At 59.9% G+C, this 44,915-nt stretch carries 30 protein-coding genes and 11 pseudogenes (1 of these 41 cut by a window edge); 24 read left to right on the top strand and 17 right to left on the bottom strand.

Annotated features, from left to right (window positions below; translation table 11 throughout):
• Positions 1–1,394 carry the 3' portion of a transketolase gene (locus H5P29_RS31635; RefSeq protein ID WP_154387462.1) on the top strand. 994 nt of this gene lie to the left of the window's left edge, so only the last 1,394 of its 2,388 coding nucleotides appear in the window; the start codon falls outside the window, past its left edge; its stop codon occupies positions 1,392–1,394.
• A 520-nt stretch (positions 1,395–1,914) separates the two neighbouring features.
• On the opposite strand, the gene H5P29_RS31640 is transcribed toward H5P29_RS31635, so the two are convergent.
• Positions 1,915–2,826, bottom strand: a complete 912-nt coding sequence (locus tag H5P29_RS31640; RefSeq protein ID WP_154387461.1) for a 3-keto-5-aminohexanoate cleavage protein — start codon at positions 2,824–2,826, stop codon at positions 1,915–1,917.
• 225 nt (positions 2,827–3,051) lie between these two features.
• Positions 3,052–3,681, bottom strand: a complete 630-nt coding sequence (locus H5P29_RS31645; protein ID WP_154387460.1) for a glutathione S-transferase family protein — start codon at positions 3,679–3,681, stop codon at positions 3,052–3,054.
• A 1,060-nt stretch (positions 3,682–4,741) separates the two neighbouring features.
• Here H5P29_RS31645 and H5P29_RS33050 point away from each other — a divergent pair.
• Positions 4,742–5,017, top strand: a complete 276-nt coding sequence (locus H5P29_RS33050) for a response regulator transcription factor (RefSeq protein WP_371818672.1) — start codon at positions 4,742–4,744, stop codon at positions 5,015–5,017.
• 37 nt (positions 5,018–5,054) lie between these two features.
• On the opposite strand, the pseudogene H5P29_RS33055 reads toward H5P29_RS33050, so the two are convergent.
• Positions 5,055–5,591, bottom strand: a pseudogene (locus H5P29_RS33055) (radical SAM protein); the annotation flags it as partial.
• Positions 5,534–5,923, bottom strand: a complete 390-nt coding sequence (locus tag H5P29_RS33060; RefSeq protein WP_348640635.1) for a hypothetical protein — start codon at positions 5,921–5,923, stop codon at positions 5,534–5,536. The gene H5P29_RS33060 and the pseudogene H5P29_RS33055, both read right to left, overlap by 58 nt.
• A 523-nt stretch (positions 5,924–6,446) precedes the next feature.
• On the opposite strand from H5P29_RS33060, the gene H5P29_RS31660 reads away from it, so the two are divergent.
• The 9 genes from H5P29_RS31660 (at position 6,447) to H5P29_RS31700 (ending at position 19,617) form a co-directional block, all read left to right on the top strand.
• Entirely contained in the window at positions 6,447–7,736 is a 1,290-nt protein-coding gene (locus H5P29_RS31660; RefSeq protein WP_154387458.1) for an ABC transporter substrate-binding protein, read from the top strand.
• A gap of 5 nt (positions 7,737–7,741) precedes the next feature.
• Positions 7,742–8,494: an ABC transporter ATP-binding protein gene (locus H5P29_RS31665; RefSeq protein ID WP_154387457.1), complete on the top strand. Its 753-nt coding sequence runs from the start codon at positions 7,742–7,744 to the stop codon at positions 8,492–8,494.
• A gap of 8 nt (positions 8,495–8,502) precedes the next feature.
• Entirely contained in the window at positions 8,503–9,264 is a 762-nt protein-coding gene (locus tag H5P29_RS31670) for an ABC transporter ATP-binding protein (protein ID WP_154387456.1), read from the top strand.
• A 15-nt stretch (positions 9,265–9,279) separates the two neighbouring features.
• Positions 9,280–10,170 carry a branched-chain amino acid ABC transporter permease gene (locus H5P29_RS31675; protein ID WP_154387455.1) on the top strand — a complete coding sequence of 297 codons (891 nt, stop codon included), beginning with the start codon at positions 9,280–9,282 and terminating at the stop codon, positions 10,168–10,170.
• Positions 10,171–10,173: 3 nt separating this feature from the next.
• Positions 10,174–11,829: a branched-chain amino acid ABC transporter permease gene (locus tag H5P29_RS31680; RefSeq protein ID WP_154387454.1), complete on the top strand. Its 1,656-nt coding sequence runs from the start codon at positions 10,174–10,176 to the stop codon at positions 11,827–11,829.
• 73 nt (positions 11,830–11,902) lie between these two features.
• The gene (locus tag H5P29_RS31685; RefSeq protein WP_154387453.1) at positions 11,903–14,245 is read left to right on the top strand and encodes a N,N-dimethylformamidase beta subunit family domain-containing protein; all 2,343 of its coding nucleotides are present in this window, start codon (positions 11,903–11,905) and stop codon (positions 14,243–14,245) included.
• 79 nt (positions 14,246–14,324) lie between these two features.
• A complete protein-coding gene (locus H5P29_RS31690; RefSeq protein WP_154387452.1) occupies positions 14,325–16,646 on the top strand; it encodes a N,N-dimethylformamidase beta subunit family domain-containing protein in 2,322 nt (773 codons plus the stop codon).
• A 205-nt stretch (positions 16,647–16,851) separates the two neighbouring features.
• Positions 16,852–18,882: a propionyl-CoA synthetase gene (locus tag H5P29_RS31695; RefSeq protein ID WP_154387451.1), complete on the top strand. Its 2,031-nt coding sequence runs from the start codon at positions 16,852–16,854 to the stop codon at positions 18,880–18,882.
• 12 nt (positions 18,883–18,894) lie between these two features.
• A complete protein-coding gene (locus tag H5P29_RS31700) occupies positions 18,895–19,617 on the top strand; it encodes a haloacid dehalogenase type II (protein ID WP_246787059.1) in 723 nt (240 codons plus the stop codon).
• Between the two features lie 234 nt (positions 19,618–19,851).
• Here the strand turns inward: H5P29_RS31700 and H5P29_RS31705 are convergent.
• Positions 19,852–20,358, bottom strand: a pseudogene (locus H5P29_RS31705) (3-oxoacyl-[acyl-carrier-protein] synthase III C-terminal domain-containing protein); the annotation flags it as partial.
• Positions 20,359–20,475: 117 nt separating this feature from the next.
• On the opposite strand from H5P29_RS31705, the pseudogene istA (H5P29_RS31710) reads away from it, so the two are divergent.
• Together istA (H5P29_RS31710) and istB (H5P29_RS31715) are read left to right on the top strand one after the other, a co-directional pair.
• Positions 20,476–22,042: pseudogene (istA, locus tag H5P29_RS31710) on the top strand (IS21 family transposase).
• Positions 21,975–22,700: pseudogene (gene istB / locus H5P29_RS31715) on the top strand (IS21-like element helper ATPase IstB); the annotation flags it as partial. The pseudogenes istA (H5P29_RS31710) and istB (H5P29_RS31715), both read left to right, overlap by 68 nt.
• Before the next feature lie 295 nt (positions 22,701–22,995).
• Here the strand turns inward: istB (H5P29_RS31715) and H5P29_RS31720 are convergent.
• Positions 22,996–24,168 carry an IS110 family transposase gene (locus tag H5P29_RS31720; RefSeq protein WP_154387599.1) on the bottom strand — a complete coding sequence of 391 codons (1,173 nt, stop codon included), beginning with the start codon at positions 24,166–24,168 and terminating at the stop codon, positions 22,996–22,998.
• 734 nt (positions 24,169–24,902) lie between these two features.
• Between H5P29_RS31720 and H5P29_RS31725 the strand changes: the two genes are divergently transcribed.
• The 3 genes from H5P29_RS31725 to H5P29_RS33065 all read left to right on the top strand — a co-directional run bounded on the left by H5P29_RS31725 (position 24,903) and on the right by H5P29_RS33065 (position 26,757).
• Positions 24,903–25,853 (top strand): acetamidase/formamidase family protein, encoded by a 951-nt coding sequence (locus H5P29_RS31725; protein WP_154387600.1) that lies wholly within the window; start codon positions 24,903–24,905, stop codon positions 25,851–25,853.
• Positions 25,854–25,983: 130 nt separating this feature from the next.
• On the top strand, positions 25,984–26,583 hold the full coding sequence (locus H5P29_RS31730) for an alpha/beta hydrolase (RefSeq protein WP_246670947.1): 600 nt from the start codon (positions 25,984–25,986) through the stop codon (positions 26,581–26,583).
• A gap of 15 nt (positions 26,584–26,598) precedes the next feature.
• Positions 26,599–26,757 (top strand): hypothetical protein, encoded by a 159-nt coding sequence (locus H5P29_RS33065; protein WP_246670948.1) that lies wholly within the window; start codon positions 26,599–26,601, stop codon positions 26,755–26,757.
• A 136-nt stretch (positions 26,758–26,893) separates the two neighbouring features.
• On the opposite strand, the gene H5P29_RS31735 is transcribed toward H5P29_RS33065, so the two are convergent.
• A protein-coding gene (locus H5P29_RS31735; RefSeq protein WP_154387601.1) for an IS3 family transposase occupies positions 26,894–28,245 on the bottom strand; the annotation gives its coding sequence in 2 pieces (ribosomal slippage) (positions 26,894–27,909 and positions 27,909–28,245; 1,353 coding nt in all).
• 74 nt (positions 28,246–28,319) lie between these two features.
• Between H5P29_RS31735 and H5P29_RS31740 the strand changes: the two are divergent.
• Positions 28,320–29,096 (top strand): annotated as a pseudogene (locus H5P29_RS31740) (IS110 family transposase); the annotation flags it as partial.
• A 367-nt stretch (positions 29,097–29,463) separates the two neighbouring features.
• On the opposite strand, the pseudogene H5P29_RS31745 reads toward H5P29_RS31740, so the two are convergent.
• From H5P29_RS31745 to H5P29_RS31755, 3 pseudogenes are all read right to left on the bottom strand, one after another.
• A pseudogene (locus tag H5P29_RS31745) lies at positions 29,464–30,309 on the bottom strand (IS3 family transposase); the annotation flags it as partial.
• 24 nt (positions 30,310–30,333) lie between these two features.
• A pseudogene (locus H5P29_RS31750) lies at positions 30,334–30,642 on the bottom strand (integrase core domain-containing protein); the annotation flags it as partial.
• Between the two features lie 57 nt (positions 30,643–30,699).
• A pseudogene (locus H5P29_RS31755) lies at positions 30,700–31,146 on the bottom strand (Tn3 family transposase); the annotation flags it as partial.
• 165 nt (positions 31,147–31,311) lie between these two features.
• On the opposite strand from H5P29_RS31755, the gene istA (H5P29_RS31760) reads away from it, so the two are divergent.
• The 3 genes from istA (H5P29_RS31760) (at position 31,312) to istB (H5P29_RS31770) (ending at position 34,452) form a co-directional block, all read left to right on the top strand.
• Positions 31,312–32,763, top strand: a complete 1,452-nt coding sequence (gene istA, locus H5P29_RS31760; RefSeq protein WP_246787060.1) for an IS21 family transposase — start codon at positions 31,312–31,314, stop codon at positions 32,761–32,763.
• Entirely contained in the window at positions 32,760–33,530 is a 771-nt protein-coding gene (gene istB, locus H5P29_RS31765) for an IS21-like element helper ATPase IstB (protein ID WP_154387635.1), read from the top strand. Before istA (H5P29_RS31760) ends, istB (H5P29_RS31765) begins: the two co-directional genes overlap by 4 nt.
• Positions 33,531–33,693: 163 nt before the next feature.
• Entirely contained in the window at positions 33,694–34,452 is a 759-nt protein-coding gene (istB, locus tag H5P29_RS31770; RefSeq protein ID WP_154387652.1) for an IS21-like element helper ATPase IstB, read from the top strand.
• 240 nt (positions 34,453–34,692) lie between these two features.
• Here the strand turns inward: istB (H5P29_RS31770) and H5P29_RS31775 are convergent.
• Positions 34,693–35,361 (bottom strand): annotated as a pseudogene (locus tag H5P29_RS31775) (ATP-binding protein); the annotation flags it as partial.
• Entirely contained in the window at positions 35,306–36,835 is a 1,530-nt protein-coding gene (gene istA, locus H5P29_RS31780) for an IS21 family transposase (protein ID WP_154387603.1), read from the bottom strand. The pseudogene H5P29_RS31775 and the gene istA (H5P29_RS31780), both read right to left, overlap by 56 nt.
• Before the next feature lie 112 nt (positions 36,836–36,947).
• Here istA (H5P29_RS31780) and H5P29_RS31785 point away from each other — a divergent pair.
• Positions 36,948–37,224 (top strand): annotated as a pseudogene (locus H5P29_RS31785) (transposase); the annotation flags it as partial.
• 361 nt (positions 37,225–37,585) lie between these two features.
• On the opposite strand, the gene H5P29_RS31790 reads toward H5P29_RS31785, so the two are convergent.
• The 5 genes from H5P29_RS31790 to H5P29_RS31810 are packed head-to-tail and all read right to left on the bottom strand — an operon-like array spanning position 37,586 to position 42,149.
• On the bottom strand, positions 37,586–39,013 hold the full coding sequence (locus H5P29_RS31790; protein WP_154387604.1) for an amidase: 1,428 nt from the start codon (positions 39,011–39,013) through the stop codon (positions 37,586–37,588).
• The gene (locus tag H5P29_RS31795; RefSeq protein WP_154387605.1) at positions 39,013–39,213 is read right to left on the bottom strand and encodes a hypothetical protein; all 201 of its coding nucleotides are present in this window, start codon (positions 39,211–39,213) and stop codon (positions 39,013–39,015) included. Before H5P29_RS31795 ends, H5P29_RS31790 begins: the two co-directional genes overlap by 1 nt.
• Before the next feature lie 25 nt (positions 39,214–39,238).
• The gene (locus H5P29_RS31800) at positions 39,239–40,297 is read right to left on the bottom strand and encodes an ABC transporter permease (RefSeq protein WP_154387606.1); all 1,059 of its coding nucleotides are present in this window, start codon (positions 40,295–40,297) and stop codon (positions 39,239–39,241) included.
• 36 nt (positions 40,298–40,333) lie between these two features.
• A complete protein-coding gene (locus H5P29_RS31805; protein WP_154387607.1) occupies positions 40,334–41,905 on the bottom strand; it encodes a sugar ABC transporter ATP-binding protein in 1,572 nt (523 codons plus the stop codon).
• Between the two features lie 40 nt (positions 41,906–41,945).
• Positions 41,946–42,149, bottom strand: a complete 204-nt coding sequence (locus H5P29_RS31810; protein WP_154387608.1) for a hypothetical protein — start codon at positions 42,147–42,149, stop codon at positions 41,946–41,948.
• Between the two features lie 101 nt (positions 42,150–42,250).
• On the opposite strand from H5P29_RS31810, the gene istA (H5P29_RS31815) reads away from it, so the two are divergent.
• From istA (H5P29_RS31815) to H5P29_RS32785, 3 genes and pseudogenes are all read left to right on the top strand, one after another.
• The gene (gene istA, locus H5P29_RS31815) at positions 42,251–43,702 is read left to right on the top strand and encodes an IS21 family transposase (RefSeq protein ID WP_154387636.1); all 1,452 of its coding nucleotides are present in this window, start codon (positions 42,251–42,253) and stop codon (positions 43,700–43,702) included.
• Positions 43,699–44,469, top strand: coding sequence for an IS21-like element helper ATPase IstB (istB, locus tag H5P29_RS31820; protein ID WP_154387635.1), 771 nt, complete (start codon positions 43,699–43,701; stop codon positions 44,467–44,469). Before istA (H5P29_RS31815) ends, istB (H5P29_RS31820) begins: the two co-directional genes overlap by 4 nt.
• A 124-nt stretch (positions 44,470–44,593) precedes the next feature.
• Positions 44,594–44,863: pseudogene (locus tag H5P29_RS32785) on the top strand (dihydrodipicolinate synthase family protein); the annotation flags it as partial.
• Positions 44,864–44,915 lie beyond the last annotated feature (52 nt).

The raw sequence follows: 44,915 nt of genomic DNA on the forward strand, positions 1-44,915 counted from the left end.
ACCACTCCGGCCTGCTAACGCCGGCTCAAGTTGATATGCTTCGTTCGTCCATGGGCATTCGCAAAGCGCGTGAATGGGAACCTTTCGAGGGTCTCGATGTCGACGAGGAGGAGTTGCGGGCGTTCCTGTCGGCGGTGCCGTTCGTTCAGAAAGGTGCTCGACGCTATATTGCCGGCACCGTTGACGTCCCAGCGGAATTGACGTTCGGTGCACAGCCATCGATGTCGACGCAGCAGGGTTTCGGGTTGCTGATGCACGAGATCGCCAAGTCGGACGCGGACTTTGCCCGCCGTATCGTCACTACGTCGCCTGACGTCACAGTGTCGACCAATCTGGGTGCGTGGGTAAATCGTCGCGGCTTGTTTGCCAAGGAGAAGATGGCCGACCTGTTTAAGGCGGAAAAGATTCCGTCGACCTTCAACTGGACCTTCTCGCCGGAGGGCCAACACATAGAACTGGGCATTGCCGAGATGAACCTTTTCATCCTGCTGTCATCGCTTGGCCTGTCGCATTCGATCTTTGGCGAGCGCCTCCTGCCGGTCGGGACGCTTTATGACCCGTTTATAGAGCGGGGCCTCGACGCGTTGAACTACGCCTGCTACCAGGACGCGCGCTTCATCCTCGCGGCCACGCCATCGGGCGTTTCACTGGCTCCGGAAGGGGGTGCCCACCAGTCGATCGCCACGCCTTTGATCGGCATGGCCCAAGACGGGTTGGCGAGCTTTGAGCCGGCCTATGTTGACGAGCTTGCTGTGATCATGCGCTGGGCATTCGAATATATGCAGCGCTCGGGAAAACAGGAGCCGGATCAGACCACTTGGCTGCGCGATGCGACCGGGGGCTCCGTCTATCTGCGGCTTTCGACCCGTTCGATAGACCAGCCACGCCGTCAGATGACACCGGCGTTGCGTCAGGACATCGTCAATGGCGGCTACTGGATGCGTAAGCCGGGCCCCAACGCGCACGCAGTGGTCGCTTATACGGGGGTGATGGCGCCTGAGGCAATCGAGGCAGTCGGCTTTATGGGCGAAGACCGACGCGACGTCGGGCTGCTTTCGATAACCTCGGCCGATCGCCTCAACGCCGGCTGGACGGCAGCACAGCGTGCACGCGAAGCGGGCCTAGCCTATGCAACGAGCCATATCGAGACACTGATGTCCGAGATCCCTAGCCATTGCGGTATCATCACCGTGATCGACGGCCATCCAGCCACCTTGGCATGGCTTGGCTCCGTGCGCGGCCATCGGACCCGCTCGCTTGGTGTCGAGCATTTCGGCCAAACTGGCACCATTGCGGATCTCTATCGTCACTTCGGCATTGACGCGCATGGCATTCTCAAAGCGGCCGAAACCCTCACCCCTGGCAGGCCGATCCGGCATCTGCGAGCAATATAGCCTTCCCGAGTAGTCGTCGCACGAGCGACCATCCGCTCGTAAGCGGTGCTCTCAGGCCACAGCCTTGGGCGGGATTGGCGATATAGGCCAACGTAGGAGATCGTCGATCTGGCTGTTTGGGTGACCGCCGCAAACGTCCTGGCACCGGCGCCACGGGCCGACCCGATGCCGTCAATCTCAAGCTTTATGACACAGGTCGCGCTGTGTTGCTTCGCGCTTCCGCGGCCGTGCTGGACGCGTCGGCGTGTGGTTCCGGAAGCGCCCTTGTCACCACCGTCAGAATAAAGAGCGATTCGGGTGTGCCGGCGATGCCGGATCCTTGTAGCCGTGACGGCAACTTTTAGAAGACTGCCCTTGCCGCCGGCGGCGGTCTCGCCGAACGGCAAGGGCGGCGCTAACGCGCTTGGGTTCGCGTTGGCGCCTGGTGTGTTGGATGCATTCGTTCCGAGCGTTGCGCTCCGCCTCATTGTCAATCTGAGGGATGTCGACCTCAGCCTACCGGTTCGCGCGGACGTTGCGCCTACGAAGCTGCGTCGACGAGACGCAATGCTTCGCGGATTTCGGCAGCCGTAGCGGGCTCATACCCCATCGTTCGAATTCTGACCGCCGCCTCTTCGACCAAGTTCAGGTTGGTCCGATCGGTGCCAAAACGTGCATCCTCCAATCCAACGCGAACGTGACCCCCTCGCTCGAGTGTTTCCTCAACCAAGGGTCCAACATCAACACCAAGGCCGGCGATCATCCAAGGAGCGCCAGGGGCTACTTCAGAAAGAAGCGCGAGATGAGCCGTCAAGCCAAACGACCTTGGAGGAAAGCCCCAAGCGAACTCGTCCGAGAACATGAAGCGGTAGATGGGCGTCGGCACATTCTTTATTGCCGCCGCGGCCGCTGCACCCAAACGGGAGAACCCAGGCTCGTAGATCGCGAAACTTGGCCGGATTCTGTGGGCGGCCGCGATCTTCAACCCCTCGCGGATGTGATCGCCGGGATTCAGATATATGAACCCGAGATCGCCTGCCGCAATGCGGTCGAAACGGCAGAAATTCACCGTTCCGGGGTCGCACACGGCCCATTCGATCAGACCGCGGCGGCCGAGCTCATCAATATGATGCAAGCGGTCCTGGGCGGTAAGTGGTTCGTCAGAGCCAAGGCCTGAGCCCGCAAGCGGAATCGTTGGATACGCGATAACATCGGCCTGCGACCGAATTCCCTCGATGATCCGAGCGTATAGTTGCCAGTCGTCCTTTTGCTTTCCTGCATTCTCGTCATACGCATGGAAGTGGACAATAGACGCGCCAGCTTTGGCGGCCGCGATTCCTTCCTCTACAATCGACTCGATTGTAATTGGTGCTCCGGGTTGAAGCGTCGGGCCCCAGGGACCATTCAGCGCGACCTCGATCCATCTGCGCTTAGGTTCAATAGTGGTAGCCATGTTCATCGCTCGCTAGTTCTGTTCCTGTCTGAAAACGCTCCGGCCAATGATCGGGTGAAGCGGAAAACGCGCGCCTTGTTGCAATATCCAGCTATGGCAAACCACCTTACGCAGCCGGCCAATTGCTCCGGACAGCGAATGGCGTTTAGAGTCGTCGCTGGTAGGGTGTATCAACTCAACCTCGGTCCAAAAGATTGGATGCGGGGAGCGGAGCGTACATCCGCATCACTGAACATCTTCAGATATCTGCTGAACACGCTTGGCTCTCAAAAATGCTTCGCGGCTTGATAGCCGCTTCATGTAGGCCCTCAAGGCGGGGGAGAACCCGCCGTCAAGGCCGAGCATACCGGCCAGCATGAGCGCATAGCCGACTGATATATCTGCCATTGTGAAATGCCCGACGCAGTACTCCTGCTGCTGAACAATTCGCTCAACCGCGCGCAATCGAGCCAAAAACCATCGGGTGTAGTCTTCAGCGACTTGCGGGAGTCGCCGCTCTGGTCGCTCGAGATTCCTATAGCGAAGCACAATAGCCTGAGGGGTAGTCAGTGTAGCCTCTCCAAACACAAGACAATTCAGGTAGTTGCCGAAAGTATCATGGTCCGGGTGTATGATGAGCTCTGTTCGTCCGCCGCGCTCCGCCAAATAATGACAGATGGCAACCGATTCTGTCATGGTTGTCTGGTCATCAACAAAGTAGGGGACGGTACCGAGTGGGTTGATCTCGAGAAAATCCGGTACAAGAAATCGTGGCGGGAAAGGCAGCGTTTTTAACTCATATTCGAGCCCAACTTCCTCAAGCGCCCAAAGAACGCGAAAGGAACGTGTATCGGAGCAGTGATAGAGCGTAATCATTATCTCGATCCCGCCTAATGTCACTTCAGAATTTTCTGAAGCTGCTGTTAGCGTCTACCGACGCAGTCGAAAGCCAATCCGCTGTAGGGCAATTCTTTCGGTCAGGACGGGTGCTAAGCAATCCGTCAATCGGCCGATTTTGTATCTCGTTGCTATCTGCCATACCTTGTCCGTGCTGATCGGTGGTCGAACCAGCGCAGCTCTCGCCGGGCGCGTGGTTGTGGGCGAAAGCGCGAAAGTGTGTTATGGTAATGCTGGGAATTTGGGAGCCAGGGACTACGAAACAGGCTTGTTTCGTGGTCCGGGGTGTGTCTCAGGAGGGATGCCGTGGAGATAGAGGCACACTTGCCGGAAATGGCTCCAAGCGCTCAGCTATCGGCTGACCCGGCTGGACAGGTCGGGGATAGCGCATCGCAAATAATGCAGATACTCATTGATCTAACCCATTGTTCAGCTTTCCTCCTCAGTGGTTGGGATCCGATGTCCAAGAGCCATCGCCACCATACTCTTGCGGCTGATGGATACACCGGCGCGGCGGTTGCTCACATCAACGATGAGTACGTACGAGATAACCCGGGTTTCGCGCTCTCGCATCGACGTGATCCGCATTCCATGCGCTGGGTTGACTACGAGCGCGATTGGGAACTCCCGTTTGCCGAAACTTACACGGCACAGAAATTTCTCCTTCCCGCGGGTTACCGCGAGGGGTCGACTATGTGCCTTCGTCTCGGAAATGGTCGATATGTGGGGGCGGTCCATATGAGTTGGACGGCGCCTGCTTTGGCCACCGATGATCGGAGGCAGATAACCGAGCGATTCGCCCCGATAATGGCCGGAGTTTGTGACATCCTGCGCACACCACGCAGATGCTTTGAACCCGGGCGCCTACGCGCTCATCTTGGCATCAACCGGATTGGCGCATGATTTGCCGGGCCGATCCGCCGGGCCATATTTGGGTGAGGGAGGCCCATTGCGTCGTCTCCTGCTTGAGAGCAGTGCTTCATCCATACCGCAACGATTCTTGTGGCCTGACGAGGCTGGTTGCTGTCACGCAGTACAGATGACGCCTTGTAGGGGCAGCGTAATACTTGTTACCGAAGAGAGCATTGCGTGGCCGTACAATCTATCTCTCAGGGAAGTCCAAGTCCTCACCCTCATAGCACGAGGTTGTTCGAACCCAGAGATTGCGCAATTGCTCTTTGTTTCTGCGCGCACCGCCTCAACGCATGTGGAGCACATACTTGCGAAGATGGACTGCTCATCGAGAGCCAAGCTCGCGGCAATGGCTGTGGCTGAGGGCCTGCTCGTGTGTGACGTCAAGAGGCGCAGAACCTGACAGCCACACGGCCGTGTTGATGTCGGGTCTAGCGTGAGCGCACAAATTCGATCGGCTCGGCCTCGCCGAGTGGCGTGCCCCCGATCGGGATCAGCATGTTGATCGGCACGCTTTCCGGAGGCTCGGGCAGGTTGGCGAGCATGACCAGCATGTCGATGCGGTCGGCCTTTTCCTCGCCCATGCCGACGATGCCGCCGCAGCAGACCTTCATGCCGGCCTCGCGGATATGGCCAAGCGTTTCCAGCCGGTCGGCGAAGGTCCGGGTGGAAATGATCTCGGTGTAGTAGCGCTCGGAGGTGTCGATGTTGTGGTTGTAGTAGTCGAGGCCAGCCTGCTTCAGCCGCCGCGCCTGGCTAGAGCGGCGAACGCTCAATCGGAATCGCTTCGCCGCTCTATCTCTTTGTTTCAGCATCGGATTTATCCGAAAACCGCTGCGCACTTTTCGGTCCGATGCTCTAGGATCGAGTATGCCGAGCGTCATGCAGGTCTCCATGCCGAGCGCATTGACACCCTCGATCATGGCGACGATCGCCTCCATGTCGCGCTCCTTGGGGCCGCGCCAGGCCGCACCCATGCAATAGCGCGTCGCGCCCGCCTCGCGCGCCTTCCTGGCCTCGGCGACGACGCGTTAACCTCCATCAACTTCGAGGCCTTGAGCCCCGACGGGTAGTGCGCCGACTGGCTGCAATAGCCACAATCCTCCGGACAGCCGCCGGTCTTGATCGAGAGCAGGCGCGACAACTGCACCCGGTTTTGATCGAAATTCGCGCGATGGACCGCCTGGGCTCGGAAGAGCAGGTCGTTGAACGGCAGGTCGTGAATAGCCTCGGCCGCTTCCCGGTTCCATCGGGGCAGCTCTCCGCCAATCGGTTCCATGGCCGGCTTCACGTCGGGTTCCTCGTTCATTCCAATCGTCATCGTCAAAAGGCCTCTGTTGCTGGTCCGGTGAGCGCGAGCAGAGCCTGGTTGGCTATGAGCTGCCGACCAGCGTTGGTTTGCGAAGGGCGACGCCGGCCGTGTCGAGGACGGAAAAGCTGTAGCCTCCGTCGGCATTGCGCCCGACCGAATAGGTCAGCCGCCCGGTGATGTGATTGTTCCAGTCGAAGTCAGCACCCGCGGTCTGAGCGCGGTCAGTTCGGCTTCCTGCATATAGACCGCGTTGTAGATGATGAGCGGATCGCCGGGGCTGGCCTTCCCGGCTCCGGATTTCTGTCTCGTCTTCGCTCCTTTGAAGGCTACGATGAACCAGAAATCCTCCGCTCTCAGTTAAGCCAATTTGGTCCCATCAGCGCCGACGCCGGACATATCCCATTGGGCCTGCCGCGATGCCCATCATGGAGTCGCCCATCAAAATCGGTCTACTGACGTATTGAGCCGACCCTCAACGTGGCGAACAATTCTCCGGCAAATAAAACACCAAATGGGAGCAATGGATATGAGGTTCACTAGAAGGGCAGTTAACGCGGCGCTTGGTGCCTCCATCGCGATGCCGTGGGTCGCACGAGCCGCGTTTGCTCAAAATCCCATCTTGCTCGGCGTGCCAACGGCGCAAACGGCGCCGGTGGGAACCGCCGATCATTTGGATCACTTGCGGGGCACTCAGCTCGCTATGGAGGAAATAAACAGTTCTGGTGGAATACTCGGTCGGGAATTGAAACTGTTCACCCCGGACGTCAACCCCATAATTCCCGAAAGCATCAAGCAGGCTTTTGCTGCCTGTGTCGATGCTAAGGTGAATGCAATCTCATGTGCGTTCGTGTTCATTCCAATTGTCGCAATGGACACGACGGCAAAATACAAATGCCCCTATCTCAATGGCACCGCGCAGCGCGAGCAGACCGAAAAAATCAAGGAAAACCCGGAAAAGTACAGCCACGTCTTTCAGGTCGACGCCTCGGATCTGGACTACGGCTGGACATACCCGCTGATGCTCGAGGAGCAAGAGAAGTCTGGATTATGGACGCCAAAGAATAGAAAAATACATATTGTACAAGAGCAGTCAGGCTATGCAAGATCGATTACACGAGGAATTGTAGATCAGGTTAAGAAACGCGGAAATTTTGAGATCGCGCAGATCACGGATATACAGATTCCGGTCCAAGACTGGAATCCCGTCGTTCACGAACTAAGACAAGTCGACGCGGGTGCGATCTTCATTAATCACTGGGTGGCTGCCGAACTGGCAGCGTTCACGAAGCAATTTGTGGCCAACCCGGTCAAGAACTCGCTTGTCCATCTTCACTACGGTCCATCGCAGCCCGAGTACCTGACACTCGTCGGCGAGGCGGGCAACGGGTTCATTTGGGACTCCACCATCGGGCATTTGCAGGATGAGCGGGGGCTCGCCTTCGAAAAGAAATACCGTGAGCGGTTCCCGGGTCCGTTTCCCGGCGCCGTCTACCCTGGGCATGGATACGACGTTGCATATCTCCTCAAACGCGCATGGGAGGCGGCTGGCGACCCGGAGAACTTCGCAGCAACCGCGGCCGCGATCAGGCAGAACCCAACGCGCGGCGTTTGCGGCACCATCAACGTGAACAACCCATGGCAGGAAGCCCTTCACTATCCGGCGAACGGATTTGATGATGAGTTGGCCGCGCCCAGCGCAGAAGAGGGAATCCCCCTGCTTCACATCCAGATCCAGGATCTTGAGCACAAGATCGTCTATCCTAAAGAAGTTGCCTCAGCCCAACTCCAGTTGCCGCCCTGGTGGAGCTGAAGCAGATGCAGGCCCGCCCAGTCAATGTCGAGTCGCGTGAAGGCACCCTATTCTCGTGCGGCAATATAGCCCTCGATCTCGGTGGGAGAGAGATACTGCGAGACATCAACCTTCATGTGGACGTAGGCGAAGTTCTCGGAATCATCGGTCCGAATGGAGCAGGCAAGACAAGCCTCTTCGAAGTGCTTTCTGGTCGCCTACGACCGAAGGCGGGCGCAGTGACATACAAGGGCAAGGAGGTGACAGCCTTGCCCCTTTTCGAACGATCCAGGCTCGGTATCGGCCGAACTTACCAGACGCCGGTGGTGCCTGAGGAGTTGACAGTCGCAGAGACGTTCAAGGCGGCGCGCCAAGCCTACCGCCCTTACCTCACAAAGTTCGATGCCGAGTATGGTGCAGAGCTTGTGGGACTACGCGTTGACGACGACACGCCTACGGTCCAACTCGATACGCTCGATCGACGCAAGCTTCTGTTGGCTTGCCTTTTGATGCGACGACCGTCGCTTTTGCTAATGGACGAACCGGCGGCTGGTTTGATCAACGCGGAGGTGGACGAAATAGACTATCTCCTACGCCTTCTTTCCAAGGAGATGAATATTGCCGTTGTGATTGTCGAGCACCGCATCGAACTTCTGGAAACTATCGCTGACCGGGTGATGGTCATGGATGCAGGCGAAGTAATCTCGGAGGGTCAAGTAGCGGACGTGCTTAGCGATCCGAGAGTCCATGCCGCATACTTTGAGAACGCGACGGAGTGATCTGGATCATGAACCACGTTTCCTCAAGCTCCTTTGTCTCTTCGCAACCTGTTGGGTCCGGAAGCGAAGTTCTCAATGTGCGCGGCCTGTCGGCGGGCTATGGACCGATGCGGGTCATACACGACCTTGATCTGATCGTGAAATCTGGCGAACGGGTCGGCCTGGTTGGTCTAAATGGTCATGGCAAAAGTACGCTCTTTTACGCAATCGCCGGCCTGACTGGTTGGCAGCGCGGCTCGATTCTGTTGAACGGGCATCAGGTCGGTCGCACGCGAAGCCAGGGCCCGGGGCGGTACACGCACCAGGTCGTACAGAGGGGTCTGGCACTGATCCCCCAGGGCGACGAAATCTTTCACGGGCTGACCGTCGAAGAGCATCTCGACTCCGGCGCTTTCACCGCACGCGCTTGGCGCGAGCGCGCCGAACGCAAGCGGCGAATCTATGAGATTTTTCCGCCCCTGGTGAAGCTCAAGGATACGCCAGTTGGGCGCCTTTCGGGTGGCGAGCGGCGCATGGTTTCCATTGGCCGTGGGCTTATGACGGAGGCGTCGCTGTTCCTCGTTGACGAACCGACGCTCGGTCTTGCCCCCAAGATAGGCAAGAACGTCATCGATGCTCTGATGGCTGTCAATCTGGGTGCCTCAGCGATGGTGATTGCGGAGCAGAACGTCGCTGCCCTTGAGGGACGCGTTGACCGGATAATCGGTATGCACGCCGGCAAGTTGAAGGGCGAAGCATCCGAGGCCCTGGCTCTGCGTGCTCACCGTTAGAAAAGGAATGAACCCATGAGCGCCATTGATCTCTGGTTTATCATAAACTCCACTATTGTTCTTGCCACGATCTATGGAACTCTGGGTATCGGGATTTCTATTACATGGTCGAGTCTTGGCTTGCTCAACCTAGCTTACGGGTTCATCTTTTCGCTCGGCGGCTATGGCGCATGGCTTGTGGCTCAATACCTCACGTCATGGGGACCTGCGATAATTGTTGCCGGCATTCTGTCCGGCGCATTTGGAGGCGTGATAGTATGCGTACTTGCGTTCATCCCAATGCACGATAAGCCCAACTTTACGGTTAGAGGGCTAGTTGCGACGCTAGCGATCAGCCTCATTGGAACCCAGGCGCTACTTTGGTATTTCGGACCATATGCCAGAAATCTGCCTCCGATCTTCGGTGATTGGGACATATCTTTTTCTGGCGTCGTGCTGACCTCGGATATCGTCGGCAGTGTACTGGCATCCATTCTGATGCTTGCGGCTGTCCTGAAGTGGATGCGGTCCAGCCGTCGCGGGCTCGAAATTCGCGCGATGATGATGAACCCCCACGCGGCTTCAATCGTGGGCATCGGTGTGCGGCGCACCTCATTTTACGTCATGGCGATCACAGGTGGACTAGCGGGCCTGGCTGCCGTGCTCCTGTCGCAGACCTATTACGTCTCTCCCTTCGGCGGGCTAATGCCCATGATCAAGGGCGTAAGTATCGCCTTGCTGGGGGGGCTTGGCAGTGTCTCTGGCGCGGTCATCGCCGCAATAATCCTGGCCTTGGCCGAGGCCCTTACGGCCTCCCAAATTGGCGGACAATACGTCCTGATTACCCAATTTCTTCTTATCATTGCGATCTTGATGATCCGGCCGCGGGGCATTGCCGGCATTCTGGACAAAGCCAGGGAAGCATAGACTATGAGCAAGCGGCAAACAGTCGAGACCAAGTGGCGTAACCCCCTCTTCTTGTGGGGGGCAAAAGGAGCGGTCGAGGAACTACCGACCATTCCATTTCATAGCCACGAGGAAATATGGAACAGCACCCGCGAGTCGAAGGCGAAGCTTCTTCCGGTAGGTCGTCTACGCTACTACCACAAATGGGGTGGCCACGGTGCATACACATGGCAACGCCTACGCTACTGGCCCACGCGTCGCCGCGTTCTGAACATCCGCAGCGAGTACAATCCCAAGACACTGCGGACGGAGAAGACGATCGTCGACAAGCGGCCGATCTGGTGGATGATGGGTCTGCTTGCCTTCGTGTTGGCACCATTTGTTGCTCCGGCCGAACTGGTGGGAACCTTGCTCACTGCGGGCGCTACCTTCGGTATCTACGCCGCAATCAGCCTGTGTTGGATGCTCGTTATCGGCAGTGCGGGAATATTCAGTCTGGCAACTTTTGCCGTCGTTGGGACAGCGGCATATATCTGCGCCTGGCTATCCATAACCTTTGGGCTGCCATGGTGGTCGCTGCCGGCGATCGGGGCCGTGGTAGGCGTATTCTGCGGGGGGATACTTGCGCTGCCTGCAACGAGGCTGGACGGTTTCTACTACGCACTTCTTACCTTGGGTGTGAATGAACTATGCCGCGTATACTTCTATACATCGGACATATTCGGATCGGCCGTCGGCGGTATCTACGGGGTGGAATCGTACATACCTGACAGTTGGTCACAAGATGCCACGCTGCTCGCCGGATACTACAGCTGCCTCGCAGTGATGGCTGGTGCTCTGGTGCTCTACAGGTTCATCAATGGTCGGCGGCTAGGCCGGATACTGCGCATGGCACCCGAGAAACGCGAAGGGTTTGCAGAGGCGACCGGCGTGAATTTTCGCCTTGCACGCATTTGGATATTCTTGATTTCATCGGTGGCTATGGGTGCCATTGGCGGATTCTACGTCACACATTTTGGTGGCGTGTCATATTCGATTTTCGACTTCAACCAAGTTCTGCTCGGCCTGGCGATGCTCGCCATCGGCGGTATGGGCCGCGCTGAAGGGGCTGTGGTCGGTACCTTGATCGTTGTCTTTATCGACAAGGGATTGGTCACGTTCGGACCCATCAGGCTGATTGCCGTGGGGGTCATCTTGCTCCTGGTCGTTCTGTACCTTCGAAACGGCCTGTTCGGCATCAAGGCACAATTCCGCGCCTGGCGGGACAAGAAGAAGAGTGAGCGTCGATCTACGAGAGCTGAAAAAGGAGGCGAAATGTTACCTGAAGAAGCCACTGAAGCCCGTGACAAGGATGCGGTTTATCGCCGGCGCTTTGACAAAATCCAGCGCGAATACCTGAAAACTCTGGTCTCACCTGAAGTCATCGACGAGCACCGAAGATCACCGTCGGGTCAACACAGCGAAGCGCTGGAGCGATTGCTCATCTACTTCCGTGGGCAACCGCAGGTGGACAAGTATGCGATCACGACCGTTGACCCCTTCAAGTCGTATCGAATCGTAGCCTTGTCCGGCCAACGAGGCGTCGCACCTCGCGTCGTCGAGGACAAGATCTACCACACGCCTGAGGAAGCTTTTCACGGTGTGTTCCTACGTCGCGTGCAAGATCTGCTCGAGTCATAAGGTAGTTAATGCGCCAATCGATATCAAATATGATGTCGTTACATGAAACTCGGACGAGTAACGGAACTGCGAGATGGCACAGGTTAAGGTTTTTGGTTACGCGGACAAGATCTCGGTCAAGCCGGGTGAGGTCATTCAGTTTCACGTCAACGCGGACGGAGCGAGCGCAGCCGAAGCTCACCTGGTTCGCCTGATCCATGGCGATGAGCATCCGGACGGTCCAGGTTTCGTTGAGGAATTGGTTGAATGCGCCGCCAATGGTGTCTGGAAGGTCGAGAAACAATACACACAGGTGGGGTCATTCCTGGAGGTGGCTGATCCCGAGCGCAGGCTGGCAGTGGACGGCAGCCTCACCTTGTGCGCCTTCATCCATCCGCTGCTACCGAAAGCCGGGATCCGCCAGTGCCTGATCGGGCGGTGGGACAACTACAGGAACCACGGCTTCTGCCTGGGCATCAACAAGACTGGCCGCCTGGAGTTCTGGGTCGGCCGGGGGGATGAGGTTGACTACGTGCAGGCGGAGGTGCCGCTCCAAGAGCAGATGTGGTATTTCGTGGCGGCGACCCTTGATGCCAGGACCGGCCAAGCCACACTTTATCAGGAGGGCGTGGGAAACCGCTACAACAGCTTGCTGGGCAAAGTCGCCCCGCTCGACTACCGGTCACATGTCAGCGAAATCTTTCGTTTCCGGCAGAAGAACCTGCCCGAAACGCCGTTCCTGATGGCCGGGTCTCGCGACTGGCATGAGAAGCGCGGCCATTTCGTCTCGCAACTGTTCTGCGGTAAGATCGATCGCTGCGGGCTGTTCGATCGGCCGCTGCGGCGTGACGAGCTCGACGAGATCAGAAACGGCCACCGGCCACCGTCACAAGGCATGGTCGCCTACTGGGACACGACCGACGGCTACACCGATCGCGGCATAGGCGATGTCGTCACCGACATCGGCCCGTTTCATCTCAATGCCAAGGGCTACAATCGCCCCGTTCGCGCGCAAACCGGCTGGAACTGGAATGGTTTCAACGACTGTTTCCGGCTGGCGCCCGAAGAATATGGCGGCATCGAGTTTCACGCCGATGCGTTGATTGACTGCAACTGGGAGGCCACAAAATCGCTGCGTCTGCCGGAAACACTGCGCAGCGGCGTCTATGCGATGCGGTTGCGAGCCGGCAACGGCAAGGGGCTGGGCGAGGAGCACATCGTGTTCTTCGTGCGACCCAAGGCGCCGACCGGACGCATCGCCTTCCTTGCTCCCACGGCGAGTTATCTTGCCTATGCCAACGAGCACCTCAGCTTCGACGCGCCAATCGTTCAGCCGATGTCAGGGTCAACGCCCATCTTGGCCGAGATCGATATTGAAATGTACAAGAATCCTCAGTTCGGGCACGGGTGCTATGATAGTTGGGCGGATGGACAAGGTGTCTGCTACAGTTCCTATCGGCGCCCGGTAGTAAATATGCGTCCAAAATATCGAATTTCTTCGATGAATACGACGTGGCAATTTCCAGCTGACCTTTCGGTCATCGCCTGGCTCGAGCACATGAAATACGACTACGATGTTTTGACCGACGAGGATCTACATCTTGAGGGCACCGCGGCTTTAGCCCCTTACAAATGTGTGATCACAGGGACGCACCCCGAGTATTACTCGGAGAGGATGTTGGATTCCACCGAGGACTACATTGCGGGAGGTGGGCGTTATATCTATCTGGGTGCGAACGGTTACTACTGTAGCGTGGCTTTTCGAGATGACGAGCCTTGGGTGATGGAATGCCGCAAATTCGGCGAAGGTTGGAAGGCATGGGAGGCACGGCCCGGCGAACACTACATGGCATCGACGGGAGAGAAGGGCGCCGCGTGGAGGGGACGGGGCCGCCCACCGCAGAAGGTTGCGGGCACCGGATTCGTCGGAGAGGGCTTTGCGACGGCAATGCCTTACCGGCGCATGCCTGATAGTTTTGATCCATCTCTGGGCTGGATTACGGAAGGAATCGACGGCGAGACCTTTGGAGACTTCGGGCTTGCTCATGACGGGGCGGCCGGACTGGAACTCGACGTTTACGATCTCAAGAAGGGCACGCCGCCTAACACTAAACTCATAGCGGCGTCCGGTGGTCACGATGATAACTACATCATGCATTCGATCATGGTGCTGCATCATTACCAAGGCTTGGCCGGTTCTTATGACTACCGAATGCGCGCAGATATGACCTACTTTCTTGCGCCGAATGATGGCGCAGTGTTCGCCTTCAGTTCCATAGCGTATGGGCAGGCACTGCCTTGCAAGAACTTTGACAATGACGCCTCGCGTCTCCTAGCCAATGTCGTGAATGCGTTCATCAAGGCTGGGCCAACGCCTGGCACAGAGGCATTCCGCGAGCACAAGATCAAAAGGTTGGAGAGTCTGGATTCTCTTTGACTAAGGAAGATTACCGCGCCGAGAGGTCGGTTAGACAATCGAGCCTCTAGATACGCAACAAGCTGGACGGAACTGCGAGATGGCACAGGTTAAGGTTTTTGGTTACGCGGACAAGATCTCGGTCAAGCCGGGTGAGGTCATTCAGTTTCACGTCAACGCGGACGGAGCGAGCGCAGCCGAAGCTCACCTGGTTCGCCTGATCCATGGCGATGAGCATCCGGACGGTCCAGGTTTCGTTGAGGAATTGGTTGAATGCGCCGCCAATGGTGTCTGGAAGGTCGAGAAACAATACACACAGGTGGGGTCATTCCTGGAGGTGGCTGATCCCGAGCGCAGGCTGGCAGTGGACGGCAGCCTCACCTTGTGCGCCTTCATCCATCCGCTGCTACCGAAAGCCGGGATCCGCCAGTGCCTGATCGGGCGGTGGGACAACTACAGGAACCACGGCTTCTGCCTGGGCATCAACGAGGCTGGGCGCCTGGAGTTCTGGGTTGGCCGGGGGGATGAGGTTGAGCGCGTGCAGGCGGAGGTGCCGCTCCAAGAGCAGATGTGGTATTTCGTGGCGGCGACCCTTGATGCCAGGACCGGCCAAGCCACACTTTATCAGGAGGGCGTGGGAAACCGCTACAACAGCTTGCTGGGCAAAGTCGCCCCGCTCGACTACCGGTCACATGTCAGCGAAATCTTTCGTTTCCGGCAGAAGAACCTGCCCGAAACGCCGTTCCTGATGGCCGGGTCTCGCGACTGGCATGAGAAGCGCGGCCATTTCGTCTCGCAACTGTTCTGCGGTAAGATCGATCGCTGCGGGCTGTTCGATCGGCCGCTGCGGCGTGACGAGCTCGACGAGATCAGAAACGGCCACCGGCCACCGTCACAAGGCATGGTCGCCTACTGGGACACGACCGACGGCTACACCGATCGCGGCATAGGCGATGTCGTCACCGACATCGGCCCGTTTCATCTCAATGCCAAGGGCTACAATCGCCCCGTTCGCGCGCAAACCGGCTGGAACTGGAATGGTTTCAACGACTGTTTCCGGCTGGCGCCCGAAGAATATGGCGGCATCGAGTTTCACGCCGATGCGTTGATTGACTGCAACTGGGAGGCCACAAAATCGCTGCGTCTGCCGGAAACACTGCGCAGCGGCGTCTATGCGATGCGGTTGCGAGCCGGCAACGGCAAGGGGCTGGGCGAGGAGCACATCGTGTTCTTCGTGCGACCCAAGGCGCCGACCGGACGCATCGCCTTCTTTGCTCCCACGGCGAGTTATCTTGCCTATGCCAACGAGCACCTCAGCTTCGATGCTCAAACTATTCAGCCCGTCACGGGAATGACGCCCATCTTGGCTGACGTCGATATCGAAATATATAGGAATGAGGAGTTTGGCCTATCGACTTATGACCATTCCGCGGATGGACAAGGTGTCTGCTACAGTTCCTATCGGCGTCCGATAGTGAACATGCGGCCGAAACACAGAATCTCCAGCCTGAATGTGCCTTGGGGGTTGGCTGCTGACCTTTCGGCCATCGCCTGGCTCGAGCACATGAAATACGACTACGATGTTTTGACCGACGAGGATTTGCATCGCGACGGGAGCGCCGCTTTGGCCCCCTATAGATGTGTGATTACCGGGACCCATTCGGCTTATTATTCGGAGCGGATGCTCGATGCAACCGAAGACTACATCTCGGCCGGCGGCCGCTTTGTTCACTTGGGTGCCAACGGCTTGGATACCTGCGTGGCTTTTCGCGACGACGAGCCCTGGGTGATGGAATGCCGCAGGTTTGGGCCTTCCTGGAAACCCTGGGAGGCGCGGCCTGGTGAATATTACATGGCAGCCAATGGTGAAAAAGGAGGCGCCTGGCGTGCTCGGGCCAGGGCGCCGCAGAAAGTCGTGGGAACTGGCTTCATTTCCGATGGATTTGGAACGAGCCGGCCCTATCGCAGAATGCCGGACAGCTATCATCGCACTGTCTCATGGATCACCAAGGGAATCGAGGGAGAGATGCTTGGGGATCTCGGTCTGGTATATGGCGGAGCCGCCAGTCTGGCACTCGACCGCTACGATCTTACGTTGGGCACACCGCCACACACGAAGATCATCGCTTCGTCCGGCGGGCACACCGACAACTACATCGTCAACCCCGAAGTGATCCACTATCACTATCAAGGCCTCGCGGGCTCATACGATTATAGGGTCCGTGCAGACATGACCTACTTCACCGCGCCGAAGAATGGAGGTGTCTTCTCAGCCGGCTCGATCGCTTTTGGCCAGTCGTTACCTGCTAGGAAGTTCAACAATGGCATCTCGCGCCTCCTTGCAAATGTCGTGAATGCATTCGTCCAGCCGGGACCGCTGCCAGGCGGGATCTGGGTCAATGAGGAAAAACAGTGGAAATAATGGTCGCAGCTGGGTGCTGCTGATTCCTCATGGGGTGTGCGATCAGCGTGGCCAACGTCGGATAATACTGATCGCTGACAAGACTTTGACCTTGGACTTAACTCACAAGGTCAACCAAACCCAGGCACGACCACTCGAACCGGGCAAGGTGCGCCCTTTCCGGACCGGATAGTCATTGCTTGTACACGCAATCGAGGAGGCGGAAATGACGTCGAGCTACCATGAAGTGTATCGCCGCTGGCAGGAGGATCCGGAAACGTTCTGGGCTGAAGCTGCGCGTGGAATCGACTGGTTTTCGCCTTGGGAGAAGGTTTTCGACGCCAACGCCGGTGTTTACGGCCGCTGGTTTGTCGGCGCGACCTGCAATACCTGCTTCAATGCGGTTGATAGACATGTAGCCAACGGTCGAGCCGATCAGGTCGCCCTAATCTTTGATAGTGCGACTACAGGCACCAAACGGAGCTTTACCTATCGCGAGCTCCTGGCCGAGGTAACCGCACTGGCGGCCGTGCTTCAAGACAACGGCATCGGCAAGGGCGATCGAGTTATCATCTATCTGCCGATGATACCCGAAGCCATGTTCGCCATGCTTGCGTGTGCTCGGATCGGTGCGGTCCATTCTGTCGTTTTCGGGGGGTTTGCGCCAAAGGAACTGGCTACGAGGATTGATGACGCCAAACCTAAACTGCTCATCTCGGCATCGTGCGGAATCGAGCCGGGTCGCGTGATCGCCTACAAGCCGCTTTTCGATCAGGCGATAGATATCGCGTCCGCGAAGCCGGATACCGTCATAATCGTTCAGCGGAACCAGCTCAAATGCGATCTGGTCGATGGGCGAGACATAGACTACGCGCACGCTGTCTCCGACGCCAAGGCCGCGGCCCGCGCGGTTGCGTGTGTTCCTGTCCTCGCCACAGATCCGCTTTACATTCTCTACACCTCAGGGACCACGGGGAAACCAAAGGGAGTGGTGCGCGACAATGGTGGCCACATGGTCGTCCTGCACTGGAGCATGGAAGCCGAGTATGGCGTCAGGTCTGGTGAGGTCTATTGGGCGGCATCCGATGTAGGATGGGTGGTCGGGCATTCGTATATTGTCTACGCGCCCCTTCTCAAGGGCTGCACGACGGTGCTGTTCGAGGGAAAGCCGATTGGTACCCCGGATGCCGGCTGCTTCTGGCGCGTCATTGCTGAACACAATGTCGTTGTTCTCTTCACGGCCCCGACCGCCTTCCGGGCGATCAAGAAAGAAGATCCAGAAGGCAAATTGGTCCGGAACTATGATCTGTCCAAATTTCGCGCCTTGTTCCTTGGCGGCGAACGGGCAGATCCAGATACACTCAAGTGGGCTGAAAGGAAACTCGGGGCCACCGTCATCGACCATTGGTGGCAAACGGAAACAGGCTCGCCGATAACCATAAATCCGATTGGGATGGGCAAGCTCCCCGTGAAATACGGTTCGCCCGGTGTGCCCATGCCCGGGTATCGGATTGAAATACTCGACGACGACGGGGGTGCTGTTCCGGCCGGCACATTGGGCAATGTCGTTGCCAAACTGCCGCTGCCACCTGCTTGCCTGCCGACGCTATGGAACGCCGACAGTGACTTCGAGGATCTCTATCTCCGACCGTTCCCTGGCTACTACAAAACAGCTGACGCCGGCTTCGTCGACGAAGATGGATATGTTTACATCATGGCTCGCACCGACGACATTATCAATGTCGCCGGCCATCGCCTTTCGACCGGAGGGATGGAAGAAATTCTGGCCGAGCATCCCGACATAGCTGAATGCGCCGTCATCGGCATTGCCGACCCAGTGAAGGGGCAAGTCCCGTGTGGTTTCATTGTGCTCAAAACAGGCGTTTCACGAGACACAGGTGATATCGAAAAAGAAGTCATCCAGTCAGTACGCGAGCGAATCGGCGCGATTGCGGCTCTTAGAACGGTGTTGCCGGTGAAGAGGCTGCCGAAGACGCGTTCAGGGAAAATCTTGCGGGGAACAATGCAGAAGATGGCCAATCGAGAAGATTGGGCTATGCCTGCAACGGTCGACGATCCCGCGATTCTCGCTGAGATCGCAGCTGCGCTCATAGCGCGCGGAATTGGCATTAACCGAGACGCCCTGACGACGGCTTCCGCCGATTTCCCTCTGCAAATCCCGTGCGCTGACGGTGGAGGTTGTGCCGACGGATGCACGGCACCACCGGGAACTTGCGGCATCGAGGGACACAGATAGTGCCACCATCGGATGAAAGCAGTCGAGATGCAGCTTAAGGCCCTCTTCTTCGACGTGTTCGGAACTTGCGTCGACTGGCGGAACTCGATAGCGCGCGAGGCGGCGGAATTTGGCTCAATGCATGGCATCCGCAATGTCGATTGGTTTCGCTTCTCTGATGCCTGGCGCGGACTCTATGAACCGCAAATGGAGAGGGTGCGAAGCGGAGAACGTGCCTGGTCCAAACTCGACACGCTTCATCTTGAGAGCTTGAAAATTGTGCTCGAAAGATTCAGAATTTTCGATGTCGGGAACGAAGCGCTCGACAATCTCAATCGGGCCTGGCACCGCCTCGACCCATGGCCGGACGTTGTCGAAGGACTGACACGGCTCAAGACACAGTATATCGTAGCGCCTAATTCAAATGGCAATATCTCTCTCATCGTAAATATGGCCAAGCGAGCAGGTCTACCTTGGGACGTGATCCTGGGGGCCGAAACGGCACGCGCTTACAAGCCGACGCCGGAAGCTTATCTTCGCAACGTTGAGCTTCTTGGGTTGGCGCCAGAGGAGGTCATGATGGTCGCCGCGCACAACGGGGATCTTGCCGCCGCGCGGGTCTGCGATCTCAGGACCTGCTTCGTGCTGCGCCCGCAGGAACATGGACCCGAACAAACGAGCGATTTGATGGCGGCTCGCAACTATGACATTGAGGTTCGGGATTTCTGTGATCTTGCGATGAGATTAGATTGTTGAGCGCCGCCGCGCCGCTTCTCCGCCGACGGCGATTCCTCTTGATCAGTCATGTCTCGCCGTAAGCGGCCGAAGCCGGGTTAATTGGCCAGGAAGGCCATAGGTCGGGATCATAGCCCAGGGCGAGCTTCGGAAACTCGGAGCCGTGAAACTTGCCCGCGACGTTTCCTTGCCTTGTTTTTCACTCTTCCCCCTTGATGCTCCACGCGGCGCCAAACTGCTCCTTTGAGCGACCGGCTACATTCCAACCAAAAGCGCCCCACCAGTCAGGCCGGCGCCAGCCGCAGCTAGCAGCAATTTCTCACCGGGTCGAAAAGGATCGGCACTGTGGGCAACCGACAGCGACAGAGGGATGGTGGCGGCCGACGAGTTGCCATAGTCGGCGATGGTCTTGACGATGCGCTGATCCTCGATGCCGAGCGCCTTGCCGACGGCATTGAAGATGCGGGCATTTGCCTGGTGCGGCAGGAAGCGGGCGACGTCCGAAGCCGAAACGCCGGCCGCCGCCAGCGCCGCCGCGGAGCAGCGGCTCAACATCTCCACGGCCTTGACGAAGACCTCGCGGCCGTTGGCGATGGTCATTCGGGTCTCAGTGATGTCGATCTCGTCGGAAAACGGACGGTTGCTGCCACCCGCCGGAATCTGGATCAGGCCATAGGCCGACCCGTCCGCGGCAAGCGAGCAACCGAGGATGCCGTGGGCGGGATCGTCGGAGGGGGCGAGCACCGCAGCACCCGCACCGTCTGTGATCCGGCGTGCAAAATTGACCCCTTAGCTGGGAGGATCGGCGTCCAAAATTGACCCCCCTCATTCAGTGGATCAGCACCCATCCGTTTGTGTTTGCGAACGGATGGAGAGGGGATGAAGTCAGTGGATACGATCGCCCGGGTCCGGCGCGCGTTCTATGTTCAGGGCTGGTCGCTGAAGCGGATCAGCCGGGATCTGCATGTGTCGCGCAACACGGTGCGACGGATATTGCGGTCGAACGAGACGTCGTTCTCCTACGAGCGTGAGCATCAGCCGAAGCCGAAGATCGGGCCGTGGCAGGTGCAACTGGATGCACTGCTGGACAGCAATGACGCGAAGGCGAAGCGGGAGCGCCTGACGCTGGTGCGCATCTACGAGGAGCTTTGCGCGCTCGGCTATGAGGGCAGCTACGATGCTGTCCGGCGGCATGCAAAGAGCCGGGACACGGCGCGGGGTGCGGCAATGGCTGAGGCCTATGTGCCGTTGTTCTTCGCGCCGGGCGAGGCCTACCAGTTCGACTGGAGCCACGAGATCGTCCTGATCAACGGCGTGACGGTGACCGTGAAGGTCGCCCATGTCCGGCTCTGCCACAGCCGCATGATGTTCGTGCGCGCCTATCCGCGGGAGACGCAGGAGATGGTGTTCGATGCCCATGACCGGGCGTTCGCCTTCTTCGGCGGCACCTGCACGCGCGGCATCTATGACAACATGAAGACGGCGGTGGAGACGGTCTTTGTCGGCAAGGAGCGGCAATACAATCGCCGCTTCCTGCAGATGTGCAGCCACTATCTGGTGCAGCCGGTGGCCTGTACCCCGGCATCGGGCTGGGAGAAGGGGCAGGTCGAGAACCAGGTCGGGCTGGTGCGCGAGCGCTTCTTCACGCCGCGGCTGCGCTTCCGGAGCTACGAGGAGATGAACGCCTGGCTGCTCGACAAGTGCGTCGCCTGGGCCAAGGCCCACCGCCATGTCGATCAGCCGGAGCGCACGATCTGGGATGTGTTCGAGGAGGAGCGCGACAAGCTGGTCGGCTATCGCGGTCCCTTCGACGGCTTCCACTGCGTTTCCGCTTCGGTCTCGAAGACCTGCACCGTGCGCTTCGACAACAACAAATACTCGGTGCTCTCGACGGCAGTTGGTCGCCCGGTCGAGATCCAGGCCTATGCCGACCGTATCGTCATCCGCCAGGACGGCACCATCGTCGCCGAGCATGCCCGCAGCTTCGGCCGCGGCGAGACGGTCTATAATCCATGGCACTACGTTCCGGTCCTGGCCCGCAAGCCCGGAGCACTGCGCAATGGCGCGCCGTTCCAGGGTTGGGATCTGCCGCCGGCGATGGAGCGGGTGCGTCGTCGGCTGAAGGCTGCCGACGATGGCGACCGGCAGATGGTGCTGATCCTGACGGCGGTGCTATCGGACGGGCTCGATACGGTTGAGGCCGCCTGCCAACAGGCGCTCGCCGAGAACGTCTGCTCGTCGGCCGTCGTTCTCAACATCCTGGCTCGCCGCCGTGATCCGGCACCGGCCGTCACTATCCTCACACCCGATGCGCTTCGCCTGCGCCACGAGCCGCAGGCCGATTGCGCCCGCTACGACAGCCTCAGGAGGGCAAGCTGATGGAACGAACCGAAGTTCTAGATCTGATGGGCACGCTAAAGCTCTACGGCATGCGCGGAGCCTATGACGAGGTCATGGCCACCGCCATCAAGCGCCAGCACGAGCCGCCCAGGATCGTCGGCGACCTGCTGTCGGCCGAGATCGCCGAGAAGCAGGCCCGCTCCATCAAATACCAGCTCACCGTCGCCAAGCTGCCGCTGGCCAAGGACATCGAAGACTTCGACTTCACCGATACGCCCGTCAACGAGGCGCTGGTCCGCGACCTCGCTACCGGCACCTTCATCGCCGACCAGCGCAACGCCGTCCTCATCGGCGGCACCGGAACCGGCAAGTCGCACCTCGCCATCGCGATTGCCCGGGCGCTCATCCGCAACGGAGCGCGTGGGCGCTTCTTCAACGTCGTCGATCTGGTCAATCGGCTCGAGACCGAGCACCGTGCCGGCAAGCAGGGACGCACCGCCGATTACCTCACCCGTCTCGACTTCGTGGTGCTCGATGAGCTCGGTTATCTGCCCTTCGCCCAGGCCGGCGGACAGCTGCTCTTCCATCTCATCAGCCGGCTCTACGAACGGACCTCGATCATCGTCACCACCAATCTCGCCTTCGGCGAATGGCCCGCCGTCTTCGGTGACGCCAAAATGACGACCGCGTTGCTCGACCGTCTTACCCACCACTGCGAGATCATCGAGACCGGCAACGAATCCTGGCGCTTCAAAAGCCGCTCTCAAAGCTCACATGAGGGGTTTGGCGTCAAGACATCGGATGCATCCTCCCCGTGCTGTCGGATTCCATGGTCTGAGCCTTTTCGCGTGACGCGGCTCCTTGCCGGTTCAAACTCACATACGGTCGCCGCGCTCGCGGCCGCACCATCATTCCGCTTGCGTTGCGGTAAGGCTCAGGAGGACGGGACCATTCTAAAGCGCGGCGTTTGAAGCCATACTTTGAGCCGGTTCGCCCACCTGGATCCGCCAGGATTGATCAGTCCTGGAAGATTTCGGGATTGCTCATACAGCGCGTCGCTTAGGCCGCCTTCATGGCGACACCGTCGATTACGACGCCCAACCTGACGTATTTCCAGAGTGCGACGAGCAATTTCCTGGCAAGCGCGACAATGGTGCTCTTCTTGTGACGTCCCCCGTTAGACTGGACACGGTGAAAGAACCATTCGCTCAACGCCGAGGACGGTTGATTGCGCAGCCACAGCCAGGCGAGTTGGATCATCGTCGTTCGCAGTCGCGGGTTGCCTGCTTTCGAAACCCCTTGTTCCCGGTCGATCGTCCCGCTCTGCCACGGCGTCGGCGCTAACCCCGCGTAAGCGGCTACCTGCCTGCGATTATCAAAATGCCGCGACAACCCCTCGGTGCAAAGTACAGCCGCAATCTCGGCGCCTACTCCCTTGATGGCGCATAACATCGCGGCAGGCCGCGTGATGGTGGTATTTTCATCGGCTGCAGTCACCAGCAAGTCACGCTCGCGCTCAACAACCGCTATATGATCGAGCAGAAGTTCAAGGCGGTCGAGTTCTCGGAGGATCTGTGCCTTGAGATGGGGCGGCAAAGCCCGGCCGTCGCCGGTTCGGAGCTCATCGAGCCGAGTACGTCTGTCCTTTCGAAGCGGCTGATATTCGCCAATGCCCTGCGCAAAGAGCAGACCCTTGATGCGATTGACGTGCTCAACCCGCTCGGCAATAAGAACTCGTCGTTCGCGACAAACGCGCCGACGGTCTTCTTCTTGCGGGCTCGGGGCCCTAACCATTGCACAGACGCGAGGCTCGCCACGCTTGAAGGCGAGCAGCGCGCGCACGAGCGTCTCACCATCAATCCTGTCGGTCTTGGCCCGCCGTCCACGCCGTGACGCGGCAATCGACGCTGCATCGACGATATGGCTTTCGATGCCGTGCTCCTGCAGAACCCGATGAATCCAGAACCCATCAAGCCCTGCCTCCTGGATTGTAATAATTGGAAAGACGTGGCCAGTCCGGCTGCGAACCTTCTCCTGAAGGCGGGCGAAGCGGGAAAGCAATTCGCCGACATCACCGCCCTGAACCACATGCTTCGACATCTTCTCACCGCCGCAGGGTGACAGTGACGTGACCAGCCACGTGGCCCGGCTCAACTCAAGGGACACGAAAATCGCACCCAGATCGGTACGGATCGCGGTGGTATTGTTGTACTGGCTTCGGGCAGCTTGCATGACCATCTCCTGGAGATTGATTGCATTTGTGCAACCACACTCTCGCAGAGCGCCGGGCGCGGTTCACGCCTCATGGAATCTAAAGCCGACGAGCCTAACCAACGCGCCCGACCGGGCTGCGCAACCCCGACCAGCTCCACCCGGTCGGGCGCTCACCGCCGAGCGTTACAAGGGGGTCAAAATTGGACGCCGATCGAGGGTCAGTTTTGCGCGCCGATTGACATGCTGGGCCGGAAATGCTCCGAATGCTGCGTGGTCACATGATGGGTGACAACAAGGTCCGATTCAGTGACGCTACCGAAAACATGATAGTTCGGTCTCGCAGGCCGAGCGTCACTCCGCAGATGCAGTTAATTTGAGAACCCCACCGTCAAGATTCTCATGACTAAATGCCAAACCGGAACGGAACCAGCGCATTCTTGCATTTAACTGCCAAGTGACATGAGCGTCAGCGAGGCAGCTTGAATTCAATGCTCGCTGTGATGGTCGACTACCTCCCTCTTGGCGCAAGCCCGGTTGGTTCTTTGACGTTCGCGGGCTCCCTTTATGCCTGTGCCGCGGCGGCTGGTAGCGAGTCCTGCCTGTCGCACACCACCATCGGTTCTACCGTTTTGTAACAGAACCATTGACCTAGTCTTGACACGTTGGCGTGACCATGCTTCGATACCGGTCATACCAATCTTGTGAGCGGTCATACCGACTTAGCTGCCGATGGGGTCATTGAGGAGTTGCAAATGGCGCGTCAGACGACACATTACCTGTCAAAGAAATCCCACCACAGTAAGTGGGACAACAGCCTCGAACCTGCCCTGACAATCGACTCAGGCGACGTCGTCGTCTTTGAGTGCGTCGAAGGTTCGGGCGGCCAGCTGACGCGAGAGTCCACGGTCGAAGACCTCAAGGTGCTTGACTGGAGCACGGTTCATTGCCTGACCGGGCCGGTGGCAGTCCGCGGAGCCGATCCTGGGGACGTGCTGAAGGTAGAGATCCTGGACTTCGAGCATGAGGGCTGGGCCTGGACGTGTATCGCTCCCGGGTACGGGGTGCTGCCCGAGGAGTTCGGCGACACATATGCGCTGAGGGTCTGGGAGGTCGGGGCCGACGAGCGGGTGGAGCTGACGCCGGGCATCCGAGTTCCGATCGCTCCCTTCATGGGGGTGATGGGATGCGCTCTCGCCGAGCCCGGAGCACACTCGACCATGCCGCCGCGTAGCATGGGCGGGAACTTGGACAGCCGCCACCTCGTCAAGGGGAGCACGCTGCTCCTTCCGGTCCAAGTGCCTGGCGCCTTGTTCTCGACCGGCGACGGGCATCTCGGTCAGGGTGACGGCGAGGTGTGTATCACCGCGCTCGAGGGTCCGCTGACGGTGACGCTGCGCATCAGCGTCGTGAAGGGGCGCAGCATCCGAGCTCCGCAGTACATCACGTACGCACCCACCACCAGCAAGTTCGATGGGATGGGCTACTACGTCACATCCGCTGCCGGACTGGATCTGCAGGACGGCGTGAGCAGGGCGGTGCGCGACATGATCGAGTACCTGCAGGCGCAGTACGGGCTCAATCGCATCGACGCGTACATGCTCTGTAGCGTCGCGGCTGACCTGAAGATCGCGGTTCCGGCGCTCGGTCCCGGGCACGCCAGCTTCGTGACCTTCCACATGCCGCGAAGCATCTTCGCCGGCTAGATTGGGACCCGTACATGTTTGAGGGTTTCGAATCCGCGCGGGTCAAGACTAGCAGCGCAGAGATTGCCGTTGGCATGCTGGTTCCGGCCCGCCCGTACTCCTCCTCCACGGCTACCCCCAGACGCACGTCATGTGGCATCTGGTCGCCCCGCAGCTCGCCGACCGCTTCACCGTGATCGTCCCGGATCTGCGGGGTTACGGGGACAGCTCGAAGCCGCGCGGCGGCGAGGACCACTACGCGTACTCCAAGCGCGCGCTCGCATACGACCAGGTCGAGCTCATGGTGGCCCTCGGGCACGAGCGTTGCGCCGTCGTCGGGCACGACCGCGGCGGCCGCGTCGCGCACCGCCTCGCGCTTGACGAGCCGGACCGAGTGACACGGCTGGTGCTGCTCGACATCGTGCCCACGCGGACGGTGTTTCAGAAGGTCGACCGACCGATTGGGCTCGGCATTTACCACTGGTTCTTCCTCGCGCAGCCGTATGACCTGCCCGAGCGCCTGATCGGGGTGGATCCGGCATTCTGGCTACGCTGGCAGCTGCGCAGGTGGAGCGACGACCGCGATGAATTCTTCGATGCGAAGGCTTTGGCGGAGTACGAGCGCTGCTTCAGCGACCCGGACGCGATCCACGCCAGCTGCGAGGACTACCGCGCTGGCGCGACGATCGACCTCGAGCACGACGAGCGTGACCTCGACCGGCGCATCGCCTGTCCACTGCTCGTCCTCTAGGGTGGGCGCGCCAAGGTGACATCGCCCTTCGATGTGCTGGGCGAGTGGCGCGGCCGCGCCGTCCAGGTCGACGGGCGCCCGCTCGACTGCGGCCACTTCCTCGCCGAGGAGCGGCCGGCGGAGGTGACGAGGGAGCTGATCGCCTTCCTCGGGCCTGAGACGACGGCCGGATGAGGAAGCCATGGTCACGATAGTCGTGAATAACTCGACCAGGAAGGACGCCGTCCTGCGCAACATGTCCGTCGTCAGAACATTTGGCGCAACGGGCCTGGAGATTTAGCGGAGTGTCGGCCTCGATTTTTGGTTGATGTTAAGCGGCGAGTTTGCGGTGCTGCAAGCGCCGGAGTTCGATTGTCTGTCGTTTGATCCTTTCTCGTTGTTCGATGATGGAAGAGGCCCTGCCGAAGTAGGCGTCGGCCGGGGTGACGTTGCCAAGGCTCTCGTGGTGGCGTCGGTGATTGTAGTGCTCGACGAAGGCTTCGATCTGGCGTTCGAGATCGCCCGGCAGGAAGTAGTTCTCCAGCAGGATGCGGTTCTTGAGCGTTTGGTGCCAGCGCTCGATCTTGCCCTGGGTCTGAGGATGTAGCGGAGCGCCGCGGACATGGCTCATGCCGTTGGCGTCGATCCATTCGGCGAGTTGGCTGGCGATGTAGGACGGCCCGTTGTCGCTGAGCAGTTTTGGCTTGTGCAACACTCTGGCGCTGTCGCAGCCTGAAGCCGTAAGGGCCAGTTCCAGCGTGTCGGTGACGTCCTCTGCGCGCATGGTCGTGCACAGCTTCCAGGCGATGATGTAGCGGGAGAAGTCGTCGAGCACCGTTGACAAATAGACCCAGCCCCAGCCGATGATCTTGAAGTAGGTAAAATCCGTCTGCCACATCTCATTGGGACGCGTGGTCTTGTCCCTGAACTCGTCGGCGGCCTTGATCACGACGAAGGCCGGACTGGTGATGAGGTCATGGGCTTTGAGTAGGCGATAGACGGTCGCCTCGGACACAAAATAGCGCTTCTCGTCGGTGAAGCGCACCGCCAGTTCGCGCGGCGATAGTTCGGATTGCTCCAGCGCCATGTCGATGATCTGGATCTGGATATCGGCACCGATGCGGTTCCAGACGCGGCTTGGCCGGGAAGGACGATCCTCCAGCGCCTCCGGGCCGCCTTCGAGATAGCGGTTATACCAGCGGTAGAAGGTGCGCCGGGCAATACCGAGCTGATCCAGGGTCTTCTTTGCCGGCAGGTGTGACTGCTCGACAATCCTGATGATCTCGAGCTTTTCGGATGCGGGGTATCTCATTCGTCGTCGCCCCCATCCGCGATCATGCTTTTTTTGAGCAGGCGGTTTTCCAGGGTCAGATCGGCAACGGCCTCCTTCAGCGCGCGGGTCTCACGGCGCAGGTCCTGGACTTCACCGGTCGTCGCAGCACGGGCCGTGTCGCCTGCCAGCCGCCGCTTTCCAGCTTCCAGGAATTCCTTCGACCAGGTGTAGTAGAGGCTCTGGGCGATGCCTTCCTTGCGGCACAACTCGGCGATGCTGTCTTCACCCCGCAGACCGTCCAGCACGATCCGGATCTTGTCTTCTGCTGAAAAGTGCCGCCGTGTCGCACGGCGAATGTCCTTGACCACGTGTTCGGGGGAGCGTTTGCCGCCAGTCAACTTCGACTTCATGTTCGTTCCTTCGTCTATGACGAGAACCGAACACTCCTTAAATCACACCCTCAATTCTGTGCCATAGGTGCTGATCCCGAACAGTTTTTCAAGTCCATGGCTCTGACGCCGAAGGCACTCCACTATTCAATCGAAAGCTACGACGTGGAGAGGTCCTGCGATTTTTCGCGAAACTGCCGCCATGCCTCGTTGGAATGGAAGCGTGCGGCAGCGCGCATTATTGGGCTCGTGAAATATCGGCTTTTGGCCACGACGTCCGCCTGATACCCGCGCAGTACGTGAAGCCATTCGTCAAACGCGGGAAAACCGACGCGGCAGATGCTGAGGCGATCAGCGAAGCGGTGACGCGCAAGACGATGCGCTTCGTGCCGATCAAATCGGCTGAGCAACAGGCCTCCGTCATGGTTTTCCGTGCCCGTGCTCTGCTCGTGCGCCAGAGGACACAGGCGATTAATGCCTTGCGCGCTCATATGGGCGAGCTGGGAATCATCGCTACTGTCGGCATCGCAAACGTGAAGCCGCTGGCAACAATCGTTCGGGATGAAAGCGATCCACGTTTACCGCCGGCCGCACGTTTCGCTCTTGAGGAAATCGTCGATCAGATCGACCGTTTGGCAATACGGATCGAGAGGCTGGAGCGTGAGATCATAGCCGTTGCCAAGCAGGACGAAGATATGCGCCGGCTCGCAACTATTCCTGGAGTCGGTGCGATAACCGCCATGGCAATAAAGGCTTTCATTCCGGATCCGGCTGGCTTCAAGTCAGCACGTCATTTTGCAGCCTGGATTGGCCTGACACCGAAATCGCATTCAACTGGGGGAAAGCAGCGCCTCGGCCGCATCTCGAAAATGGTGTCGCTTGGCACTTAATTATGATAATGCCCTTCCAACGATCTCAATGGTTACGTTGGCACTTAATATGAGAATGAGCAGTTAATTTGATAATGCGCGTTGGCATTTGTCACTTAATGTGAGAATGCAGCTTGCGGTGTTTTTGCTCGCGGACGTGCCATGAACAACCCATTTCCTGACGAAGTTGACGAGGCGCTTTGGGACGAAGCGTGCCGTCGCGCGGATGTGATCCGAGAATTCCTGAGAGGCAGGACCCGCAACGCGACAGCCGCACAAGTTGCCGACCTCGCTGCCGCGATGGAAGTCTGAGGTGGTCCCGCCTTATGAGACAGTTTGGCGGCTTGGCTAAGGTGGATCGGGTTGGTTTCTACGCCGCCAATTTCTCCGTCATTTCCGCCGTAGCATAGACCTCGTCGGGTGTCCTGCCGTGGAAGGTCGAGTGTGGGCGCCGTCGGTTGTAATAGTCGATCCAGGAACCGATGCCGCTGCGCGCCTCGCTGCCTGTCTCGAAGGCATTGAGGAAGACGCATTCGTATTTGAGGCTGCGCCATAGCCGCTCGATGAAGACGTTGTCCATCCAGCGGCCGCGCCCGTCCATGGAGATGCGGATGCCGGCATCCTTCAGCGTCGTGGTGAAGGCGAAGCTGGTGAATTGGCTTCCCTGATCCGTGTTGAAGATGTCGGGCCTGCCGTGGCGGACGATCGCCTCTTCCAGAGCAGCGACGCAGAAGTCGGCATCCATCGTGTTCGACAGCCGCCAGGCAAGCACCTTGCGGCTGAACCAGTCCATGACGGCGACGAGGTAGAGGAAGCCGCGCCGCATCGGGATATAGGTCACATCCGCGCACCAGACCTGATTGGGTCGCTCGATCGCCAGATGCCGCAGCAGGTAGGGATAGATGCGGTGCTGCGGATGCGGCTCACTGGTCTTCGGAGCCTGGTAGATCGGCGACAGACCGATCTTACGCATCAGTCGCCGGACTCGCTTGCGGCCGACGTTCCAGCCCTGACGGCGCAGATGCCGCGCCATCTGCCTGGAGCCATACCAGGGCATTTCCATGAACGCCTCGTCGATGATGCGCATCAGTTCGAGGTTCTCGAGCGTCTCGCCGGCTGGTTGTCGATAGAACGACGCCCGCGAGATCGAGACCAGTTCGCACTGGCGGCGGATCGAGAGCCGTTTGTGATCGGGGTCAATCATCATTCTCCTCTGACGTTGCCCCTGATCAGCCCTCGCTCATAACTGGACTCTGTTCTCCTTGTGGTCCGATCTGGACCGGGTTGCAAACTCGTTCGGGGTGAGGCCACGCAGGCTCGTGTGCGGCCGGTGCTCGTTGTAGTCGATCCTCCATTCTTCAATGATGCGGCGTGCCGCTGCCATGCCGCGGAACAGGTGCTCGTTGAGGCATTCGTCGCGGAAGCGGCCGTTCAGGCTCTCGACGAAGCCGTTCTGAGTGGGCTTGCCGGGCGCGATGTAGTGCCACTCGACGCGGTTGTCCTCTTGCCATTGCAGGATAGCCCGCGATGTCAGTTCGGTGCCGTTGTCGGGGTCGGGACAAGAGCTGTTCAAAATCTTGCGCTAAGAGCGAACGGATCGTGAACTCTATGCTGCTCGACGGATTGGGGTCGGAAGTCTTAGCGATCGGAATCCTTCAGGCATTTGATGTTCCGCGTCCCAAGTGTAGATGCCGGTCAGGTTGATGTGCTCCCAACTCAACGGCGAGATGTGCTTCAGTAGATGATCCGGAATCTCGCGACGTGCACTGCGCAAATGGGTAACCGCCCGCTCTATGTAAACTGTATTCCAATGGACGATCGCGCTGACGACGAGGTTCAAGCCTGATGCGCGAAACGCCTGGCTTTCGAACGACCGATCGCGGATTTCGCCCCGCTCATGGAAGAAGACGGCACGCTTGAGCTTGTGTGCCGCCTCGCCTTTGTTGAGACCGGCTTGGCAGCGCCGGCGCAATGACGGACTTGAGTACCATTCGATCATGAAGAGGGATCGCTCGATGCGACCGAGTTCCCGCAGCGCCCTGGCGAGTTGGCTCTTGAGAACGGCGGTGAGAAAGTCGACCACGGTAGCGGCGGGATAGTCCGGCTGCGGGCGGCATAAAAGTCGTCCACTTTTCCCTTTTCTGCGCAGAGCAGGGAGGGATGAGGGATCTACACCGTGGAATTATATCTAAAGGTTCGCGTGGCTTGCGACGGGGGTATGAGCCAGCGCGAGGCATCCAGGCATTTCGGCATCTCGCGCGACACGGTTCGCAAGATGATGGCGTATTCGGTTCCGCCGGGCTATCGGCGGCAGGCGCCGGTGCGACGCCCGAAGCTGGAGGCGTTCATCACGATCATCGACGGGTGGCTTGACGAGGACCGAGCGGTCCCGCGCAAGCAGCGCCATACGGCCAAGCGGGTGTTCGACCGACTGCGTGACGAGCACGGGTTTGCTGGCGGCTATACGATCATCAAGGACTACATGCGCGATCGGGATCGGCGCGGCCAGGAGATGTTCGTGCCGCTGGCGCACCCGGCCGGGCACGCACAGGCCGATTTTGGCGAGGCTATGGTGGTCATCGGTGGCGTAGAGCAGAAGGCTCACTTCTTCGTGCTCGATCTGCCGCATAGCGACGGCTGCTATGTTCGTGCCTATCCGGCGGCGGTGGCCGAAGCGTGGGTGGACGGCCATATCCATGCGTTCGCCTTCTTCAGGGCTGTGCCGCAGTCGATCGTCTACGACAATGACCGCTGCCTGGTGGCGAAGATCCTGCCCGACGGCACACGCAAGCGTGCTGCGCTGTTCAGCGGCTTCCTGTCTCACTATCTGATCCGGGACCGTTACGGTCGTCCCGGCAAGGGCCCTGACAAGGGCAGCGTCGAAGGTCTCGTCGGCTATGCTCGCCGCAACTTCATGGTGCCGATCCCGCGCTTTGCGACGTGGGACGAGTTCAACCTGTGGCTCGAGGATCAGTGCCGCAAGCGCCAGGCTGACCGGCTGCGCGGCGAGAGCGAGACGATCGGCGAGCGGCTGCAACGCGATCTGGCAGCGATGCGCCCGCTGCCGGCATCGCCCTTCGATGCCTGCGACCAGGCCAGTGGCCGGGTCTCCTCGCAAGCGCTGGTGCGCTACAGGACCAACGACTACTCCGTTCCGGTCGCCTTCGGCCACCAGGACGTTTGGATCCGTGGCTATGTCGACGAGGTGGTGATCGGCTGCGGCGGGGAGATCATTGCCTGTCATCCGCGCAGCTATGAGCGTGAAGAGGTTGTCTTCGATCCGCTGCATTACCTGCCGCTGATCGAGAAGAAGATCAACGCGTTCGATCAGGCGGCACCGCTGCAAGGCTGGGAACTGCCCGAGGCGTTCACGACAATGCGCCGCCTCATGGAAGCGCGGATGGGCAAACAGGGCCGGCGCGCCTATGTGCAGGTGCTGCGCCTGCTGGAAAGCTTCGATCTGGCCGATCTGCATGCGGCTGTGAAGCAGGCGCTGCATCTGGGCGCCATCAGCTTCGACGCCGTGAAGCACCTCGTCCTGTGCCGGGCCGAGCGCAGGCCGCCCAGGCTGGACCTCGACATCTATCCTTATCTGCCCAGAGCCACTGTCGAGAAGACTTCAGCCAGGGCCTATATGCGCCTGCTGGGCCGTGAGGAGGAACAGGCATGAGCAGCGATGCTCCCGAACTCCTGCTCTCCCACCACCTCAAGGCGTTGAAGCTGCCGACCTTCCTGCGCGAGCATCAGAAGCTTGCCCGACAATGCGCGGTCGAGGGCGTCGATCACGTCCGCTACCTTGCCCGGCTGGTCGAACTGGAACTGATCGACCGGGAACGGAGGATGGTCGAGCGCCGCATCAAGGCTGCGAAGTTCCCGGCCGCCAAAAGCCTCGACAGCTTCGACTTCGTCGCCATCCCGAAGCTCAACAAGATGCTGGTGCTGCAACTGGCGCGCTGCGAATGGATCGAGCGCCGCGAGAACGTCATCGCGCTCGGGCCCAGCGGCACGGGCAAGACCCATGTGGCGATCGGTCTCGGTCTGGCCGCCTGCCAGAAGGGCCTGTCCGTGGGCTTCACCACCGCAGCCGCCCTCGTCAGCGAGATGATGGAGGCGCGCGACGAACGCCGCCTTCTGCGCTTCCAGAAGCAGATGGCCGGCTACAAGCTCCTCATCATCGATGAGTTGGGCTTCGTGCCGCTGTCAAAGACCGGAGCGGAACTGCTGTTCGAGTTGATCTCGCAGCGTTACGAGCGTGGCTCCACCCTGATCACCAGCAATCTGCCCTTCGACGAATGGACCGAAACCTTCGGTTCCGAGCGCCTCACCGGCGCACTCCTCGACCGGTTGACCCACCACGTCAGCATCCTCGAATTGAATGGCGACAGCTATCGCCTCGCCCAAAGCCGGGCACGAAAAACCGCCAACGCTCACCAATAAGATCGCCGACGCTGCGAGTGGGAAACTCCGGTCGGGCTACGCCCTCCCTACGTTCCCCTCTCGCAGCGTCAGGTGGCCTGGTTTTGCGCCGCCCAATGGACGACTTTTGCGCCGCCGTTGACACCTACATGCGTCTCCTGTCATCGGATGCGGGAGAAGCAGCATGAACGCCGAGGTTCCCGAGATCCTGCTCTCCCATTACCTCAAAACCCTTAAGTTGCCGACCTTCCAGCGCGAACATCAGAAGCTGGCCCGGCTATGTGCCACCGAGGGTGTCGACCATGTCGGCTATCTGACCCGGCTGGCCGAGCGGGAGATGATCGAGCGGGATCGCCGCAAGGTTGAGCGGCGCATCAAGGCGGCCAGGTTCCCGGTCGTCAAAAGCCTCGACAGCTTCGACTTCGACGCCATCCCCAAGCTGAACAGGATGCAGGTGCTGGAACTGGCGCGCTGCGAATGGATCGAGCGCCGCGAGAACGTCATCGCGCTTGGACCCAGCGGCACGGGCAAGACGCATGTCGCCCTCGGTCTCGGCCTGGCGGCGTGCCAGAAGGGCCTGTCCGTCGGCTTCACAACCGCAGCCGCCCTGGTCAGTGAGATGATGGAGGCCCGCGACGAACGGCGACTTCTGCGCTTCCAGAAGCAGATGGCCGCCTGCAAGCTGCTCATCATCGACGAACTGGGCTTCGTGCCGCTTTCCAAAACCGGAGCGGAGTTGCTGTTCGAGCTGATCTCGCAACGATACGAGCGCGGTTCCACCCTGATCACCAGCAACCTGCCATTCGATGAATGGACGGAAACGTTCGGATCCGAACGCCTGACCGGCGCGCTGCTCGACCGCGTCACCCACCACGTCAACATCCTCGAGATGAACGGCGAAAGCTATCGTCTCGCCCAAAGCCGAGCCCGAAGAGCCGGCTGAAAACCCTCACGACACTCGCCGACGCCGCAAGCGCGAAACTCTGGTCGGGCTACGCCCTCCCGACGTTCCCCGCTTGCGACGCCAGGTGGCCGACTTTTACGCCGCCACGTGGCCGGAGTTTGCTCCGCCGTTGACACCTCTCGGATGGCAGCATATCAGCCTCACCGGCGATTATATCTGGACCCCGACTGACAGCCTCGACCTCAGGCCTCTTCGGCGCGAGACGTCCATGCTGGCCGCCTGATCACCATATGTTCTCAAATGTCGGACAGATTCACCACTTTCGTGTCGTGACGCCAGATGGAACAGCAGCGCCCCGCCTGACGCGCTGAAGGGCAGGTATCCGAGTTCGTCGAGGATGACGAGATCGGAGTGGGCGAGCCGGTTGGCGATCTGGCCGGCCTTGCCCTGAGCCTTCTCCTGCTCAAGCGTGTTGACGAGCTCGACGGTGGAGAAGAAGCGGACACGCTTGCGATGATGCTCAACCGCCTGCACGCCGAGGGCGGTGGCAATGTGGGTCTTGCCGGTGCCGGGGCCGCCGACAAGCACGACATTGTTGGCATCGTCCATGAACTCGCATCGATGGAGTTGGCGCACGAGGGCCTCGTTGATCTCGCTGCTGGCGAAGTCGAAGCCGGCCAGGTCGCGATAGACCGGGAAGCGGGCTGCCTTGAGCTGATAGGCTACGGACCTGACCTCCCGCTCGGCCATCTCGGCCTTCAGGAGTTGCGACAGGATGGGGATGGCGGCCTCGAAGGCGGGTGAAGCCTGCTCGGTGAGTTCGGCGACGGCCTGCGCCATGCCGTGCATTTTAAGGCTTCTGAGCATGACGACGATAGCGCCGCTGGCGGGATCATGACGCATGACGCACCTCCCGGGTCTGGCGCAGAGCATCGTAGCGCTCGACATTGGCCTGCGGCTCCTTGACCAGGCTCAGCGCCTGCGGCGCATCCACGATCGGCGTCTCGATCGGTTTGCCGTCGACCAGCCTGTGCAGGAGATTGAGGATGTGGACCTTGGTCGGAACGCCGGCCTGCAAGGCCATCTCCACGGCGGTCAGCACGACCTGCTCGTCATGTTGCAGGACGAGCGACAGGATCTCGACCATCTCGCGGTCGCCGCCGGGCTTCCTGAGCAGGTGCTGCTGCAGCCGTTTGAAGGCTTCGGGGAGTTCAGTGAAGGGAGCGCCGTTGCGCAGAGCACCGGGCTTGCGCTGGATGACCGCCAGATAGTGACGCCAGTCGTAGACGGTGCGACCGGGGCCGTCATGCGACCGCTCGATGATGCGGCGGTGCTCGCACACGATCTGCCCCTCCGCAGCAACCACGATCCGTTCCGGATAGACCCTGAGGCTGACAGGCCGGTTGGCGAAGGACGCCGGCACGCTGTAGCGGTTGCGCTCCAGATGGACGAGGCAGGTCGGAGAGACCCGCTTGGTGTATTCGACGAAGCCGTCGAAGAGGCGTGGCATCGGCATCAGGAACCGTGCTTCCTCGGCCCGGATGTCTTCGATCGTTCCCGGCCTGAGGCCATGGGGAACCTGTTGCCACAGTTCCCGGCACCGCTGTTCCAGCCAGTCGTTCAAGGCCTCCAGCGATGGAACGCGCGGTATTGGCTGCCATAGCCGGTGACGCGCATCCTGGACGTTCTTCTCGACCTGCCCCTTCTCCCAGCCCGAGGCCGGATTGCAGAACTCGGTCTCGAACAGATAATGGCTGGCCATGGCCGAGAAGCGGGCATTGACCTGCCGCTCCTTGCCGCGGCCGATCCTGTCGACCGCCGTGCGCATGTTGTCGTAGATCCCGCGCCGGGGAACGCCGCCCAGAACCTGGAAGGCGTGGTTGTGGGCGTCGAACAGCATCTCGTGCGTCTGCAGCGGATAGGCCCGCACGATGAAGGCTCGACTGTAGCTGAGCTTGAAGTGAGCCACCTGCAGCTTGGTGCGCTCGCCGCCGATGACCGCCCAATCTTCCGACCAGTCGAACTGGAACGCTTCGCCGGGCTCGAACGCCAACGGCACGAAGGTGCCGCGCCCGCTCGTTTGCATCTGACGTTGGCGCTCTTCCTTCCAGGCCCGCGCAAAGGCGGCCACACGACCATATGAGCCCTCATAGCCAAGGCTCATCAGGTCGGCATGCAACTGCTTGATCGTGCGCTTCTGCTTACGCGGCCTGTTCGCCTCCGTCCTCAGCCACGCCGACAGCCGCTCGGCATAGGCATCAAGCTTGCTCGGCCGATCCGGCACCTGGAAGCGGGGCTCCACCTCATCAGATCGCAGGTATTTGCGGATCGTGTTCCGCGACAGTCCCGTGCGCCGCGCAATCTCCCGGATCGAATGCCCGTCACGCAGATGCCAGCGTCGGATAACGCTCAGTAACGCCATGTCTATCACTCCAAAATCCCCTGCGATCAACCAGCAGGGGTGGGTTCAAACATGGGTCACTTCTCAATGGAAAAACCGCCCAATCCCGGGTCAGTTCTCGGCGGAAATCAACAGACCCACCAAGCTCCACGCCAACAAAGGCTACGACTTCGACCGCTGCCGACGCGACCTTGCGCGCCCGCTCCATCACGCCGCGCATCGCAAGGCGCGGCGTCGAAAGCAGCAGCCATCTCGGAAAACACCGTTGGGTCGTCGAACGTAGTTTCGCATGGATCAACCAGTTCAGGCGCCTCGTCCTCCGCTACGAACGACACGCCGATCTCTACCGGGCTTGCCTCCTCATCGCAGCCGCAATCATATGCTTCCGCTCCATAAGCCGGTTTTGTTAGGCGCTCTTAGTATCTCCGAAGGTATCAAATGAGGGCTTTGAACGCCCCTCCTATCCCCGGGTGCACGAGCATGACTACGATAATCACCATCGTGGCAGTAGTTGATCGGAGCTTAGTGGAGGACAACACCAACTCCGCGGCGATTGCCGGAAGATCGAGGCGCGCGACGACATGGTAGATCGCGACAGGATCGAGCGATGGACGGAAGTTGAATTGGACAGAGAAGCGGGGCCTCCGAAATCCGCTTGGAGCCGCTGGAAGATGTTCTAGCGTGGCCGGCGAAGACCATGACGCGCCGCGTCGTCCCGAATCGAAGACGTGCATCTTGGGCGAGCGCGACCCGTTGCCACTTGGCCGTATCTCAGGCAGGATGTTGCTGGCTCACGACGGCCGATGGAAGCCGGCGATGCCAATCGCATTTCATTTGATAGGCTTGCCCCACCCTCAGCAGCAACGCTTCCTCAAACCCCCGTCCGATCAGTTGTAACCCGATCGGAAGCCCTGTATCCGAGAAGCCGCAAGGCACACTCATGGCCGGCAAGCCCGTCAGATTCAGCGGAAAGACATTGTGCCATAGAGCACTGAGAGTCGACATCGTCGTTCCGCCTACTTCTACCGTCGCCGTTCCGAGCTTGGGCGCAGTCAGCGGGAGGGTGGGGACGGCCAGAATGTCGACATTGGTGAGGACATCAGAGAACTCGTCCCTGATCAGCCGGCGTGCACGCTGGCCCATCAGGTAGTCGGTAGCCGAAATCATCATCCCAGCGTCGAGTTCGATCCGCACGTCGCGAGAATAGAGTCCCGCGCTCCTTTCCATGGACTTTCGGTGGTATGCGGATGCCTCGGCGGAGATGATCGCCAGTTCGGCGCCGGCAGCATATTTGAGACTTGCGAACGATACCGGCTCCACCAACCAGCCCAGTGACTCGAGAACCTCCAGCGCAGCTTCGAAGGCAGAATGCACCTCCTTGTCTACGACTTTCAGAAAATAGTCTTGAGGCACGCCGATGCGCAGCCGCAACGGGGTCGACTGGAGATGAGAAAGGTAGTTCGGCACGGGCCTGTTCGCCGATGCGGGATCCAGCGAATCGTGACCGGCCATAACTTGGAGCAGTAGCGCCACGTCCTCGACCGAACGCGCCATCGGGCCGATATGGTCGAGGGACCAGCTAAGCGGAAAAGTGCCGTGCCGGCTGACCCGCCCGTATGTCGGCTTCAGCCCTGTGATACCGCACAGTCCGCTGGGTATTCGGATCGAACCGCCCGTATCGGATCCGGTCGCCCCGAGGCACATCCCCGTGGCGACGGCTATGGCCGATCCACCGCTCGACCCACCTGGGATACGTTCGTAATCCCACGGATTGTGCGAAGGACCCGCGTACATGTTGTCCGTCGTCGGACCATATGCGAATTCATGTGTCTGTGTCTTGCCGACGATTATCGCGCCGGCCTGGCGCAGACGAGAGACGACGGTCGCATCATTCTGGCTGCGAAATCCCTTAAGAACTGCCGAACTGGCTGTCGTGGGCATGTCCGCCGTCAGGAAGACGTCCTTCACGGCGATAGGGATGCCGGCGAGAGGCCCAAGGACATCGCCGCGATCGAGCAGCCGATCGACGTGTCCGGCCTGGTCGAGGAGTGTCTCTGCGTCAGCCCGCTCTGCGAAAACGTTGAGACGCGAGGAAAGCGCGTCTTGTTGTGTGAGACAGGCCTTCATCACCTCCATGGCCGTGCACTGATGAGCATGCAGGGCGTCTCGCACGCCGGAAAGCGTTATAGGGATCGTCATCAGCGGACCTCGAATGTCGTCGCCGGTTCGATCTCGTCCAGGTCGATCTCGTCCAGGCGCCTGATTTCCCCCAGGATCTCGCGCAAAAGCGGCATAGCATCTTCGAGGCGTTCGGCCTGGGTGGGATAGTTACCCATTTCCTTGAGGACGACCTCGTAAGCAGCCTGCAAAGTGTCGCCCGGCCCGGTAATCTTCACCATATATACCTCCCACGCTCGAATGCCGTTACCGCGACGAACGCATTCCGATGATGCGCTGGCCGCTCAGTGCGACTGCGAACACGATGATCATACCGGAGAATATCTGCTGCTGCGGGGTGGAGAACCCAAGCAGGATGACGCCGTTGCTCACCAATCCAACAAGCAGTGCGCCAGCGATGGCTCCCTCGACACTGCCGCGACCTCCGCTCAGTGCGGTTCCGCCGATGATTACCGCCGCGAGGACCTGCAAGAGATCGTTTCCTCCGAGATCGTAGCGACCGGAGCCAAACTGGCCGGTATAAAGGAGCCCCGCGAGTGCACCGGCAAGACCGCTTAGGGCCAGCACCGTGATTTTGATCCTGCCGGTCGCGATGCCCGAATACCGGGCCGCAACTTCGTTTCCGCCAGTTGCAAGCACGGCCTTTCCAAAGGCCGTGGCGCGCAGAACGACAGCACCGACAACGCCGACCGCGACGGTCCAAATAAGAAGCGACGGGATTGGCCCGAAGCTGCCCTGACCGAAAATCGCAGTGTAGGTTTCGTTCAGGATTGGGATTGTCCTCTCGCCGGACACGAGACGCGCTAGCCCCTGCAAGACACCGATCATGCCAAGGGTGACGATGAAGGAGGGTATGCCAACCCACACGGTAATCAAACCGTTAATCAATCCGACCGCGAGTCCGGCAGAAAGCCCAGCGCTAACGGCGACCCAGGTGGAATAATCATTACTTAGCAGCGCGGCTGCGATGATACCTGCCACCGGCGGTACGGAAGCAACCGAGAGGTCGATCTCACCGGCGCTGATCACAAATACACCGGCTATGGCCATCAGTATCAGTGGCGTTTTGGCTTTGAGGATGTTGACGAAATTACCGACGCTAAGAAAGGCCGTATCCGACAGGAGGATGGCAAAGACGGCTATTAACACCGCAATTACGATGATAAGAAGAAGCGAGCTACCCGGCGCTGTCAGTGACGTGATAAACTGGTGGGCAGCATCGCGCCGCCCACTCTCCTTCAGAACGCTTCCGCCCGGCGATCTGGTTTTCTGAGTTGCCGAATCCGGAGTGCTGGCCTCACGCATTGCTGTACCTCGTACCTATTTGTTTTGAAGTCCGCTTCAATCGGCCTTGGCCTGAATGAGATGGGTGATCTCGGCTTCGCTGCGTTGCGGACGGTTGATAATGACATCCCGCACCGTACCGTCGGCCAGGATGAGAATTCGGTCGGCAACCTCGCAGAGCTCCCGCAGGTCGGAAGTCACCCAGATCGCGGCATTTCCCGCGCCCGTGAATTCCCGGATGCGGTCTTGAATGTCGGCGCGGGAATGGATGTCGACACCGAATGTCGGCTCGTCAAGCAGCAGCACACGGCCGCGCGCATTGAAAGCCTTTCCAAGTACGACTTTCTGCTGGTTTCCACCCGATAGCCACTCCACGACCTTTGAGAGATCGGGGGGATTGATGCGGAATTTCGCGATGCTTTCCGTTGTCGCTTGGCGGCTCCGGCGACGATCCATCAGGATGCCGTTGCTGAGGCGCTTGAGGACCGACATGAGCAGATTAGCGGCGACAGAATGCGAGAGCACCAAGCCCTGCGTCTTGCGATTTTCGGGGATGAGGTAGAGCCCGTTTCGGATAGCTTGGGCTGGGGACTGCGGTCGTACGGAACGCCCTCCGATGCGTACCTCGCCTTCGGCTGGTAGAATCAGCCCGAAAAGCGCTTTGAGAAGTGTTGTGCGGCCGCTTCCTGCCAGACCGGCAATTCCGAGAACTTCGTCACTCGAAACCGTGAAGGAGACGTCTTTCAACTTGCTTCCGACCCGCAAGCCGCGGACTTCGAGGACAGGAGCCTGTTCGCTTGCGGAGAAATTGGGGCGCTGCGCCTGCGCGTCGTCAATGCGCTGCTCGTGCACGGCGCCGCCGGCAATCGCCTCGACAACCTCCTTCATGGTGGTCTTGGAGACTTCGTCCGACAGGATCACGCGGCCATCACGCATGATCGTCACCTCGTCGCATAGATCGAAGATTTCGGTCAATCTGTGGGAGACATAGACGATGCCTACACCCCGGCTCGCAATCTGACGGACGACACCAAATAATCTTTGAACCTCCCGTTCGGTAAGGGCTGCCGAAGGTTCGTCGAGGATGAGGACCGTACTTGCCAATCGCACAGCCTTTGCAATCTCGACCATCTGCTGATCCGCAATGCCGAGCGTGCCGACCTTGGCCGAGAGGGGGATATCAACCCCTAAATGATCGAAAATCTGATGCGCCTCGCGCAGTTCCTTGCGTCTGTCGACGATCCCCAACCTACGCAGTTCGCTGTTCAGGAAGAGGTTATCGACAGTCGAAAGTTCGGGTACGAGGCTGCGCTCTTGAAACACCATTCCGATGCCCGCCTGACGCGCGTCGAGGGGGCTGGCGAAATTTTGTGGCTGCCCATCGACACGTATATGCCCAGCACTCGCCTCCGTCGCTCCAACAGCGATTTTCAGCAAAGTAGATTTGCCGGCTCCATTCGCACCGAGCAAAGCGTGGATGCTACCCCTGCGGACCCGAAAATCCACCCCATGGATCACCGCGACCGTTCCATAGGATTTGGCGATCGCGGACATTTCGAGAGCGAATGGCGACGAGCGACCGAAGTCATTCTTAACAGTAAGATCTATGTCAGTCAGACTCGTCGTCATTCGTATGTGTCCGGAATCGTTTATGCCGCTGAGAAAGATGTCAGTTCCCAAGGCATTTCTGAGCGGCGGCAGGAAGCGGCGTCATTGAACCATACGCCAGTTCCCAAGCTTCCTTCAGATTATCCTTGGTCGCGGCGAATACCGGCACGACGATATAGGGCGGCACCGGCTTGCCCAGCGCGTGAGAACGGCGGTGAGAAAGTCGACCACGGTAGCGGCGGGATAGTCCGGCTGCGGGCGGCATAAAAGTCGTCCACTTTTCCCTTTTCTGCGCAGAGCAGGGAGGGATGAGGGATCTACACCGTGGAATTATATCTAAAGGTTCGCGTGGCTTGCGACGGGGGTATGAGCCAGCGCGAGGCATCCAGGCATTTCGGCATCTCGCGCGACACGGTTCGCAAGATGATGGCGTATTCGGTTCCGCCGGGCTATCGGCGGCAGGCGCCGGTGCGACGCCCGAAGCTGGAGGCGTTCATCACGATCATCGACGGGTGGCTTGACGAGGACCGAGCGGTCCCGCGCAAGCAGCGCCATACGGCCAAGCGGGTGTTCGACCGGCTGCGTGACGAGCACGGGTTTGCTGGCGGCTATACGATCATCAAGGACTACATGCGCGATCGGGATCGGCGCGGCCAGGAGATGTTCGTGCCGCTGGCGCACCCGGCCGGGCACGCACAGGCCGATTTTGGCGAGGCTATGGTGGTCATCGGTGGCGTAGAGCAGAAGGCTCACTTCTTCGTGCTCGATCTGCCGCATAGCGACGGCTGCTATGTTCGTGCCTATCCGGCGGCGGTGGCCGAAGCGTGGGTGGACGGCCATATCCATGCGTTCGCCTTCTTCAGGGCTGTGCCGCAGTCGATCGTCTACGACAATGACCGCTGCCTGGTGGCGAAGATCCTGCCCGACGGCACACGCAAGCGTGCTGCGCTGTTCAGCGGCTTCCTGTCTCACTATCTGATCCGGGACCGTTACGGTCGTCCCGGCAAGGGCAATGACAAGGGCAGCGTCGAAGGTCTCGTCGGCTATGCTCGCCGCAACTTCATGGTGCCGATCCCGCGCTTTGCGACGTGGGACGAGTTCAACCTGTGGCTCGAGGATCAGTGCCGCAAGCGCCAGGCTGACCGGCTGCGCGGCGAGAGCGAGACGATCGGCGAGCGGCTGCAACGCGATCTGGCAGCGATGCGCCCGCTGCCGGCATCGCCCTTCGATGCCTGCGACCAGGCCAGTGGCCGGGTCTCCTCGCAAGCGCTGGTGCGCTACAGGACCAACGACTACTCCGTTCCGGTCGCCTTCGGCCACCAGGACGTTTGGATCCGTGGCTATGTCGACGAGGTGGTGATCGGCTGCGGCGGGGAGATCATTGCCTGTCATCCGCGCAGCTATGAGCGTGAAGAGGTTGTCTTCGATCCGCTGCATTACCTGCCGCTGATCGAGAAGAAGATCAACGCGTTCGATCAGGCGGCACCGCTGCAAGGCTGGGAACTGCCCGAGGCGTTCACGACAATGCGCCGCCTCATGGAAGCGCGGATGGGCAAACAGGGCCGGCGCGCCTATGTGCAGGTGCTGCGCCTGCTGGAAAGCTTCGATCTGGCCGATCTGCATGCGGCTGTGAAGCAGGCGCTGCATCTGGGCGCCATCAGCTTCGACGCCGTGAAGCACCTCGTCCTGTGCCGGGCCGAGCGCAGGCCGCCCAGGCTGGACCTCGACATCTATCCTTATCTGCCCAGAGCCACTGTCGAGAAGACTTCAGCCAGGGCCTATATGCGCCTGCTGGGCCGTGAGGAGGAACAGGCATGAGCAGCGATGCTCCCGAACTCCTGCTCTCCCACCACCTCAAGGCGTTGAAGCTGCCGACCTTCCTGCGCGAGCATCAGAAGCTTGCCCGACAATGCGCGGTCGAGGGCGTCGATCACGTCCGCTACCTTGCCCGGCTGGTCGAACTGGAACTGATCGACCGGGAACGGAGGATGGTCGAGCGCCGCATCAAGGCTGCGAAGTTCCCGGCCGCCAAAAGCCTCGACAGCTTCGACTTCGTCGCCATCCCGAAGCTCAACAAGATGCTGGTGCTGCAACTGGCGCGCTGCGAATGGATCGAGCGCCGCGAGAACGTCATCGCGCTCGGGCCCAGCGGCACGGGCAAGACCCATGTGGCGATCGGTCTCGGTCTGGCCGCCTGCCAGAAGGGCCTGTCCGTGGGCTTCACCACCGCAGCCGCCCTCGTCAGCGAGATGATGGAGGCGCGCGACGAACGCCGCCTTCTGCGCTTCCAGAAGCAGATGGCCGGCTACAAGCTCCTCATCATCGATGAGTTGGGCTTCGTGCCGCTGTCAAAGACCGGAGCGGAACTGCTGTTCGAGTTGATCTCGCAGCGTTACGAGCGTGGCTCCACCCTGATCACCAGCAATCTGCCCTTCGACGAATGGACCGAAACCTTCGGTTCCGAGCGCCTCACCGGCGCACTCCTCGACCGGTTGACCCACCACGTCAGCATCCTCGAATTGAATGGCGACAGCTATCGCCTCGCCCAAAGCCGGGCACGAAAAACCGCCAACGCTCACCAATAAGATCGCCGACGCTGCGAGTGGGAAACTCCGGTCGGGCTACGCCCTCCCTACGTTCCCCTCTCGCAGCGTCAGGTGGCCTGGTTTTGCGCCGCCCAATGGACGACTTTTGCGCCGCCGTTGACACAATGCATGGCCGCGCGAGTGCGTATCTTTATTCGAGGCATGCTCACATGGCCGGTTCGCCGAGGCGCGTCCGCTCTACCGTCTACTGACTCCGGCCTTCCATCTCGATACCCACGTCAAGCTTGTTCAGTACATTAAGCTCGCCGAACACCTCGTCTACGGCGCGCCAGAATGGGTTCGGGCACCGCGACTGCCTTTGGAGGGGGCGGAGCGTGAGCATGTCACTTCGGTCATCGAGACCGCAAAGGCGGCGCTGCAGGCTCGCGGCTAAAAGCGGAAAATGACTGGTAGCCGGGCACACCGGCTCAGTGGGAGGACATTTC

Source organism: Aminobacter sp. MDW-2, assembly GCF_014250155.1.
GTDB classification, from domain to species: Bacteria; Pseudomonadota; Alphaproteobacteria; order Rhizobiales; family Rhizobiaceae; genus Aminobacter; species Aminobacter ciceronei.

Bases quoted from the DNA above. Each gene is read 5' to 3' on its own strand.
- H5P29_RS31640 (WP_154387461.1), bottom strand. From the start codon at position 2,826: ATGGCTACCACTATTGAACCTAAGCGCAGATGGATCGAGGTCGCGCTG.
- H5P29_RS31645 (WP_154387460.1), bottom strand. From the start codon at position 3,681: ATGATTACGCTCTATCACTGCTCCGATACACGTTCCTTTCGCGTTCTT.
- H5P29_RS33050 (WP_371818672.1), top strand. From the start codon at position 4,742: ATGACGCCTTGTAGGGGCAGCGTAATACTTGTTACCGAAGAGAGCATT.
- H5P29_RS33060 (WP_348640635.1), bottom strand. From the start codon at position 5,923: ATGAACGAGGAACCCGACGTGAAGCCGGCCATGGAACCGATTGGCGGA.
- H5P29_RS31660 (WP_154387458.1), top strand. From the start codon at position 6,447: ATGGATATGAGGTTCACTAGAAGGGCAGTTAACGCGGCGCTTGGTGCC.
- H5P29_RS31665 (WP_154387457.1), top strand. From the start codon at position 7,742: ATGCAGGCCCGCCCAGTCAATGTCGAGTCGCGTGAAGGCACCCTATTC.
- H5P29_RS31670 (WP_154387456.1), top strand. From the start codon at position 8,503: ATGAACCACGTTTCCTCAAGCTCCTTTGTCTCTTCGCAACCTGTTGGG.
- H5P29_RS31675 (WP_154387455.1), top strand. From the start codon at position 9,280: ATGAGCGCCATTGATCTCTGGTTTATCATAAACTCCACTATTGTTCTT.
- H5P29_RS31680 (WP_154387454.1), top strand. From the start codon at position 10,174: ATGAGCAAGCGGCAAACAGTCGAGACCAAGTGGCGTAACCCCCTCTTC.
- H5P29_RS31685 (WP_154387453.1), top strand. From the start codon at position 11,903: ATGGCACAGGTTAAGGTTTTTGGTTACGCGGACAAGATCTCGGTCAAG.
- H5P29_RS31690 (WP_154387452.1), top strand. From the start codon at position 14,325: ATGGCACAGGTTAAGGTTTTTGGTTACGCGGACAAGATCTCGGTCAAG.
- H5P29_RS31695 (WP_154387451.1), top strand. From the start codon at position 16,852: ATGACGTCGAGCTACCATGAAGTGTATCGCCGCTGGCAGGAGGATCCG.
- H5P29_RS31700 (WP_246787059.1), top strand. From the start codon at position 18,895: ATGAAAGCAGTCGAGATGCAGCTTAAGGCCCTCTTCTTCGACGTGTTC.
- H5P29_RS31720 (WP_154387599.1), bottom strand. From the start codon at position 24,168: ATGCAAGCTGCCCGAAGCCAGTACAACAATACCACCGCGATCCGTACC.
- H5P29_RS31725 (WP_154387600.1), top strand. From the start codon at position 24,903: ATGGCGCGTCAGACGACACATTACCTGTCAAAGAAATCCCACCACAGT.
- H5P29_RS31730 (WP_246670947.1), top strand. From the start codon at position 25,984: ATGTGGCATCTGGTCGCCCCGCAGCTCGCCGACCGCTTCACCGTGATC.
- istA (WP_246787060.1), top strand. From the start codon at position 31,312: ATGAGCCAGCGCGAGGCATCCAGGCATTTCGGCATCTCGCGCGACACG.
- istB (WP_154387635.1), top strand. From the start codon at position 32,760: ATGAGCAGCGATGCTCCCGAACTCCTGCTCTCCCACCACCTCAAGGCG.
- istB (WP_154387652.1), top strand. From the start codon at position 33,694: ATGAACGCCGAGGTTCCCGAGATCCTGCTCTCCCATTACCTCAAAACC.
- istA (WP_154387603.1), bottom strand. From the start codon at position 36,835: ATGGCGTTACTGAGCGTTATCCGACGCTGGCATCTGCGTGACGGGCAT.
- H5P29_RS31790 (WP_154387604.1), bottom strand. From the start codon at position 39,013: ATGACGATCCCTATAACGCTTTCCGGCGTGCGAGACGCCCTGCATGCT.
- H5P29_RS31795 (WP_154387605.1), bottom strand. From the start codon at position 39,213: ATGGTGAAGATTACCGGGCCGGGCGACACTTTGCAGGCTGCTTACGAG.
- H5P29_RS31800 (WP_154387606.1), bottom strand. From the start codon at position 40,297: ATGCGTGAGGCCAGCACTCCGGATTCGGCAACTCAGAAAACCAGATCG.
- H5P29_RS31805 (WP_154387607.1), bottom strand. From the start codon at position 41,905: ATGACGACGAGTCTGACTGACATAGATCTTACTGTTAAGAATGACTTC.
- H5P29_RS31810 (WP_154387608.1), bottom strand. From the start codon at position 42,149: ATGCCGCCCGCAGCCGGACTATCCCGCCGCTACCGTGGTCGACTTTCT.
- istA (WP_154387636.1), top strand. From the start codon at position 42,251: ATGAGCCAGCGCGAGGCATCCAGGCATTTCGGCATCTCGCGCGACACG.
- istB (WP_154387635.1), top strand. From the start codon at position 43,699: ATGAGCAGCGATGCTCCCGAACTCCTGCTCTCCCACCACCTCAAGGCG.